The 41,596-nt window shown below is 61.3% G+C and carries 35 protein-coding genes and 1 pseudogene; 23 read left to right on the plus strand and 13 right to left on the minus strand.

The features are described from left to right. Nucleotides 1–417: 417 nt before the first annotated feature. From BOP96_RS25295 to BOP96_RS25350, 12 genes are all read left to right on the plus strand, one after another. Nucleotides 418–912 carry a DUF1543 domain-containing protein gene (locus BOP96_RS25295; protein WP_014718213.1) on the plus strand — a complete coding sequence of 165 codons (495 nt, stop codon included), beginning with the start codon at nt 418–420 and terminating at the stop codon, nt 910–912. A 108-nt stretch (nt 913–1,020) separates the two neighbouring features. Then, on the plus strand, nt 1,021–1,302 hold the full coding sequence (locus tag BOP96_RS25300; protein ID WP_014718212.1) for a peptidylprolyl isomerase: 282 nt from the start codon (nt 1,021–1,023) through the stop codon (nt 1,300–1,302). Between the two features lie 130 nt (nt 1,303–1,432). Further along, nucleotides 1,433–3,292 (plus strand): extracellular solute-binding protein, encoded by a 1,860-nt coding sequence (locus BOP96_RS25305; RefSeq protein WP_014718211.1) that lies wholly within the window; start codon nt 1,433–1,435, stop codon nt 3,290–3,292. After that, entirely contained in the window at nt 3,292–4,350 is a 1,059-nt protein-coding gene (locus tag BOP96_RS25310) for a microcin C ABC transporter permease YejB (protein WP_038449934.1), read from the plus strand. The genes BOP96_RS25305 and BOP96_RS25310 overlap by 1 nt, the downstream gene beginning before the upstream one ends. Then, the gene (locus BOP96_RS25315) at nt 4,350–5,372 is read left to right on the plus strand and encodes an ABC transporter permease (RefSeq protein ID WP_073454316.1); all 1,023 of its coding nucleotides are present in this window, start codon (nt 4,350–4,352) and stop codon (nt 5,370–5,372) included. The genes BOP96_RS25310 and BOP96_RS25315 overlap by 1 nt, the downstream gene beginning before the upstream one ends. A 10-nt stretch (nt 5,373–5,382) precedes the next feature. After that, nucleotides 5,383–6,954, plus strand: a complete 1,572-nt coding sequence (locus BOP96_RS25320) for an ABC transporter ATP-binding protein (protein ID WP_019817606.1) — start codon at nt 5,383–5,385, stop codon at nt 6,952–6,954. Between the two features lie 146 nt (nt 6,955–7,100). After that, nucleotides 7,101–8,492 (plus strand): sigma-54 interaction domain-containing protein, encoded by a 1,392-nt coding sequence (locus tag BOP96_RS25325; RefSeq protein ID WP_014718208.1) that lies wholly within the window; start codon nt 7,101–7,103, stop codon nt 8,490–8,492. A gap of 293 nt (nt 8,493–8,785) precedes the next feature. Then, nucleotides 8,786–10,177, plus strand: coding sequence for a GntP family permease (locus tag BOP96_RS25330; protein WP_014718207.1), 1,392 nt, complete (start codon nt 8,786–8,788; stop codon nt 10,175–10,177). A gap of 7 nt (nt 10,178–10,184) precedes the next feature. Next, nucleotides 10,185–10,958 (plus strand): 3-hydroxybutyrate dehydrogenase, encoded by a 774-nt coding sequence (locus BOP96_RS25335; RefSeq protein ID WP_073454318.1) that lies wholly within the window; start codon nt 10,185–10,187, stop codon nt 10,956–10,958. Nucleotides 10,959–11,085: 127 nt separating this feature from the next. After that, nucleotides 11,086–13,041 (plus strand): acetoacetate--CoA ligase, encoded by a 1,956-nt coding sequence (locus BOP96_RS25340; protein ID WP_073454320.1) that lies wholly within the window; start codon nt 11,086–11,088, stop codon nt 13,039–13,041. 138 nt (nt 13,042–13,179) lie between these two features. Further along, nucleotides 13,180–15,717: a PAS domain-containing hybrid sensor histidine kinase/response regulator gene (locus BOP96_RS25345; protein WP_014718204.1), complete on the plus strand. Its 2,538-nt coding sequence runs from the start codon at nt 13,180–13,182 to the stop codon at nt 15,715–15,717. A gap of 43 nt (nt 15,718–15,760) precedes the next feature. Then, nucleotides 15,761–16,036, plus strand: a complete 276-nt coding sequence (locus tag BOP96_RS25350; RefSeq protein WP_003174397.1) for a peptidylprolyl isomerase — start codon at nt 15,761–15,763, stop codon at nt 16,034–16,036. Between the two features lie 159 nt (nt 16,037–16,195). On the opposite strand, the gene BOP96_RS25355 is transcribed toward BOP96_RS25350, so the two are convergent. From BOP96_RS25355 to BOP96_RS25390, 8 genes are all read right to left on the minus strand, one after another. Continuing rightward, entirely contained in the window at nt 16,196–17,101 is a 906-nt protein-coding gene (locus tag BOP96_RS25355) for a sugar kinase (protein WP_014718203.1), read from the minus strand. A 143-nt stretch (nt 17,102–17,244) separates the two neighbouring features. Beyond that, nucleotides 17,245–18,453 (minus strand): amino acid deaminase, encoded by a 1,209-nt coding sequence (locus BOP96_RS25360; protein ID WP_073454322.1) that lies wholly within the window; start codon nt 18,451–18,453, stop codon nt 17,245–17,247. 9 nt (nt 18,454–18,462) lie between these two features. Continuing rightward, nucleotides 18,463–19,227 carry an IclR family transcriptional regulator gene (locus BOP96_RS25365; protein ID WP_014718201.1) on the minus strand — a complete coding sequence of 255 codons (765 nt, stop codon included), beginning with the start codon at nt 19,225–19,227 and terminating at the stop codon, nt 18,463–18,465. A 134-nt stretch (nt 19,228–19,361) separates the two neighbouring features. Next, nucleotides 19,362–19,751, minus strand: coding sequence for a RidA family protein (locus BOP96_RS25370; RefSeq protein WP_003191822.1), 390 nt, complete (start codon nt 19,749–19,751; stop codon nt 19,362–19,364). Between the two features lie 14 nt (nt 19,752–19,765). Continuing rightward, nucleotides 19,766–20,548 carry an amino acid ABC transporter ATP-binding protein gene (locus BOP96_RS25375; RefSeq protein ID WP_020301585.1) on the minus strand — a complete coding sequence of 261 codons (783 nt, stop codon included), beginning with the start codon at nt 20,546–20,548 and terminating at the stop codon, nt 19,766–19,768. After that, nucleotides 20,545–21,207, minus strand: coding sequence for an amino acid ABC transporter permease (locus BOP96_RS25380; RefSeq protein WP_073454324.1), 663 nt, complete (start codon nt 21,205–21,207; stop codon nt 20,545–20,547). The genes BOP96_RS25375 and BOP96_RS25380 overlap by 4 nt, the downstream gene beginning before the upstream one ends. An 11-nt stretch (nt 21,208–21,218) precedes the next feature. Then, nucleotides 21,219–21,881 (minus strand): amino acid ABC transporter permease, encoded by a 663-nt coding sequence (locus tag BOP96_RS25385; protein WP_019817612.1) that lies wholly within the window; start codon nt 21,879–21,881, stop codon nt 21,219–21,221. Between the two features lie 52 nt (nt 21,882–21,933). Beyond that, nucleotides 21,934–22,782 (minus strand): transporter substrate-binding domain-containing protein, encoded by an 849-nt coding sequence (locus BOP96_RS25390; protein ID WP_019817613.1) that lies wholly within the window; start codon nt 22,780–22,782, stop codon nt 21,934–21,936. A gap of 326 nt (nt 22,783–23,108) precedes the next feature. On the opposite strand from BOP96_RS25390, the pseudogene BOP96_RS25395 reads away from it, so the two are divergent. Beyond that, nucleotides 23,109–23,381: pseudogene (locus BOP96_RS25395) on the plus strand (thioredoxin family protein); the annotation flags it as partial. Nucleotides 23,382–23,418: 37 nt separating this feature from the next. On the opposite strand, the gene BOP96_RS25400 reads toward BOP96_RS25395, so the two are convergent. The 3 genes from BOP96_RS25400 to rpiB form a co-directional block, all read right to left on the minus strand. After that, complete coding sequence (locus tag BOP96_RS25400) at nt 23,419–24,987, minus strand: TerC family protein (protein WP_073454328.1); 1,569 nt, start codon at nt 24,985–24,987, stop codon at nt 23,419–23,421. A gap of 434 nt (nt 24,988–25,421) precedes the next feature. After that, the gene (locus tag BOP96_RS25405; protein WP_003191835.1) at nt 25,422–26,402 is read right to left on the minus strand and encodes a sugar-binding transcriptional regulator; all 981 of its coding nucleotides are present in this window, start codon (nt 26,400–26,402) and stop codon (nt 25,422–25,424) included. A 63-nt stretch (nt 26,403–26,465) separates the two neighbouring features. Next, on the minus strand, nt 26,466–26,927 hold the full coding sequence (gene rpiB / locus BOP96_RS25410) for a ribose 5-phosphate isomerase B (RefSeq protein WP_019817614.1): 462 nt from the start codon (nt 26,925–26,927) through the stop codon (nt 26,466–26,468). Between the two features lie 262 nt (nt 26,928–27,189). Between rpiB and BOP96_RS25415 the strand changes: the two genes are divergently transcribed. From BOP96_RS25415 to dhaL, 7 genes are all read left to right on the plus strand, one after another. Then, entirely contained in the window at nt 27,190–28,677 is a 1,488-nt protein-coding gene (locus BOP96_RS25415; RefSeq protein WP_060767524.1) for a sugar ABC transporter ATP-binding protein, read from the plus strand. Next, nucleotides 28,674–29,651 carry an ABC transporter permease gene (locus tag BOP96_RS25420; protein ID WP_014718193.1) on the plus strand — a complete coding sequence of 326 codons (978 nt, stop codon included), beginning with the start codon at nt 28,674–28,676 and terminating at the stop codon, nt 29,649–29,651. The genes BOP96_RS25415 and BOP96_RS25420 overlap by 4 nt, the downstream gene beginning before the upstream one ends. Nucleotides 29,652–29,685: 34 nt before the next feature. After that, nucleotides 29,686–30,693 (plus strand): substrate-binding domain-containing protein, encoded by a 1,008-nt coding sequence (locus BOP96_RS25425; RefSeq protein WP_014718192.1) that lies wholly within the window; start codon nt 29,686–29,688, stop codon nt 30,691–30,693. A gap of 153 nt (nt 30,694–30,846) precedes the next feature. After that, entirely contained in the window at nt 30,847–31,602 is a 756-nt protein-coding gene (locus tag BOP96_RS25430; protein ID WP_073454330.1) for an SDR family oxidoreductase, read from the plus strand. Nucleotides 31,603–31,629: 27 nt separating this feature from the next. Beyond that, nucleotides 31,630–32,745, plus strand: a complete 1,116-nt coding sequence (locus BOP96_RS25435) for an MDR/zinc-dependent alcohol dehydrogenase-like family protein (protein WP_073454332.1) — start codon at nt 31,630–31,632, stop codon at nt 32,743–32,745. Nucleotides 32,746–32,901: 156 nt separating this feature from the next. Beyond that, nucleotides 32,902–33,903, plus strand: coding sequence for a dihydroxyacetone kinase subunit DhaK (locus tag BOP96_RS25440; protein ID WP_073454334.1), 1,002 nt, complete (start codon nt 32,902–32,904; stop codon nt 33,901–33,903). A 3-nt stretch (nt 33,904–33,906) separates the two neighbouring features. Next, nucleotides 33,907–34,551 carry a dihydroxyacetone kinase subunit DhaL gene (gene dhaL / locus BOP96_RS25445; protein WP_073454336.1) on the plus strand — a complete coding sequence of 215 codons (645 nt, stop codon included), beginning with the start codon at nt 33,907–33,909 and terminating at the stop codon, nt 34,549–34,551. Nucleotides 34,552–34,684: 133 nt separating this feature from the next. On the opposite strand, the gene sohB is transcribed toward dhaL, so the two are convergent. Next, nucleotides 34,685–35,710: a protease SohB gene (sohB, locus tag BOP96_RS25450; protein ID WP_014718187.1), complete on the minus strand. Its 1,026-nt coding sequence runs from the start codon at nt 35,708–35,710 to the stop codon at nt 34,685–34,687. Between the two features lie 194 nt (nt 35,711–35,904). Here sohB and BOP96_RS25455 point away from each other — a divergent pair, with 194 nt between their 5' ends. Next, nucleotides 35,905–36,615, plus strand: coding sequence for a histidine phosphatase family protein (locus BOP96_RS25455; protein WP_014718186.1), 711 nt, complete (start codon nt 35,905–35,907; stop codon nt 36,613–36,615). Between the two features lie 56 nt (nt 36,616–36,671). Further along, the gene (locus BOP96_RS25460; RefSeq protein WP_014718185.1) at nt 36,672–36,986 is read left to right on the plus strand and encodes an SCP2 sterol-binding domain-containing protein; all 315 of its coding nucleotides are present in this window, start codon (nt 36,672–36,674) and stop codon (nt 36,984–36,986) included. A 191-nt stretch (nt 36,987–37,177) separates the two neighbouring features. On the opposite strand, the gene BOP96_RS25465 is transcribed toward BOP96_RS25460, so the two are convergent. Continuing rightward, the gene (locus BOP96_RS25465) at nt 37,178–39,814 is read right to left on the minus strand and encodes an MGH1-like glycoside hydrolase domain-containing protein (RefSeq protein WP_073454338.1); all 2,637 of its coding nucleotides are present in this window, start codon (nt 39,812–39,814) and stop codon (nt 37,178–37,180) included. Nucleotides 39,815–40,012: 198 nt separating this feature from the next. On the opposite strand from BOP96_RS25465, the gene hglS reads away from it, so the two are divergent. Continuing rightward, nucleotides 40,013–41,389 carry a 2-oxoadipate dioxygenase/decarboxylase HglS gene (gene hglS / locus BOP96_RS25470; RefSeq protein ID WP_073454340.1) on the plus strand — a complete coding sequence of 459 codons (1,377 nt, stop codon included), beginning with the start codon at nt 40,013–40,015 and terminating at the stop codon, nt 41,387–41,389. Nucleotides 41,390–41,596 lie beyond the last annotated feature (207 nt).

Consider the following 41,596-nt stretch of genomic DNA (forward strand, 5'->3'; position numbering starts at 1 on the left):
GGGTTAGCCGCCCCGCGCCATGGATGGCGCGTGGCGGCGGCCCACGGATTCAAGACTGTGTTCGGGCACACCGAGCCTAAGCGAGGTGCCGAGTGGTGGGGCAAGAGCGCTTTGCTTACTTTCGCGCTTTTCGAAAGTGAGCCGCCGTTGGGCGGAACCCTAGGTGGCCGTTACCGCAGAAATGGCTATGTACACAATCCAACTGTGTTGACTGCCAGGCCGCCTTCGCTAGCAAGCCAGCTCCCACAGTTGGATCCTGGGGTGTCAGGTAGATAGGTATTGCTTGTCAGGGCGTTATCGCAGGCAAGCCAGCTCCCACAGTTGGATCCTGGGGTGTCAGGTAGATAGGTATTGCTTGACAAACCAGCTCAATCGCAGTATGGTTGCCCTCTAACCACTCCCCAGGAAACACCGGTAATGCTGTTTGTCGTCATGCTCGGGGGAAAGCACCCGCGAGCCAGGATCGAAGTACACGATGTGGTATTCGCAGTGGCCGATACCCTGCAAGCCACCTACCCACAATTACGCGACGCCTGGTTTGGCAGCCCCAAAGGCGTACACATCGATTCATGGATGGCCGTCGATGGCGTCGACGGCTGGAAGGTTGAACTGAGCCACCTGGCGCCCCACGGCGATGCGCCGCGCCTGTACTTCATCAACCTCGGCGGCTACGAGGCCAATAGCTTTGGCGAAGCCCACCACTACCTGCTGGTGGTCGCCCGTAACAAACAGGAGGCCATGCGCAAAGGTAAGCAGCAGATGCTCAGCCACTGGTCCCAGGCCCACACCGACACGGTGCTGGATATCGACGATTGCCTGCCCATCGACCTGGTGGACGGCCGCTATATCCACCTGGTGCAAGCAGCGCACCAAGCGATCGTGCAGCGCAACGACTATCTCGTACTGCCTTGAACCGGCATGACCTAAACAGCGGCGACTGAAAACCCAGTGGAACTTTGCCGAGAAATAACCGCCTGAATCCGGTACGCTCACCGTTTTTTACTCTAGGAGTTACTCACCATGGCCAAAGCCACCGCCCGTCACATCCTCGTTGCCTCTGAAGACAAGTGCAACGAACTCAAGGCCCAAATCGAAGGCGGCGCTGATTTCGCAGAAGTCGCTAAAGCCAACTCCAGCTGCCCATCCAGCCGTCAGGGCGGTGACCTCGGTTCGTTCGGCCCAGGCCAGATGGTCAAGGAATTCGACACCGTGGTCTTCAGTGCCCCGGTCAACACCGTGCAAGGCCCGGTGAAGACCCAGTTCGGCTATCACCTGTTGGAAGTCACCAGCCGCCAGGATTGATTCAATCTGCGCTGATGCTATAAACAACGGCCCGCCCTTTGGTGGGCCGTTGTGCATCTGATGACTGGCGATGCCCAGGCCGTTAGCGTACAAATCCTTATTATTCTTTACCCGGCGCTCAAGGCTGATAATGCGATTGGCTTTTTCATCTCTGCTCTGCTCCACCCTGGCCTTTCTAATGGCCAGCACTGCGGTGATCGCAGCCCCGCAAACCTACCTGACGGTGTACGGCGAGCCCGCCAAGTACGCCGAAGGTTTCAGCCATTTCGACTATGCCAACCCCAACGCCCCCAAGGGCGGCAGCCTGCGGCGCTCAGCGCTGGAGGTGGGGCGGTTTGACCATGTGCTGCCCTATATCGACAAAGGCATCGGCGTGTCCCAGGTCGACGGCTGGGTGTATGCACCCTTGGCGTTGCGCTCGCTGGATGAGCCTTACACCGTCTATGGCCTGGTGGCGCAAAAGATGGAACGGGCCGACGACGGCCTGTCGCTGCGCTTCTACCTGAACCCCAAGGCGCGCTTTGCCGATGGCACGCCCATTACCGCGCAAGACGTGCGCTACAGCTTTGACGTGTTGATGACCCAAGGCAGCCTGCGCTATCGCACGTTATTTGCAGACGTCAAACACGTCGAAATCGAAGGCGAACGACAGGTGCGCTTTGATTTTTCCAGCAACGAAAACCGCACCCTCCCTCTGGATCTCGCCACTTTGCCGGTGTTCCCCGAGCACTGGTGGAAGACCCGCGACTTTGCCAACGGCGGCGGCTACGAAGCGCCACTGGGCAGCGGCCCTTACAAGGTCAGCAAGATCGACTCCGGCAGTACCATCACCTTCACCCGCGACCCCGACTGGTGGGGCAAGGACTTGCCGGTCAGCCGCGGCTTGTACAACTTCGATCACCTGAGCCTGGAGTACTTCGGCGACACCGAAGTAGCGCGCCAAGTGCTACGCGGCGGCGCCTATGATTTCAACCGTGAATTCTCCGCCACCGGTTACTCCATCGGCTACAACGGCCCGGCCCTGGACGATGGCCGTCTGCAGCGCGCGCACCTGGCCAAGGAGATGCCGCAGCCGGCCCAGGGCTATGTGTTCAATGTGCAAAAACCGATGTTCAAGGATCGCCGCGTGCGCCAGGCCCTGGCGATGCTGTGGGACTTTGAATGGGCCAACCGCCAAATGATGCGCAACCTGTACATCCGCCAGCAGAGCTATTTCTCCAATAGCCCGCTGGCCGCCAGCCAGTTACCGACCCCGGAAGAACTGGCGATCCTCGAACCCCTGCGCGGTCAGGTTCCCGACGAGGTGTTTACCCAGGTGTTCAAGGCCCCGGTCACCGATGGCAGTGGCATGATCCGCGACAAACAGCTGCAAGCCTTGGCCCTGCTGGAAGACGCCGGCTGGAAACCTGTGGGCGACAAACTCGTCAATGCCCAGGGCGAGCCACTGGAATTCACCTTCCTCAACGTCCAGAACGGCCTTGAGCGCCTGTTGCTGCCCTACAAACGTAACCTGGCGCAGATCGGCATCACCCTGAATATCCGCCGCATCGACTCCTCGCAATACGTCAACCGACTGATGGCCCGCGACTACGACATGATCGTCACGGGTTTCCCGGTCACCACCTCGCCCGGCATGGAGCTGTACAACTATTTCGGCTCTGCCGCCGCGTTCGATTCGGGCGCCAACAACTACATCGTGCTCAAGGACCCGGCCGTCGATACCCTGATCCATGGCCTGGTCAAGGCTGATACCCAGGCGAAGATGCTCACCTATGCCCACGCCCTGGACCGCGTGCTGCAATGGAATTACCTGTGGATCCCCAACTATTACCCACCGGGCACCTCCGCCGCATGGTGGAACCGTTTCGGGCGCCCGGCCATCGAGGCGAAGAACGACGAAGCCCTGGAAACCTGGTGGGAAGTCAGCCCCACCCCGCTGACGAACGAACAAATGCAGGCTGAGTTGAAAAAACGCGGAGAGGCCCACTGATGTTTGCCTATATCGTACGGCGCCTGCTGCTGATCATCCCGACGCTGGTGATCATCCTGTTGGTGAACTTCGTGATCGTGCAGGCCGCGCCCGGCGGGCCGGTGGAGCAAGCTATCGCCCACTTGCAAGGCATTGGCGGCGGTGGTGTAGCCGGCGCATCCGGCGAAGGCATCAGCGGCTCGCGAGCCAGCCGCGGTCTGGACCCAAAGCTGATCAAGGACATCGAGAAACAATACGGCTTCGACAAATCCGCGCCGGAACGCCTGTGGTTGATGCTCAAGAATTACGCCCAACTGGACTTCGGCAACAGCTTCTTTCGCGGCGCAACGGTAACTGACCTGATCCTGGAAAAGATGCCCGTCACCATTTCCCTCGGCCTGTGGGCCACGCTGATCACCTACCTGGTGTCGATCCCGTTGGGCATACGCAAGGCCGTGCGCCATGGCAGCAGCTTTGATATGTGGAGCAGCACGGCCATCGTCATCGGTTACGCGATGCCGGCGTTCCTGTTTGCAATGTTCCTGATCGTGGTGTTCGCTGGCGGTACCTCGCTGAACTGGTTCCCGGTACGCGGGCTGGTCTCGGAAAACTTCGCCGAACTGAGCGCCGTGGGCAAAATCGCCGACTACTTCTGGCACCTGGTATTGCCGGTAACCGCGTTGGTGATCGGCGGGTTCGCCACCTTGACCATCCTCACCAAGAACTCGTTCCTCAATGAAATTACCCGCCAGTACGTGGTCACCGCCCGCGCCAAGGGTTTGAGCGAACGCCGGGTGTTGTACGGTCACGTGTTCCGCAATGCGATGTTGCTGGTGATCTCGGGGATTCCCCAAGCGTTTATCAGCGTGTTCTTTGCCGGTTCGCTGCTGATCGAGGTGATCTTCTCCCTCGATGGCCTGGGCCGTATGAGCTACGAGGCGGCCGTGTCCCGCGACTACCCGGTGGTGTTCGGCTCGCTGTTTATCTTCACCCTGTTCGGCCTCTTGATAAAACTCATCGGTGACCTCTGCTACACCCTGGTGGACCCGCGTATCGACTTCGCCGCGAGGAACGCCTGATGCTCAACCTCTCCCCCGTGGCCCGCCGACGCTTCGAGCGCTTCAAGAAAAACCGCCGTGGCTGGTGGTCGCTGTGGCTGTTTATCGGCCTGTTTATCCTGACCCTGGGCGGCGAGTTGATCGCCAATGACAAGCCGCTGGTGCTCAGTTTCAAGAACGAGCTGTATTTTCCGGTGTTCAAGCGCTACACCGAGCAGCAGTTCGGTGGGCAGTTGCCGTTCCAGGCGGACTACCGCAGTGACTACGTGCAAAAGCTGATCACGCAGGAGGGCGGCTGGATGCTGTTTCCGCCAATTCCTTTCAGCGATGACACGCCCAACTACGAACTCACCCGCCCTGCCCCGAGCCCGCCGTCGGCGGTGAACTGGCTGGGCACCGATGACCAGTCCCGCGATGTGTTGGCCCGGGTGATCTTTGGTGCACGGGTGTCGATCCTGTTTGCCCTGGCCCTGACCGCCATTAGCGCCGTCATTGGCATTGCCGCCGGGGCGTTGCAGGGGTACTACGGTGGCTGGGTAGACTTGCTCGGCCAGCGCATCCTGGAGGTGTGGTCTGGCCTGCCGGTGCTGTACCTGCTGATTATCCTGTCGGGGTTTGTGGAGCCGAATTTCTGGTGGTTGCTGGGGATCATGGCGCTGTTTTCCTGGCTGGCCCTGGTGGACGTGGTGCGCGCCGAGTTCCTGCGCGGGCGCAACTTGGAATACGTCAAGGCCGCGCGCGCCCTGGGCCTGGGCGACGGCAAGATCATTCGTCGGCACATCCTGCCCAACGCCATGACCGCGACCCTCAGCTATTTGCCGTTCATTTTGACCGGGGCGATATCCACCTTGAGCGCCCTGGATTTCCTTGGCTTCGGCATGCCCGCCGGCAGCGCGTCCCTGGGCGAGCTGATCGGCCAGGGCAAGCAGAACCTGCAAGCGCCGTGGCTGGGCTTGACGGCGTTTTTCACCCTGGCGCTGATTCTGTCGTTGCTGGTGTTTATCGGCGAGGCATTGCGTGATGCCTTCGACCCCCGCTCATGAGTGACCGCGTATGAACCTGATCGAAATCCGCGACCTGTGCGTCGCCTTCAACGGCCAGACCGTCGTGCGCAACCTGAGCCTGGACGTGCGCCCTGGCGAGTGCCTGGCGCTGGTGGGCGAGTCGGGCTCGGGCAAGTCGGTGACGGCCCACTCTATCCTGCAACTGCTGCCGCAAGCCGGCACCCAAACCCTGGGTTCGATCAAGTATCGCGGCCAGGAACTGATCGGCGCCTCACCGAGTACCTTGCAAAAATTGCGCGGCAACCGCATTGCCATGATCTTCCAGGAGCCGATGACCTCCCTGAACCCCCTGCACAGCATCGAAAAGCAGATCGGCGAAACCCTGCTGCTGCACAAGGGCCTGGGCGGTAAGGCGGCGCAGGCGCGCATCCTCGAACTGCTGGAACTGGTGGGCATCCAGAAACCCCAGGAACGGCTCAAGGCCTACCCCCATCAATTGTCCGGCGGCCAGCGCCAGCGGGTGATGATCGCCATGGCCCTGGCCTGCGAGCCCGAGCTGCTGATTGCCGACGAGCCCACCACAGCGCTGGACGTGACGGTGCAGCGCAAGATCCTGTTGCTGCTCAAGTCCTTGCAACAACGCCTGGGCATGTCGCTGCTGCTGATCAGCCATGACCTCAACCTGGTACGCAGTATCGCCCAGCGGGTCTGCGTGATGCGTGCCGGCGAAATCGTCGAGCAGGCTGACTGCCAGGCCCTGTTCACCGCACCGCAGCATCCCTACAGCCGCCTGCTGCTGGATGCCGAGCCCTCGGGCGACGTGCTGTGCAGCGAGCCGCGTGACACGGTACTGGAAGTGGATGACCTGAGCGTGCAGTTTCCCCTGGGAGGCGGGCTGTTCCGGGCCAAGACCTACCTGCGCGCAGTGGACGGCATCAGCCTCAGCGTGCAGCGCGGCAAGACCCTGGGGATTGTCGGCGAGTCCGGCTCCGGCAAGTCCACCCTGGGCCAGGCGATCCTGCGCTTGCTCGACTCCAGCGGCAGCATCCGCTTTCAGGGTGAAGCTCTGGACCCGCTCAACCATCAGCAGATGCGCCCATGGCGCAAGCAGATGCAGGTGGTGTTCCAGGACCCCTATGGCAGCCTCAGCCCGCGCATGTCGGTGCAGCAGATCATCAGCGAGGGCCTGGAAGTGCATGCCCCGTGCAGCCTGGCCGACCGCGATGCGCAAGTGGTCCAGGTGCTCAAGGACGTGGGCCTCGACCCTGCCAGCCGACATCGCTACCCCCATGAGTTTTCAGGTGGCCAGCGCCAACGCATCGCCATTGCCCGCGCCCTGGTACTCAAGCCAGCGCTGATGCTGCTCGACGAACCCACCTCGGCCCTGGACCGTACGGTGCAGAAACAAGTGGTGGCGCTGCTGCGCGAACTGCAGGACAAATACGGCCTGACCTACCTGTTTATCAGCCATGACCTGGCGGTGGTGCGCGCCATGGCCCATGACATGATCGTGGTCAAGGATGGCAAGGTGGTGGAGCGTGGCGCGAGCCATGAGGTGTTCGAATCGCCCCAACACCCGTACACCAAAGAACTGCTGGCAGCAGCGCACATCCCTTTGTAGGGGTGAGATTGTTCCCACGCTCTGCGTGGGAACACAACCCGAGACGCTCCGCGTCGTGCCCTGGCCCTACGCCAAGTGACGCAGAGCGTCACGGTAGGCATTCCCACGCAGAGCGTGGGAACGATCATTAACAGGATTTTGTACCCATGAGCACTAGCCTCAAGGACTACCAACAGGTTCGCGGCCTGGCCATCCAGTCGCTGTTCGAGATCATCGAGCAGTCCAGCGAGGGCACGGTCATCGTCGACCGCGATGCAAATATCGTGTGGATGAACGAGCGTTACGCCAAGCGCTTTGGCCTCAAGAGCGCCGACCAAGCCATCGGCCAGCCTTGCGAGCAGGTGATTTCCAACAGCCTGCTGCGCCAGGTGGTGCGCAACGACCGGCCGATCCTGCTGGATATCCAGGACACTCCCAAAGGCCCACTGGTGGTGATGCGCCTGCCGATCCACGACGAGGCCGGGGCGGTGATCGGCGCGATTGGGTTTGCGCTGTTCGATGAACTGCGCAACCTGTCGCCGCTGATCGAGCGCTACCTGAGCATGCAGCAGGAGCTAGCCTCCACGCGCTCGCTGCTGCGTTCGCGGCAAAGCAAATACAACTTTGCGCACTTTATCGGCACCAGCGCCGCCAGCCTTGAGGTCAAGCGCCGGGCGCGGCGCAGTGCGAGTGCCGAGTCGCCGGTATTGCTGCTCGGGGAAACCGGCACCGGCAAGGAGTTGCTCGCCCAGGCCATCCACGGCGCATCGCCCCGGGCGCACAAAGCTTTTGTGAGCATCAATAGCGCGGCGATTCCCCATGACCTGCTTGAAGCCGAGTTCTTCGGCACTGCGCCCGGCGCCTTTACCGGTGCCGACCGCAAGGGTCGCCCCGGCAAATTCCAGATCGCCCAGGGCGGCACGTTGTTTCTCGATGAAATCGGCGACATGCCGCTGCCACTGCAAAGCAAATTGCTGCGGGTGTTGCAGGAAAAGGAATTCGAACCGGTGGGCTCCAACGAGATGCTGCACAGCGATGTGCGGGTGATTGCCGCGACGTCCATGGACCTGGAGGCGGCGATCAAGCGTGGCGAGTTTCGTGCCGATCTGTATTACCGCCTCAATGTGCTGCCGATCCAGGTGCCGCCGTTGCGTGAGCGGCTGGAGGATATTCCGGCATTGAGCGAGGCGATCCTCGAGGAACTGCGCAGCCAGCACGAACTGGACCGCGATGCCCTGGCGCTGTTGGCCCAACATGCCTGGCCGGGCAATATCCGCGAGCTGCGCAATGTGCTGGAGCGTGCGGCGCTGTTGAGTGATGACCTGATGCTCAATGCCAGCGACCTTCGCGCAGCGATTGGCACGTTCAGCCCGGTACAGCGAGGCGCGGTGGCGGCGGTCGAGGGTGAAACCTTTGCGGCGGCGCGGCAGCGGTTTGATCGCCAGGTGATTGCGGGCGCGCTCAAGGCCAGTGACGGAAATGTTGTAGAGGCGGCCAAGCGGTTGGGGCTTGGGCGGTCGACGTTGTATAAAAAAATGCTGGCGCTTGGACTAACTTAGTCTCAAATAAGAGACGCAATTCCCAATATCAAGACTTTCTTATGTGGGAGCTGGCTCGCCTGCGATAGCGGTCTAACAGCGCCCTACAAGCCAGCTGAATCACCGCTATCGCAGGCAAGCCAGCTCCCACAAGGATCTCCCCTCGTCTCCAGATTGAGACTGCCGTCTCGAAAATCACTTTAAATCCACAATAAATCCATACATATCAACAAGTTATAAATCTGGCACACATCTCGCTATAGCTTCCTCCCACAGCCTCACCCACAACAATAACAATCCGATGGAGACACACCATGAGTGTGATCATTGCCCTGGCCGCGCTCGCGCTGCTGATGCTGGCCGCCTACCGTGGCTATAGCGTTATCCTGTTCGCCCCCATCGCCGCCCTTGGCGCGGTGCTGCTCACTGACCCGTCCGCTGTCGCCCCTGCCTTTACCGGGGTGTTCATGGAAAAGATGGTCGGTTTTATCAAGCTGTATTTCCCGGTATTCCTGCTCGGTGCGGTGTTCGGCAAGCTCATTGAGCTGTCGGGGTTTTCGCGCTCGATCGTCGCCGCCGCGATCCGCTTGCTCGGCACGCGCCAGGCGATGCTGGTGATTGTGCTGGTCTGCGCCCTGCTCACCTACGGTGGCGTGTCGCTGTTCGTGGTGGTGTTTGCGGTGTACCCGTTCGCCGCCGAGATGTTCCGCCAGAGCAATATCCCCAAGCGCCTGATCCCGGCGACCATCGCCCTCGGTGCGTTCTCGTTCACCATGGACGCCCTACCCGGTACGCCGCAGATCCAGAACATCATCCCCAGCACCTTCTTCAACACCACCGCCTGGGCGGCGCCGTGGCTAGGGCTGATCGGCACGATCTTCGTGTTTTGCGCCGGTATGCTCTACCTCGCACGCCAGCGCAACAAGGCCCAGCGCGCCGGTGAAGGTTATGGCACCGAGTTGCGCAATGAGCCCGAAACCGCCGACAACCTGAGCCTGCCCAACCCGTGGCTCGCGTTGTCACCGCTGATTCTGGTGGGGGTGATGAACCTGTTGTTCACCCACTGGATCCCGCAGTGGTACGGCAAGACCCACAGCCTCAGCCTGCCGGGCATGAGCGCGCCGGTGACCACCGAAATCGCCAAGCTCACCGCGATCTGGGCGGTGCAGGCGGCGTTGCTGGTGGGGATTATCGTGGTGCTGGTATTCGGCTTCTCGGCGATCAGGAGCAAGCTGGCCGAAGGCAGTAAAAGTGCGGTCAGCGGTGCGCTGCTAGCGGCAATGAACACCGCGTCGGAATATGGATTTGGCGCCGTGATCGCCTCGCTGCCAGGCTTTCTGGTACTGGCGGACTGGCTCAAGGGCATCCCCAACCCGCTGGTCAACGAAGCGATCACCGTGACCTTGCTGGCCGGTATCACCGGCTCCGCTTCCGGCGGCATGAGCATCGCCCTCGCCGCGATGTCCGAGAGCTTCATTGCAGCCGCCCACGCGGCCAATATCCCCCTTGAGGTGCTGCACCGGGTCGCGGCCATGGCCAGCGGCGGCATGGACACCCTGCCCCACAACGGCGCAGTGATCACCCTGCTGGCCGTCACCGGGCTGACCCACCGCGAAGCCTACAAGGACATTTTTGGCATCACGATCATCAAGACCCTTGCGGTGTTCGTGGTGATCGGCACTTTCTACGCCACCGGCATTGTGTGAGGTTTTCATGACAACTTTGAATGGCAAGACCGCCCTCGTCACCGGCTCCACCAGCGGCATCGGCTTAGGGATTGCCCTGAGCCTGGCCAAGGCCGGCGCCAACCTGATTCTCAACGGCTTCGGCGACGCCAGCGCGGTGATCGCCCAGGTACAGGCGTTTGGCGGCAAGGTCGGGCATCACCCGGCAGATGTCAGCGACCCCGCGCAAATTGCCGACATGCTCGCCTACGCCGAGCACGAGTTCGGTGGCGTGGACATCCTGGTCAACAATGCCGGTATCCAGCATGTGGCAGCGGTAGAAGACTTCCCTGTGGAGCGCTGGGATTCGATCATCGCCATCAACCTGTCCTCGGTGTTCCACAGCACACGCCTCAGTTTGCCGGGCATGAAGACCAAGGGCTGGGGGCGCATCGTCAATATCGCCTCGGTGCATGGGCAAGTCGGCTCAGTGGGCAAGGCGGCGTATGTGGCGGCCAAACATGGGGTGATCGGCCTCACCAAGGTGGTGGGCCTGGAAACCGCCACCAGCAATGTCACCTGCAACGCCATCTGCCCGGGCTGGGTGCTGACGCCGCTGGTGCAGAAGCAGATTGATGATCGCGTGGCTACCGGGGTCGACCCACAGCAAGCGCAGCAGGATCTCCTGGCGGAGAAACAGCCGTCGCTGGAGTTTGTGACGCCGTCGCAGTTGGGCGAGCTGGTGTTGTTTTTGTGCAGCGAAGCCGGCGCCCAGGTGCGCGGCGCGGCCTGGAACATCGATGGTGGCTGGCTGGCCCAGTAAACCCGTGATGATCGTTCCCACGCTCTGCGTGGGCACGCAGACCGGGGCGCTCCGCGCCCCAAAAGTGGACGCAGAGCGTCCAGTCAGGCATTCCCACGCGAAGCGTGGGAACGAGAAGAGGCAGCTTATGTCCGACATCCTCTGGCAACCGTCCCCGGAACGCATCGCCAACACGCGCATGGATCAGTTCCGCCGCTTCATCAACCAACGCCACGGCGTGCAGCTCCACGACTACCCCGCCCTGCACCAATGGAGCATCGACCAACGCCCGGACTTCTGGCAGGCGATTGTCGCGTTCTTTGACGTGCAGTTTCGCAGCCCGCCCAGCGTCACCCTGATCGAAGACATCGAGATGCCCAGCGCCCAATGGTTTCCCGGCGCCACCCTGAACTTTGCCGAACACCTGTTGCGCCGCCGCGACGATCATCCTGCTGTGGTGGCTGTCAGCGAAGACGGCCAACGTGAACAATTGAGCTATGCGCAGCTGGCGGAACACGTGGCCGGCCTGCAAAAAAGCCTGCGGGCGGCCGGGGTCGGCATAGGTGACCGAGTGGCCGCGTGCATGCCCAACACCTGGCAAACCCTGGTCGGCATGCTCGCCACCACCAGCCTCGGTGCGATCTGGTCGTGCTCCTCGCCAGATTTCGGCACCCAGGGCGTCATCGACCGCTTCGGCCAAATCGAGCCCAAGGTGCTGATCACCTGCGCAGGCTACCGCTATGCCGGCAAGCGCATCGACCAGAGCGCCAAGCTCAATGAAATCCTCGAACGCCTGCCCTCCCTGCAACAGCTGATCATCGTGCCTTACGCCAAGCCCGAGGCGCAGGCTGGGGACTACGCCACCCACGCCCATGTCGCGCTGTGGGACGACTTCTACCAAGCCTGCGGCGAACCCGAATTTGTCGCGGTGCCGTTCGATCACCCGCTGTATATCCTTTATTCCAGCGGCACCACCGGCATCCCCAAGTGCATCATCCACGGCACGGGCGGCGTATTGCTGACGCACCTCAAGGAACACGGCCTGCATGCCGACCTGAACCGCGAGGACTGCCTGTTCTACTACACCACCTGCGGCTGGATGATGTGGAACTGGCTGGTGTCGGTGCTGGCGATCGGCGCCACCGCGGTGCTGTACGACGGCTCGCCGTTCCATCCCGGCCCCGAACGCTTGATCGACCTGATCGATGCGGAAAAAATCAGCGTGTTCGGCACCAGCCCCAAATTTCTCGCCACCCTGGAAAAATCCGGGTTGCAGCCGCGCTTGAGCCACGACCTGGGCAGCCTCAAGGGTCTGATTTCGACCGGCTCGCCGTTGTCGCCCCAGAGTTACGACTACGTGTACCGCGAGATCAAGGCTGAGCTGTGCCTGTCCTCGATGTCCGGTGGCACCGACATTGTCTCCTGCTTTGTGATCGGCAACCCGGTGCTGCCGGTACGGCGCGGTGAAATGCAGTGCAAGAGCCTGGCCATGGCCATCGAAGTGTGGGACGACCAGGGCTGGCCCCTGATCGGGGAGAAAGGCGAACTGGTGTGCACCCGGCACTTCCCTGCCATGCCCATCGGGCTGTGGAATGACCCGCAACAGCAAAAACTGCGCGCCTCGTATTTCAGCCAGTTCCCCGGCGTGTGGGCACAGGGTGACTATGCCGAGCAACGCGCCAACGGCAGCCTGTTGATCCACGGGCGTTCCGATGCGGTGCTCAACCCCGGCGGCGTGCGCATTGGCACCGCCGAGATTTATCGCCAGGTGGAAAAGGTCCCGCAGGTGCTGGAAAGCCTCGCCATCGGTCAACGCTGGCAGGACGACGTGCGCGTGGTGCTGTTTGTGCGCCTGGATGATGGAATTGAACTGGACGAGGCGCTGCAACAGCAGATCCGCCAGGTGATTCGCGCCAACACCACACCGCGGCACGTGCCGGCGAAGATCCTCGCTGTCACGGATATCCCCCGCACCATCAGCGGCAAAATCGTCGAATTGGCGGTGCGCAATGTGGTGCATGGCGAGCCGGTGAAAAACACCGATGCCCTGGCCAACCCCCAGGCACTGGAACAATTTCGCCACAGAGCTGAGCTGGCCGATTAGATGAAAGGTTTCAGCGCTGACACAGCGTTTTGAAGAAAAACCCTCAAGGCATGCTATTTTTCCGGGGTAGCCACCCGTTGTCGTTCCTTGGGACAATGGGTGTTGTCATTTTTCAAAGCGTCAGGCTCAGGGCTTTTTATGAATGGAACATCCACCGGTAGCGAAGCCGCTGCATTGATCAGGCGGCTGGACTGGGCGCAAAGCCCCCTCGGTGAGGCCAGTGAGTGGCCGCAAAGCCTGCGCACTGCTGTCGATATCGTCGTGCATTCACCCATGCCAATGGTGCTGCTGTGGGGCCCACACCTCATACAACTCTATAACGATGGCTTTGCCCACCTGATAGGCGGCAAGCACCCCGGCGCTCTGGGCCAGCCGGCGCACCACACTTGGCCCGAACTGGAAAGCTTCGCCGCGCCGGTCTACGACGCCGTGCTCGGCGGCCAGGTGCGCACCTTCAGCGAGCAACGCTTTGTGCTGCAACGCGAGGGCCGCGACACCGAGATATGGCTCGACCTGACCTACAGCCCGGTGCGCGATGAAAGCTGCCGGGTGGCCGGCATCCTGGTCACGGCCATTGAAACCAATGAGCGGCGCAGCAAAACCCTCGAACTGCAACAGCGCTCCGAAGCCAGCCTCAAGGCCCAGCACAACACCGAGCAGCGCCTGCAACTGGCACTGGCGGCCACCGACGCGGTAGGCACCTGGGACTGGGATATCGGCGAAGACCGTTTCATCGCCGACGCCCATTTCGCCTACCTGCATGGCGTCGACCCCAACGATTCGAGCCTGCTGCCCATCAGCGCCTACCTGCATGGTGTGCACCCTGAGGACCGGGGAACGGTGACGCGCAGCATCAAGCATTGCATTACCCATGGCACCGAATACGCCGAGGAGTATCGCTTGCTGCAAGCCGACGGCCAAGTGCGCTGGGTGTTCGCCCGTGGCCGCTGCTACAAGGATCAACAGGGCCGGCCTGCGCGTTTCCTCGGCGCCGCGCTGGACCTCACCGAGCGTAAAAACACCGAGCAAGCCCTGCGCCAGAGCCAGACCGAGCTGCAACTGATCATCAACGCCATGCCGGTGTTGATCGGCTACGTTGACCACGACCAGCGCTTTCGCCTCAACAACAGCGCTTACCTGGACTGGTACGGCAAGACGCCCCAGGAGCTGTACGGCAAAACCATCCGCGAAGTACTTGGCGACGAGGTGTATGCCGGGCGCGCAGACAAGATCGCCGCCGCGCTCAAGGGCAAAGCGTGCAGCTTCATGACGGTGACGCCTCATCGCGATGGCCGCCCGCGCCATGCACTGATGAAGTACCTGCCGCGCTTTAGCAGTGACGGCTCGGTGAATGGTTTCTACATCTTTGTGATCGACGAGACCGAACGCAAGCTCACCGAAGAAGCCCTGCGCCACCTCAACGAGAACCTTGAAGAACGCGTGGCCCAGCGCACCCAGGCGCTGGCCGAAGCCAACCAGCGCCTGCAAAACGAGATGTTCGAGCGCGAGCGTGCCGAAGATGCCCTGCGCCATGCGCAGAAGATGGAAGCGGTCGGCCAGCTCACCGGCGGTATCGCCCATGACTTCAACAACATGCTCACCGGCATCATCGGCAGCCTCGACCTGATGCAGCGTTACATTGCCGCCGGACGCAGCGACGATATCGGCCGTTTTGCCGATGCCGCCGTGTCCTCCGCCCACCGCGCCGCCGCCCTCACCCACCGGCTGCTGGCGTTCTCGCGACGCCAGTCGCTGGACCGTCGCCCCACCGACCCCAACCAACTGGTGGCGTCCCTGGAAGACCTGTTCCGGCGCACCAAGGGCGCGCATATCGAACTCAAGGTAAAACTGGGCAAGGACACCTGGCCGGTGAACACCGATGCCAGCCAATTGGAAAACGCCCTGCTCAACCTGGTGATCAACGCCCGCGACGCCATGCCCGACGGCGGCGAGCTGCTGATCGAAACCGCCAACAGTTACCTGGACGGCACCGACATCACCACCCTGGAACCGGTCAAGGCTGGCGACTATGTGATGCTTGGCGTGAGCGACAACGGCAGCGGCATGGCGCCGAAAATCCTCGCCAAGGCGTTCGACCCGTTCTTCACCACCAAACCCATCGGCCAAGGCACTGGCCTTGGGTTGTCGATGATCTACGGTTTTGCCCAGCAATCCGGCGGCCACGTGACCATCCAGAGCGAACCGGGCCAGGGCACCTGCGTGCGCCTGTACCTGCCGCGTTTGTATGGCACCGCACTGGAAAGCAGCCTGCCTACCAGCCTGACCGAAGCCCCCGTGGCCCTGGCCGGTGAAGCGGTGGTGGTGGTCGAGGACGACCCGGCGGTGCGTATGCTGGTGGTCAATGTACTCGACGAACTGGGCTATACCGCTCACCAGGCGGCGGATGCGCGTGCGGCGCTGCCGTTGCTGGAATCGGATTTGCGCGTGGACTTGCTGGTGACCGACGTTGGCTTGCCCGGCATGAACGGCCGGCAACTGGCGGAAATCGCCCGCCAGCATCGCCCCGGCCTGCGCGTGCTGTTCATGACCGGTTATGCCGAGAAAGCCGCCGAACGCCAGGGGTTCCTGGAGGACGGCATGGACATGGTCGCCAAGCCTTTTTCCATTGACCTGTTGGCCAACAAAATCCGTAGCATGATCGGCGTCGAGGCCTGAGTTCAGGCATAATCGCGCGCCGTCGCACAGCTGGTAGAGCCCCATGAAAGCCCAAGCCCGTCATATCCTGGTGAAAACCAGCGAAGAAGCCGAACAACTCAAGCAGCGTATTGCCAAAGGCGAAGCCTTTGATGTGCTGGCCAAGAAGTACTCCACCTGCCCGTCGGGCAAACGCGGTGGTGACCTGGGCGAAGTGCGGCCCGGGCAGATGGTGGGGGCGATTGATGCGGTGATCTTCAAGAAACCGGTGAAGGTGGTGCACGGGCCGATCAAGAGCAAGTTTGGCTATCACCTGGTGCAGGTGTTTTACCGCGATTGAGTGGATGGCTTCAGTCCGCTATCGCAGGCAAGCCAGCTCCCACATCCGATCGTTCCCACGCTCTGCGTGGGAATGCCTCACTGGACGCTCTGCGTCCGTTTCTGGGACGCGGAGCGTCCCGGGCTGCGCTCCCACGCAGAGCGTGGGAACGATCAGTGATCATCTCGGTATCAGCGCCCCCGGCACCTGAATCACCCGGCTCGCCAACCGATGCCCCGCCAGTGCGGCGTCTTGGGGCGAACCACCGTTGAGCCGACTGGCCAGATACGCCGCACTGAACGAATCCCCCGCCGCCGTGGTGTCCACCACCTTCTCCACTTTCAACGCCGGCACCGCAAAGCGCTCGCCCGCGCAACGAATCAGGCACGCATCCGCTCCCCGCTTGAGCACCACTTCTGCAATCGAGGGATACGCCGCAAACACCTGCTCGCTATCCTCATAGCCGAACAACGCGCGTTCGTCATCCTCGGTGAGCAAGGCAATGTCCACTGCGGCCAACACCCTGCGATACGCCTCACGGGCCGTTTGCACATCGGCCCACAGCCTGGGCCGGTAGTTGTTATCGAACACCACCTTGGCGCCACGCTGGCGGGCTTCGATCAGCGCCTGCAGTAAGCGCTCACGCCCGATGTCTCCCAGCACCGCCAGGGTAATGCCACTGAAATACACCACGTCATAGCCCGGCAATGCCGCCAGGACCGGCTCGGCGGCAGGCGTGGTGAAGCAGTCGCGCACGGCCGCTTCGTTGCGCCAGTAGAGGAATTTACGTTCGCCCTGGGCATCAGTCTGGATGCAATACAAGCCCGGCAGGCGCCCGGGCAGACGCTGGACCCTGCCCAGGCCAAGGCCTTCGGCGTGCCAATGCTCACACATGGCATCGCTGAAGCTGTCATCGCCCAGGGCGGTGACGTAGTCAACGCTGCCGGCATCGCCCAGCTCGCGACGCAGGTACACCGCAGTGTTCAGGGTGTCGCCGCCGAAGCTCTGGTGCAGGCTGCCGTCGGCGCGGTGTTGCAGTTCGATCATGCATTCGCCGATGAGGGCGATGCGGGGGTGGGTGTTCATGGCAAAGTTCTCAGGTGTGCTGGAGGGCCCCATCGCGGGCAAGCCCGACTCCCACATTTGACTGCATTCCTTCAGTTAAAACGCGGTCACTGTGGGAGCTGGCTTGTCGGGTCGCCGCATCGCTGCGATAGCCGCGACTCGGTCTAGAAGCAGGTACGCAGAGACTCGACCACCTGCAACTGCTCATCCACCAGGCACCCCACCTGCCATTTATCAAAGGTCAGGCAAGGGTGGGACGTACCAAAGGAAATGATGTCGCCAATGCGCAATTCCACCTCCGGTGCCACAGTCATGAACGCATGCTGGTCCATTACCGCCGTGACCTTGCACCCGCTCACATCATCACCTTGCGCCGGCACGATCCCGGCCTTGTAGCGCTTGAGTGGCACCGGCAAACCGGCGTCGTAGGCCACGTCGCGCTTGCCCAGGGCAACCACCGCAAAACCAGGCTCCGGCAACGACTGCACATGCGCCCAGACTTCCATTGCCGGGCGCAGGCCCTCGTTGAGGTCGCTGCGGCGTTCGAGTACACAGCACTGCGCCTCTTTGTAGATGCCATGGTCGTGGGCCACGTAACTGCCTGGGCGCAACACGCTGAGGAAACGACCGGCGGCGTTCTGCGTTCCGAACGACTCGGCGATCAGGTCGTACCAGGCCGAGCCCGATGCGGTGATGATCGGCGTGGGCAGGTCGAACAGGCCGCTGTTTTGCAGCTCGACCGCCAGGCTCACCAGGCTGGCGGCGAAGGCGCGGATACCACTGATGGCGTGCTCGCCGTGGATCACGCCTTCGTAACCCTCGATACCGGTGAGGGCCAAGGCCGGCTGGGCCTGGACCGCCTTGGCCAGATCGCGCACTTGCTGCTCGCTGCGACAGCCGCACCGGCCACCGACCACGCCATACTCGATCATCACATTGAGGCGCTGACCACGGGCGGCGAAGAACAGGCCCAGGTCGGCAACGTTGTCCGGGTGATCGACCATGCAATGAAAGTCAAAATCCTTGTCGGCCAGCAGGTCCGCGATCAAGGCCATGTTCGCTGCGCCCACCAGTTGGTTGGCCATCAGCACGCGACGCACGCCGCTGGCGTAGGCGGCGCGGGTCTGCACGGCGGTAGCCAGGGTGATGCCCCAGGCACCGGCGGTGATCTGGCGCTGGAACAGCGCGGGCATCATGCTGGTCTTGCCGTGGGGCGCCAGCTCGGCGCCGCTGCTGCGGACAAAGTCCTGCATCCAGCGGATGTTATGTTCCAGGGCGTCACGGTGCAGCACCAGGGCCGGCAGGCTGACATCGCGAACCAAATGGGCACCGACGGCAGCGGCACCTTTTTCAACGGCGTTGAGGGCAGACATGGAAAACTCCTATTCGTTGATGCGCCGGGCCAGGCTGTTGGCACTGTCGATCAGTACCCGGCGATAGTCGTGGTAGTTTTTACTCGCATCAGCCCGGGGGGCGACGATGCACAGAGTCGCGATGCTGATGCCCTGGGCATCGCGCACCGGGGCGGCAAAACAATGGGTGAAGGTGTCGGCCACACTGTCGAAGGAGAAGAACCCATCCAGGCTGGCCTGGCGGATCTGCGCCAGGAAAGTGTCCAGCGGCAGGCGCAGGCCGTCCGGCAGGATGAAGTCGTCGGGATCGATCAGGTCGACGATCTGCTGATCGCTCAAATGCCCCAGCAACAAGCGCCCCGAGGCGGTCCAGGGAATGGGGGCGTTTTCACCGATATCCGAAGAAATACGGAAATGCCGCTGGCCCTCGCGCATCAGCGCTACCGTGTATTTGCGCCCGTTGAGCAGGCACATCTGTGCGGTTTCGTGGGTCTGGCTGACGATCTCCTGCAAGGCGTGGTCGGCCTCGCGGGTCAGGTCGAAGTGGCGCAAGTGTGCCTGGCCAAGGAAATACAGCTGACGCCCCAGGTACACGTGGCCTTCCTTGCCCACGGTCTCCAGGATGCGCCGCTCCAGCAACGACGCCACCAGTTCGTAGACCGTGGATTTGGGGCTGCCGATGCCGCTGGCAATATCATTCGGGCGCAGGGGCTGGCCGATTTCCTTGAGAAAATCGAGGATATCGAACGCACGGTCCAGGCCTTTGGCGCGGCGTTTGATGGTGTCTTCGGTCATGGCAGTACTCGGTCCCGTTCCAGATGATCGTTCCCACGCTCTGCGTGGGCATGCATGCGGTGACGCTCTGCGTCACAAGCGCGGACGCAGAGCGTCCAAGGCGGTATTCCCACGCAGAGCGTGGGAATGATCAGTTAGGCCTTTTTCTTGTAGGCCACGCAATCAATCTCGACCTTGCAATCGACCATCATATTGGCCTGCACACAGGCACGCGCCGGGGCGTGTTCCGGGGTGAAGTATTCGCCGAACACCTTGTTGAAGCTCCAGAAGTCCCGTGGGTCTTCCAACCATACGCCCACCCGAACCACATCCTTGAGCTCGTAGCCGGCCTCTTCGAGGATCGCCACCACGTTGCGCATCGTCTGGCGGGTTTGCTCGATGATGCCGCCGTTGATGATTTCACCGTCCACCGCAGGTACCTGGCCCGACACGTACAGCCAGCCATCGGCTTCCACAGCGCGGGCGAACGGGCGTGGCTGGCCGCCACCTGCGGTGCTGCCGGTGCCGTAACGAGTAATGCTCATATAGTTGCTCCTTGTTAAAAACGAATGTTCTTGAGAAATTCCGCCAGGCGCGGCGACTGCGGCCGCTCGAATATATCTTTCGCGCTGCCCTGCTCTTCAATGCGGCCCTGGTTCATGAACACGATCTGGTCCGAAACTTCATAGGCAAAGCGCATCTCGTGGGTGACCAACAACATGGTCATGCCCTCCTCCGCCAGCCCCTTGATCACGCTGAGCACTTCGCCCACCAACTCCGGGTCGAGGGCCGAGGTGACTTCATCGAACAGCATCAGGCTGGGGTTCATGGCAATGGCCCGGGCAATGGCCACACGTTGTTGCTGGCCGCCGGACAATTGGCCGGGAAAGTGATTGCGGCGTTCCAGCAGGCCGACGCGGTCCAACCATTTTTCGGCCAGGGCTACCGCTTCATCCTTGCCCATCTTCTTGACCTTGAGCAAGCCGAGGGTAACGTTCTGCAGCGCAGTCAGGTGCGGGAACAGGTTGAATTGCTGGAACGCCATGCCGGTCATTGCGCGGTGCTGGGCGATCACCCGCTCCGGGTGGCGTACGCGCTTGCCGCCAACATCGCTGTAACCAATGGACTCGCCATCCAGGGTGATCTGCCCGCCCTGGAACTCCTCCAGCAGGTTCACGCAGCGCAGCAAGGTGGTCTTGCCCGAGCCGCTGGAGCCGATCAACGTCACCACATTGCCGCGCTGCATGGACAGGTCGACGCCCTTGAGCACTTCCACCTGGCCGTATTGTTTACGCAGGCCACGAATGTCCAGCAGCGCTGGGTTGGTTTGAGCTTGGTTCATGGCAAGGCCACCCGTTTTTCAATGTAGCGCCCGAATAATTCGATGGCGTAGTTGATGACAAAGAACAGAAAACCGGCGAACAGGTAGAACTCCAGGGTCATGAAGGTGCGCGCGATCACCTGCTGAGTACTGAGCAGCAATTCGGCCACGCCGATCACCGACAGCAAGGTGGAAGCCTTGACAATTTCCGTGGAGGAATTGACCCAGGTCGGCAAAATCTGCCGCAGCGCCTGGGGCAACAGCACGTAGCCCAGGGACTGATAAAACGTCAGGCCAATCGCCTTACCCGCTTCCATTTGCCCACGGGGAATGGCTTGCAGCGCGCCGCGCACGATTTCCGATATATGGGAGCCACAGAACAAGGTGAGCCCGACCGCACCGGCCTGGAACGCACTGATTTGCCAGCCAAGGGCCGGCAGCATGTAGAAACACGCCAACACCAGTACAAACACCGGCGTGCCACGGATCAAATCGACATACAGACGGAACGGCGCGCGCATCCAGAATTTGCCGTAGGTGAGGATCAACCCGGCGACGATGCCGATCAGGGTGCCAAAGACAATCGCCAGCGCCGAGACCGCCACGCTGGCCTGGAAGCCAGCCCAAAGGGTCTCGCGGGCGATCCACAATTCATGCAGCCAACTGGGGGATTCGTACATGGGACCCTTCCTTAACGACGGATAGCCAAACGCTGTTCCAGGTAACGGAGCAGCATGGCAATCAGGTAACAGGCAGCCACGTAGAGCGCGGTCGTGACCAGCCAGGTTTCAATCACCCGATAGCTTTCGACGTTGATCTTGCGGGCGTAATAGGTCAGCTCCGGCACCGCGATCGCAGCGGCCAGGGAGGTGTCCTTGAACAGCGAGATAAAGTTGTTCGACAGCGCCGGCAGCACGTTGCGCAGCATTACCGGCACGGTGATGTAAGCGCGAATCCGCCACTCCCCCAGGCCGATGGCCAGGCCGGCTTCCCGCAAACCCTTGGGAATATTCACCAGGCCTGCGCGGAACACTTCGGTGAGATAGGCACCGGCATACAACGACAGGGTGATGATGAACGAGGGAATCTTATCCAGGCGAATACCCAGGGAGGGCAAGGCGAAGTAGATCAACAGGATCAACACCAGGATGGGGGTGTTGCGCACCACCGTCACATACACCGAGGCAAGAATACGCAACGCACGGTGCCTGGAGAGCATGGCAAACGCCATCAACAGGCCGATCACGCAGCCGATGGCGATCGACAGCAACGCCAACTGCAACCCCAGGCCGAGCCCCGCCAGCAAGGTGTCGAAATCACGCCAGACGGCGGCAAAGTTCAACTGATAGTTCATGGTCAGCAGCACCTGAAGGGGGCGTGTTCAGGCACGCCCCTATTGTTGCGGGTCACTTGAATTCCACGGGAAAACCAATCGCCGGTTCTGGCAGATCCACGCCAAACCACTGCTTGAACGAGGCTTTATAGGTGGGGAACTCGACACCGGTCATGGCTTCGTGCAGCGCGGTATTGACGAAGTTCAACCAGTCCTGGTCGCCGCGCTTGACCGCGCAGGCGTAGGTTTGCGGGCTCCAGGCGTAGGTGGGGCTGCGGTAGCGGCCAGGGTTCTGCACCATCAGGTATTTGACCGAGGACTGATCGGTGGCGGCGGCATCGGCGCGGCCTGAGTTCACGGCCTGGTACATCAAGTCGACACTGTCGTACTGGTCGACCTTGGCCTTGGGCAGCGCCTGGTGCACCAACTCTTCGGCGTATACGTTTTGCAGCACTGCCACGGTAACGTCATCACCTGCGGCTTGGAGATCTTCGATTTCCTTGTACTTGCTGTTGTTGGGCAGCAGCAGGCCGACGCCTTCCCGATAGTACGGCAGGGTGAAGGCCACCTGCTGCGCACGGCTGGCGGTGACGGTGATGAACTGGCAGCTCATGTCGACCTTGTCGGTGAGCAGGTTGGGAATACGTGCATCGGACGACTGCACCACAAACTCCACCTTGCTCGGGTCATTGAACAAGCCTTTGGCCACAATGCGGCCGATGTCGATATCAAATCCCTGCAACTTGCCATCCGCTCCCTGGAAGTGCCACGGCGCATTGGTACTGCCTGTACCTACGATCAAGTGCCCACGCTTGAGCACATCATCGAGCTTGCTGTCCGCCGCCTGCACCAGGCTGGCGAAGGAAGCCGATGCAGCGACGAGAAAAACACACGCTTTGAATACGGAAGGTCGGTGATGCATGACAAGCACTCCAGGGATTGTGTATTCCGCTATACCGGAACTTGGTATGTAACAACGGAATAGACAGCAGAAAGTGTGCCACAGACGCTGGAGGAAACCTATGGGGGTAATAAATGCGTTATGGATCAGCGTGATAGCGATTGCAGAGATAAACAGCGTTGCGCCGTCGTCGCATGGCAGTGCTACGCAACGCCCCACAACGGTGTTACAGCGCACCTAGACGGGTCGAGTGCAAGTGACGCGCACCTGTGAAGGTTGACAGTAGACGGTGACGACCCTCCGGCTTAGCGTGAGCAAAAACCAACACGGCAGGCAGGAGGATCAACATGGGAGTCGCCACGCGCAGAATTTCCAGCGCCCAAGGGTTCAATCGGGTACTGAACACACCGCGCCCGGTGTTTATTCTTTTTTTTTCAGAGCACTGCCCCGCTTGCGCGCAGGCATGCCACTTATTCGAACAGACCGCGTGGAAGCATCCCTGGATAGTCAACCTGTTACTCGACTGCGCCCATACGCCGAGGCACCCTGACGTGACGGGCACCCCGACGCTGCTGATCTACCTGAAGGGGGCCGTGGTAGAACGGCTCAAAGGCTTCGGCCCCGTTGAAGAACAAGAGCAGTGCGTAAAAGACATCTTCAGCCGTTATGACCTGAGCAAGGGCGCAAGTGCACTTGCGTCACCCGGCGCTCTTCCACTTCAGCCACGGTCAAACGCCAGCCTTCATGCTCCAGGCTATCGCCCACCGCCGGCAGGCGGTCGAGCAGGCTCATCACCAACCCCGCCAAGGTTTGATAGTCCTCGGTAGCCGCAGCCTTGAAGCCCGTTCGCTGACGCAGCAGGTTGAGGTTCAAGGCACCATTGGCACGGAAACCATCGCCGTCCTCGACTATGTCCGGCCCTTCGATTTCGCTGGCATCGGGCAATTCACCGGCGATGGATTCCAGAATATCCGTCATGCTCAATACACCCATGAAGTCGCCGAATTCGTTGATCACGAAAGCGATGTGGGTAGACTCCTGGCGCATCTGCTCCAGGGCGTTGAGGATCGAAAAGCTTTCCAGCAGGTTGATCGCCCGACGCGCCAAGTGCGCAAGGTTCGGCTCGTTGCCAGCCAGGTATTCCTTGAGCAGCTCTTTCTTGTGCACAAAGCCCAAAGGCTCATCCACTGCACCGTTACGGATCAACGGCAGACGCGAGTAGGACGAGTGCATCAGTTTCAGACGCGTCGTCTCGGGCTCGTCCGCCAGGTCGATACAGTCAACCTTGGCCCTTGGGGTCATCAGGGTGCGAATCGGCCGCTCGGCCAGTTGCAGCACACCGCTGATCATCACCCGTTCGCGCCGGTCAAACAGCGGACCCTGCGCAGCATCCGGCTCGCCCAGCAGATCGGCTACCTCTTCACCCACCTCTTCCACCGCCAGGCTGCGGCCGCCCAACAAGCGCATCACCGCATGGGCGGTACGCTCACGCACCGGCAACACACCCTGTGCCGATTTTTTGCGACGGGCCCGGGCGATCTGGTTGAACACCTCGATCAGAATCGAGAAGCCAATAGCCGCGTACAGGTAGCCCTTGGGAATATGGAAGCCCAAGCCTTCGGCGGTCAGGGCGAAGCCGATCATCATCAAGAAGCCCAGGCACAGCATGATCACGGTCGGATGCGCATTGACGAAACGGGTCAGCGGCTTGCTCGCCACGATCATCAGGCCGATGGACACGATCACCGCGATCATCATCACCGCCAGCTCGTCAACCATGCCCACGGCGGTAATCACCGCATCGAGGGAGAACACCGCATCCAGCACCACGATTTGCGCGACGATCGGCCAGAACATCGCGTAAGCCACATTGCCCTTGTGCTGCGCCACATGGCCTTCAAGGCGCTCATGCAATTCCATGGTGGCCTTGAACAGCAGGAATATACCGCCGAACAGCATGATCAGGTCACGGCCCGAGAAGCTCTTGTCGAACACCTCGAACAGCGGCTGGGTCAGGGTCACCAACCAGGAAATACTCGCCAACAGGCCCAGGCGCATCAGCAGCGCCAGGGATAAACCGATCAAACGTGCACGGTCACGCTGCTCCGGTGGCAGCTTGTCCGCCAGGATCGCGATAAACACCAGGTTGTCGATACCCAGCACCAGTTCCAGCACAATCAAGGTCGCAAGGCCGAGCCAGGCCGTAGGATCCGCTAACCATTCCATTTATAAATTCTCTGTCTTTAAAGTGTTCAGAACGCCGGGCACGGCAAAGTGCGGTCATACGACCGAGACAAGGTTAGTTGACGGAATACGGGGTGCTTCAGCGGGAACAGCGACAGCGGTTGTCTTGGGGAAAGACGACTGGGAGGCTCCGAGAGGGTGTTCATGCAAGTCCTGAAATGACAAAAGGACTTGAATCCTACATTTGAAATACAAATTTCCTACAGCGCAAAACTATTACAAAACCTGTAGCCCCTATCAGAAGCACACCAATACTTGTGGGAGCTGGCTTGCCTGCGATGCAGGCACCTCGGTGTTGATCGTTCCCACGCTCCGCGTGGGAATGCCGCCTTTGACGCTCCGCGTCCCACCCGCGCAAGGGTGACGCGGAGCGTCACAGGATGCGTTCCCACGCTGGAGCGTGGGAACGATCTGTATCAGGTTTTACGAGTGGCATCGTCCAGCGCCAGGATGGTGTGGGCGTTGGTGACGGTGGTCGCCAGCGTATTGATCACTCCCGAGCGCAACGCCCCTAAGGTCGCCGCCGCCTTGGTGTTCTCACTGGCAATCGCCACCACATCCGGGATGCGAAACAGCTCCTGCACCGTCAACCCGATCACGCGCCCCTGGATGGCGTTGACCGCCGGCTGGCCGTGAATGTCGATAAAGTCATAGCCCATCATGTCGCCCACAGTGCCAGACAGGCGCGCCTGGGCGATTTCCTGGGGCGAGAACCAGCCCATGCGCACCATGTTGCTGTTCTCGCTCATGTCGCCGATGCCGATCAAGGCAATGTCAGCGCGGCGTGCGCGGTCAAGGGTGGAGCGCACCGTGTCGTTGTTGATCAGCACCCCGCGCAGCTCGGGGTTGGCCACCAGCGCTGGGGCGTAGAGGCTTTCACTTTCACCCCCAAAGCGCAGGGCCAGGCGCCGGCAGATGTGGTCAGGGTTCATGTATTCACCGGCCTTGAGCGAACCGCCGATGGCACACACGAAGGTGCAGTTGCGGGTCACCGGCAGAAACACGTTATCGGCCACCGCGCCGACGTTACGCCCCATGCCCACCGCAACGATCATGCCGTCGCCCAGGGTCTTGTTGAGGTAGTTGGCCACCAGGCTGGCGACCGCCGAGCGCTGGGTGTCGGGGTCGCTGTGGTCGACCGCAATCAAGGCGCGGTCGAGCTTGAAGCGCTCCACCAGTGCCCGTTCCAGCTCGTTGTTCATTGCCGGGTGCTGCAGCACGCGCACCTCGACAATCCCTTCATCGCGCGCGCGCTTGAGCAGGCGGCTGACTTTTGCCCGCGACAGGTCAAAACGCTTGGCAATGGCCTCCTGAGTGACGTTCTCAAGGTAATAGAGCATCGCCACTTCGGTCATCTGATCGATATCACTGGCCATGCGCTGGGTACTGTCACTCATGGGGACGGGCTTCCGTTTCGGCGTCAAAGGCGCATTCTCCCGACTCTTGCCCTGCGCCGTCCACTACTGATGCCCATCGCGCTCGATCGCATTGATGCGCTCGACCTTGGCCCCGGACCGCGCCGCTTCGAACTCCGAGGCCAAAAACGCACTGACGATGCTTTTGGCCAACTCCGCACCGATGACCCGCGCACCGATGGAGAGGATTTGCGCATCGTTGCTCTTGCGCGCCCGCTCCGCAGAGTAGGTGTCATGAGCCTGGGCCGCACGGATGCCCAGAACTTTGTTGGCCGAGATGGCCATGCCTATGCCGGTGCCGCATACCAGCACGCCGAGGCGCTGTTGCCCGGCATTGATGGCGGTGGCCACGGCCAGAGCGATGTCCGGGTACAGCACCGGCGCCGTTGAATGCGTACCGAAGTCGGTGACCGGGTACCCCAACGCCTCGATATGGCGCTTCAACAACTCTTTGAGCTCAAAACCTGCTTCATCGCATCCGATAGCCACCGGGAAAGGTGTGTTCATGGCGCCAAACTCCACTGATCAAATGATCACTTAGTGAAATATCTCTCACTCATTTCGCAAGCATTCACCCCTTACTGTCAAGCGAGATTTAACTGACCTGCCAGTCAAAGCCCTATACCAAGGCAATAACCGCGTCAAAGATGAGAATCACACCTTTTAAGTGAAAGAGATTGACTGATCAGAATTTCATTTGATACACATATGATCACAGCGAAACATGACTGTGCGACCTAATAAGAATTCACAGCACGAGGACACGCCGATGGCCACGCCATTACTGCTCCAGGCTGAACATGTCGCCAAGGCTTACGCCGGGGTGCCAGCCCTGCGCGACGGGCGCCTTTCTCTGCGCGCCGGCAGCGTCCACGCCCTGTGCGGCGGCAACGGTGCCGGCAAGTCGACCTTCCTGAGCATCCTGATGGGCATCACCCAGCGTGACGCCGGCAGCATTGTGCTCAACGGCGCACCGGTGCAGTTCAATCGCCCGAGTGAAGCCTTGGCCGCGGGGATCGCAATGATCACCCAGGAGCTCGAACCCATCCCCTACATGACCGTCGCCGAAAACATCTGGCTGGGCCGCGAACCGCGCCGCGCCGGTTGCATCGTCGACAGCAAGGCCCTCAATCGCCGCACCCGCGAACTGCTCGAAAGCCTGGAGTTCGACGTCGACGCCACCAGCCCCATGCACCGCTTGAGCGTGGCGCAGATGCAACTGGTGGAAATCGCCAAGGCGTTCAGCCATGACTGCCAGGTGATGATCATGGACGAGCCCACCTCGGCCATCGGCGAGCGCGAGGCCGAAACCCTGTTCAAGGCGATTCGCCGCCTTACCGCACGCGGTGCCGGCATCGTGTACGTGTCCCATCGACTGAGCGAACTGGCGCAGATCGCCGATGACTACAGCATCTTCCGTGATGGCGCCTTTGTGGAAAGCGGGCGCATGGCCGATATCGACCGCGACCACCTGGTGCGCGGCATTGTCGGCCAGGAACTGACGCGCATCGACCACAAGGTGGGCCGCGAATGCGCGGCCAGCACCTGCCTGCAGGTCGACCACCTGAGCCGCAACGGTGAGTTCCACGACATCAGCCTGCAACTGCGCCGTGGCGAGATCCTCGGCATTTATGGGTTGATGGGCTCCGGGCGCAGTGAATTCCTCAATTGCATCTACGGCCTGACCGTGGCGGATGCCGGCAGCGTTACCTTGCAAGGCAAGCCCATGCCCATCGGGCAGCCCAAGGCGACCATCGACGCCGGCATGTCGCTGGTCACCGAAGACCGCAAGGACAGCGGCCTGGTGCTGACCGGCAGCATCCTGTCGAACATTGCACTGTCGGCCTATAAGCGCTTGTCGAGTTGGTCGCTGATCAACGCACGCAAAGAGGCGCAACTGGCCGAGGAGATGGTCAAGCGCCTGCAGATCAAGACCAGTTCCCTGGAGCTGCCGGTGGCGTCCATGAGCGGCGGCAACCAGCAAAAGGTGGTGCTCGCCAAATGCCTGTCCACGGAACCGGTGTGCCTGCTCTGCGATGAACCCACCCGCGGCATCGACGAAGGCGCCAAACAGGAGATCTACCACCTGCTCGACCAGTTTGTGCGGGCCGGTGGCGCAGCCATTGTGGTGTCGTCAGAAGCACCGGAACTGCTGCACTTGAGCGACCGCATCGCCGTCTTCAAAGGTGGCCGGCTGGTCACTATCAGCACCGACACCGCCCTTTCCCAGGAAGCCTTGTTGAGTCTTGCCTCATGAATGCCAAAACCATCGTTGCCCCCGTTACCGCCGCGCCGCGCAACCGCCTGCGCCTGTCCCTCGACCGCTTCGGCCTGCCGCTGGTGTTTATCCTGCTGTGCGTGGTGATGGCGTTTTCCAGTGAGTACTTCATGACCTGGCGCAACTGGATGGACATCCTGCGCCAGACCTCCATCAACGGCATTCTCGCCGTGGGCATGACCTATGTGATCCTGACCAAGGGTATCGACCTGTCGGTGGGGTCGATCCTGGCGTTCGCCGGGTTGTGCAGCGCCATGGTCGCCACCCAGGGTTATGGCCTGTTGGCGGCGGTCAGCGCAGGGATGTTTGCCGGCGCGATGCTCGGGGTGGTCAATGGTTTCATGATCGCCAACCTGTCGATCCCGCCGTTCGTGGCCACCCTCGGCATGCTCAGCATCGCGCGGGGCATGACCTTTATTCTCAACGACGGCAGCCCGATCACCGACCTGCCCGACGCCTACCTGGCCCTGGGCATCGGCAAGGTCGGCCCGGTGGGCGTGCCGATCATCATCTTCGCCGTGGTCGCGCTTATTTTCTGGATGGTGCTGCGCTACACCACCTACGGCCGTTATGTGTATGCGGTGGGCGGCAATGAAAAAAGCGCACGCACCTCCGGCATTGGCGTGCGCAAGGTGATGTTCTCGGTGTACGTGGTCTCGGGCCTGCTCGCCGGGTTGGCCGGCGTGGTGCTGTCGGCACGCACTACCTCTGCCCTGCCCCAGGCCGGGGTTTCCTATGAGCTGGACGCGATTGCCGCGGTGGTGATCGGCGGCACCAGCCTGTCGGGCGGTACCGGCAGCATTGTCGGCACCTTGTTCGGGGCCCTGTTGATCGGCGTGATCAACAACGGCCTGAACCTGCTCGGCGTGTCCTCCTATTACCAGCAGGTCGCCAAGGGCCTGATCATTGTGTTCGCAGTACTGATCGACGTGTGGCGCAAGAAGAAACGCTGAAGAACGACCCATAACAATAACCGGAGTTCTACTTATGAAACTGGGTACCACCCTGGCCGCCGCGGCGGCCCTCTCCCTGCTCGCCAGCAGTATCGCCCTGGCCGCCGACGGCAAGACCTACAAGATCGGCGCAGCCGTCTATGGCCTCAAGGGGCAGTTCATGCAGAACTGGGTTCGTGAGCTCAAGGAGCATCCGGCCGTCAAGGATGGCACCGTGCAGTTGACCGTGTTCGACGGCAATTACGACGCCCTGACCCAGAACAACCAGATCGAAAACATGGTGACCCAACGCTACGACGCGATTCTGTTCGTGCCGATTGATACCAAGGCCGGCGTCGGCACCGTCAAGGCCGCCATGAGCAACGACGTGGTGGTCATCGCCTCCAATACGAAAGTAGCCGATGCCAGCGTGCCGTATGTGGGTAACGACGACGTGGAAGGCGGCCGCCTGCAGGCCCAGGCCATGGTCGACAAGCTCAACGGCAAGGGCAACGTGGTGATCATCCAGGGCCCGATTGGCCAGTCGGCGCAGATCGACCGGGAAAAAGGCGAGCTGGAAGTGCTGGGCAAACACCCGGACATCAAGATCATCGAAAAGAAAACCGCCAACTGGGACCGCGCCCAGGCCATGACCCTCACCGAAGACTGGCTCAACGCCCACCCCAAGGGCATCAATGGCGTGATCGCTCAGAACGACGACATGGCCCTGGGCGCCGTGCAAGCCTTGAAGTCCCATGGCCTCACCGCCAAGGATGTGCCCGTTACCTCTATCGACGGCATGCCGGATGCGATCCAGGCGGCGAAAAAGGACGAAGTCACCACCTTCCTCCAGGATGCCCAGGCCCAATCCCAAGGCGCACTGGACGTGGCCCTGCGCGCCCTGGCAGGCGAGGACTACAAGCCGCAATCGGTGATCTGGGAGCGCTACGCCAAGGACGTGAAATGGGCCGACGGCACAGCCAAGAACTACATCCTGCCCTGGGTGCCGGTGACCAATGCCAATGCGGATGCGCTGTACAAGCAAGTCAGCGGCGGTAAGTAGTCAGTGGCTTGAAACACAGTCAACTGTGGGAGCTGGCTTGCCTGCGATGCAGGCACCTCGGTGCATCAGGTAGACCGGGTTGATGCAATCGCAGGCAAGCCAGCTCCCACATTGGACCGAGTTCTACCTTTTGATCTGTATCGGGAGTCATTCATGTCTGGTTTCTGGAACCAAGCCTTCGACCTCAGCGGCCGTTGCGCGGTGATCACCGGTGGCGCCGCCGGCATCGGCCTGGCCTGCGCCACCTTGCTGGCGGAACGCGGCGCAAGGGTGGCGCTGCTGGACCGCGATCCGGCCGTGGTTGAGGTGGCCGCCAGCCTGGGTGCCGGGCACCTGGGCATTGCCGTCGACCTCGGGAAGATCGACCAGATACAACCGACCGTCGACAAGGTGTTCGCACATTTCCAGCGCCTGGATTACCTGATCAACAGCGCAGGCGTGGTGCTGCTGGACAAGGCCATCGAGGTCAGCGAAAGCGCCTGGGACACCACCCTGGACATCAACCTCAAGGCCAGCTTTTTCATGGCCCAGGCCTGTGCCAGACATATGCTTGCCCAAGGCAGCGGGCGCATCGTCAACCTGGCGTCCCAGGCCGCCGTGGTTGGCCTGGACCGTCACGTTGCCTACTGCGCCAGCAAAGCCGCCATCGTCGGCATGACCAAGGTATTGGCCATGGAGTGGGCGCCGCAGATCAACGTCAACGCCATCTCCCCCACCATCGTCGAAACCGCCCTGGGTAAAAAAGCCTGGGCCGGCGAGGTGGGTGAGCGGGCCAAATTGCAGATCCCGGCAGGTCGCTTTGCCCAGCCGGAAGAAATCGCCGGGCTGGCGCTGTACCTGCTCAGCGATGCCGCGCAGATGATCACCGGCGCCAACATGGTGATCGACGGCGGTTACAGCATTCAGTAATTCATCGTTATGTCGTGAGGTTTTGTCATGTCCACTGTCACCGAACGCACACCTGAACAACTCGCCCCGAGCATCCCGAAAACCATGCAGGCTGTGGTCTGCCACGGCCCGGAAGACTACCGCCTGGAAACCGTCGACGTGCCCACCCCCGGCCCCGACGAGATCCTGACCAAAGTCGAGCTGTGCGGCATTTGCATGGGCGATATCAACACCTATCGCGGCGCGCCGTCGTTCTGGGGCGATGCCGAACAACCGCGCTACGTGAAGCCACCGATGATCCCCGGGCATGAGTTCGTGTGCCGCGTGGTCGCCCTTGGCCCAGGCGCCGAGAAGCGCGGCGTGGCCGTGGGCGACCGGGTGATCTCCGAGCAGATCGTGCCGTGCTGGGGCTGCCGCTTTTGCAACCACGGCCAGTACTGGATGTGCCAGAAGCACGACCTGTATGGCTTCCAGAACAATGTGCAGGGCGCCATGGCCCAATACATGATCTTCACCAAGGAAGGCATCATCCACAAAGTACCGGAATCCATCGCCCCCGATGAAGCGATCCTGATCGAACCCTTGGCCTGCTCGCTGCACGCGGCGGAACGCGCCAATGTCGACCATGACGACATCGTGGTGGTCGCCGGCGCCGGCACCCTGGGCCTGGGCATCATCGGCGCGGTGCGGTTGCGCAACCCGAAAAAACTCATCGTGCTGGACATGAAACCCGAACGCGCCGCCCTCGCCCTGCGCCTGGGCGCCGATGAAGTGTGGAACCCGGCCGAGGTGGATGTGCTGGCGAAAATCCGCGAAATCACCGATGGCTACGGCTGCGACATCTATATCGAAGCCACCGGGCACCACAAGGCGGTGAACCAGGGCCTGGCGATGCTGCGCAAGCTGGGACGCTTTGTCGAATTCAGCGTGTTCAATGACGAGGCCACGGTGGACTGGTCGATCATTGGCGATCGCAAGGAGCTGGATATCCTCGGCTCACACCTGGGACCATATATGTACCCAAGGGCCATCGACTTTATCGGCAACCGCAAGATCGACATGCGCGACGTGGTGACCCACAAGTTTGCGCTGGCGGATTTCAAGGAAGCGTTTGCAGTGATGGAGCGCGGCGACAAGTCGCTGAAGGTTGTGCTCGAACCCTGATCTGAGTAACAACACAAAACCCTGTGGGAGCTGGCTTGCCTGCGATGACGGTGCATCAGTAAAAAATCCCCAGCTGACACACCGCCATCGCAGGCAAGCCAGCTCCCACAGTGGAATAGTGCCGCCCCTTAGAACAAGAACACAGGAACCCGCGTTATGAATCGAGTCATCAACGATCCCGACCAAGTGGTCGAAGACATGCTGCGCGGCATCCTGGTCGCGCACCCCGAGCTGCGCCAGTACGAAAGCAACCCACGGGTCATCGTCAAGGCCAAGCCCTCAGCCCAGGGCCTCGTTGGCATTGTCACCGGCGGCGGCTCCGGGCATGAGCCGGCGTTCCTCGGTTATGTAGGCCCAGGCCTGGTGGATGCGGTGGCCGTCGGCGAGATTTTTTCCTCGCCCACCGCCAAAAGCTTTTTCGACGCCTTCCGCGCTGCCGACCATGGTGCTGGCGTGGCATGCCTGTATGGCAACTACGCGGGCGACAACATGAACGTGAAGCTGGCGATGAAAATGGCCGCCAGCAAAGACATGCGCATCCGCACGGTGGTCGCCAACGACGACGTGGCGTCCGCGCCCAAGGCCGACATCGCCAAGCGTCGCGGTGTAGCCGGGGAGATCTTCATGTGGAAGATCGGCGGTGCCGCCGCTGCCCAGCATTACGACCTGGACGGCGTGATTCGGGTGGCGCAGAAAACCGTCGACCACTGCCGCTCGATTGGTATCGGCCTTACGCCCTGCACCATCGCCGCGGTGGGCAAGCCGAACTTCCAGATTCCCGACGGGCAGATGGAATTAGGTATTGGCCATCATGGCGAGCCGGGCATCGAAGTCATCCCGATTGAACCGGCCGCCGCCATGGCCGAGCGCATGCTGGCGCCGATCCTCGCCGACCGCGATTTCAGCCAGGACGACAGCGTGGTGGTGCTGGTCTCTGGCCTCGGCGCCACCCCGGTGATGGAGTTGTATATTTTCTACGCCGAGGTGGAAAAACAGCTCAAGGCCAAAGGTTTGAAGATTCACCGTTGCTACGTGGGCAACTACTTCACTTCCCTGGAGATGATGGGCGTGACCTTGACCCTGCTCGGCCTCGACGCCGAGCTGAAAACCCTGATCGACCAACCCTGCCGCTCCATCGGCATGACCCAGGCGGAGTGAACCATGAGCCAGCATTTTTCCACCCATGAGGGTAGCGCCATCGTCGCCGACCTGGTCAGCGTGATCGTGGCCAACCGGGAGTACCTCAGCGAAGTCGACGGCGCTATAGGCGATGGCGACCATGGCATCAACATGGCCAAAGGCTTTGCCCATTGCGGCCGCACGATCGAAGGCCGCCAACTGACCCTGGCCGAAGCTCTGGATGAACTGACCCTGAGCCTGATGGAAGGCATCGGCGGCTCCATGGGGCCCTTGTATGGCAGCCTGTTTATCGGCATGGCCGACGAAGTGCGCGGCAGTGAAGACATCGACGTCGCCACCTTCGCCCGCCTGCTGCGCGGCGGCTTGACCTCGCTGCAGGACATCACCGAAGCGGGCGTGGGCGACAAGTGCTTGATGGATACATTGATTCCGGCGGTAGAAGCCTTTGAACGGGCGCAGGCGTCGGGGCGTTCTTTCAGCGATGCGCTCGATGCGATGAAAACGGCCGCCTCCCAAGGGCGGGATTCGACCAAGGACCTGGTGGCCAAGATTGGCCGGGCCAGTCGTTTGGGTGAGCGCTCCCTCGGCGTTCTGGATGCCGGGGCCGTGTCGTGCTGCCTGATCCTTACGCAGTTGGCGGACTCGATTAAACCCCGTTTAACCTGACATGACCGAAAACCAATGTGGGAGCGGGCTTGCTCGCGAATGCGGAGTGTCAGCCAGCAAATCTATTGACTGATATACCGCATTCGCGAGCAAGCCCGCTCCCACAAGGGATTACCTGGTTTTCAGTACTGGCTTACCAGAACCGCTGCTGGGTCAAGCGGCTCCACCAGGTCAACAGCACCCGGTCCACCGAACCGCTGGCCGCCAGGCCCACGCGCTCTTGCAGGCTCTTACGCTCGGCATAGTGCAAGTGGAACACTTCGGCGGTCTTGGCCTTGGTAGCCAGGTATTCGTCGCTGGTTTGCAGCTCATCGACCAGTTGCTTGTCGAGGGCAGCGACGCCCAACCACACTTCACCGGTGGCCACCTCGTCAATCGCCAACTGCGGGCGGTAACGCGAGACGAAGTTCTTGAACAGCTGATGGGTGATGTCCAGGTCTTCCTGGAACTTCTCCCGGCCCTTCTCGGTGTTCTCGCCGAACACTGTGAGCGTGCGCTTGTATTCACCGGCGGTCAGCACTTCAAAGTCGATGTCGTGCTTTTTAAGCAGGCGATTGACGTTGGGCAACTGCGCCACCACGCCAATGGAACCGAGGATGGCGAAGGGTGCACTGATGATCTTCTCGCCGATGCAGGCCATCATGTAGCCGCCGCTGGCCGCCACTTTGTCGATGCACACGGTCAACGGCACGCCGGCCTGGCGGATACGCGCCAGTTGCGAAGAGGCCAGGCCATAGCTGTGCACCATGCCGCCGCCGCTTTCCAGGCGCAGCACCACTTCATCCTTGGGCGTGGCCAGGCTCAGCAGTGCGGTGATTTCATGGCGCAGGCTTTCGGTGGCCGAGGCCTTGATGTCACCGTCGAAATCCAGCACGAATACCCTCGGCTTGGGCTCGGGCTTCTTCTTGTCTTTCTTCTTTTCGGCTTTGCTTTCGGACTTGCGCAGAGCCTTGAGCTGGTCCTTGTCGAGCAGGCTCGACTCCAGGCGCTCGCGCAGGCCCTTGTAGAAATCATTCAGCTTGCTGACCTGCAATTGGCCGGCGGACTTACGACGACCTTTGCTGCGCAGTGCTGCAAAGCTGATCAGTACCACCAGAATAGCGACCACCAGGGTGACGGTCTTCGCCAGAAAGCTCGCGTATTCGGCCAAAAAATCCATATGTCTCCTTAAAAAATGCACTGCGCCGGGCGCGGATGGCCCCAGCATACCGACGCCACTGCGAAGGAGCCAGTGATCAAACCGCCAGCAGGCGGGCTCCAACGCGCTTTTAAAACAAGCGTATGTTTTTTCATTGACAGCTCGCAGGCATCCTCATAACCTCGCCAGACTTTCAACGTACCGGGAAAACGGACGTGGGCAGCATTTATCTGATTCGACATGGCCAGGCCTCCTTCGGTGCAGACGACTATGACGTCCTCTCGCCCGTTGGCGTGGAACAAGCGCAAGTGCTCGGTCGCCACCTGGCAGACCTGGGCATTGCGTTTGACCGCTGCATCGCCGGCGACCTGCGTCGCCAGCAGCACACTGCCAGCGCCACGTTCGATCAGTACAGCGCCTTGGGCTTGCCGGTTCCGGCGCTGGAAACAGATAGCGCGTTCAACGAGTTCGACGGCGAAGCGATCATTCGCGGCCTGTTGCCCGACCTGCTCAGCAGTGAACCGGATGCCGTGCACATCCTGCGCAACGGCCCGCAGAACCGCAGCGAGTTCCAACGCATTTTCGCCCTGATCATCGAGCGCTGGCTGGCCGGCACCTATGACCCACCAGGGCTGGAAAGCTGGCTGGGGTTTGTCGAGCGGGTCCAGGGTGGCTTGCAGCGTATCCTGGAAGCCGCGAACCACACCGACAAAATCGCCGTATTCACCTCCGGCGGCACCATCACCGCCCTGCTCCACCTGATTACCCGAATGCCTGCCGCCCAGGCCTTCGAAATGAACTGGCAAATTGTTAACACCTCGCTCAACCAACTCAAGTTCCGTGGTCGCGAGGTGGCACTGGCTTCCTTCAACAGTCACGCCCACTTGCAACTGTTGAAGGCGCCGCAGCTCATCACTTTCCGATGAACTGTGGCCAACCGTGACCCCAAGGTCACTGGACTCTACCCTTAAGGATCGAAACCATGACTGACGTAGCTAAAGCCGTAGAAGCAATGAAAGCCAAATTCAACCCAAGCGCTGCCGAAGGCTTGGACCTGGTGTTCGGTTTCCGTATCGACGACACCAAGAATTTCTCGCTGGTGGTCAAGGACAAGACCTGCGAACTCAAAGAAGGCGAAAACCCTGACGCTCAGGTCACCCTGGTGATGGACAGCGAGACCCTGGAAGGCATCGTCGACGGCTCCACCGACGGCATGCAGGCGTTCATGGGCGGCAAGCTGCGCACCGAAGGCGACATGATGCTGGCGATGAAGCTGAGCGAGCTGTTCCCTTCCTGATTCACGGGTAACCCTGAATCCTGATCCCGCCTCCCCGGCGGGATTTTTTTGCCTGCATTCTCGCGGAGAATGAAGATCCCTTGTGGGAGCTGGCTTGCCTGCGATGGCATCTACTCCATTTGCCGGACGCAACGCGGTGCCTGTATCGCAGGCAAGCCAGCTCCCACAGAAAAGCACATCCGCAAGGTTGCTCAGTTTTTGGGTTGCAGCAGTAACGCCACCAACGCGCTCCACCCGGTCTGGTGTGAAGCCCCCAGCCCTCGCCCTGTCTCTCCATGAAAATACTCATGGAACAACACCAGGTCACGACTGGCCGGGTCCTCCTGCAACTGTGCATAGCCCGCCATCGACGGCCGCACCCCGTTTTCATCTCTTAGAAACAACCGCGTCAGCCGCTCGCTGAGGCTGTCAGCCACCTCCTCCAGAGACGCCAGATACCCACTGCCCGCCGGGTACTCCACGGAAAAGTTATCGGCGTAGTAGCGGTGAAACTCGCGCAACGATTCAATCAGCATGTAATTGACCGGCATCCACAGTGGCCCGCGCCAATTGGAGTTGCCGCCGTACAAGCGTGAGTCGGATTCACCGGGCTGGTAACTGGCGCACAAGGTGTCGCCATTCATCTTCAACGCCAGGGGCTGCTCGGCGAACGCCTTGGACAGGGCGCGCACGCCAAAGGCCGACAAGAACTCCTGATCATCCAGCATGCGCCGCAGCAAATCCTTGGTGCGTTCACCGCGCAGCAGCGCCAGCAACAGGCGGTTGCCCTGCCCCGGCTCGGTCCAGCGCGAAACCAGCTTGGCCAGGTCCGGCCGATGATGCATAAAGCCCAGCAGGCGCTCGCGCAAGCCCTCCAAGCCTTCATGCTCGCGCTGCTCCAGCACCAGCACCGCGAACAGCGGCATTAACCCGACGATGGAGCGCAGGCGCACCGGCTCGCTCTGGCCATCAGGGCGGTGCAGCACGTCATAGAAAAACTGGTCCTGCTCATCCCACAAGCCTTCGGCGCTGTCATCGACGCGGTTAATAGCGCCGGCGATGTAGAGGAAATGCTCGAAAAACTTCACAGCAATATCCACGTACACCCCATTACGCTTGGCCAACTCCAGGCCGATGCGCATCAGGTCCAGGGCATAGGCCGCCACCCAGGCGGTGCCGTCGGCCTGGTCCAACTGGTAACCCGTCGGCAACGGGGCCGAGCGGTCGAACAAGGCAATATTGTCCAGGCCCAGAAAACCGCCCTGGAACAGGTTGCGGCCCTCGGCGTCCTTGCGGTTGACCCACCAAGAAAAATTCAACAGCAGCTTGTGAAAGATCCGCTCCAGGAAATCCATATCGCCCACGCCGGTCAGCGCCTTGTCCTGCTGATATACGCGCCAGCTGGCCCAGGCATGCACGGGCGGGTTGGCGTCGTCAAAGCGCCATTCGTAGGCCGGCAATTGGCCGTTGGGGTGCATGAAGCGGTCCTTTACCAGCAACAACAACTGTTGCTTGGCGTAACCAGGGTCGATCAGCGCGATGGCCACCGCCTGGAAGCCTTGATCCCAGGAGGCGTACCACGGGTATTCCCAGGTGTCTGGCATCGACAGGATGTCGAAGTTGCACAGGTGCCGCCAATGAGTATTGCGGATATGCAGGCGCTCGGGCGGTGGCGCGGGCTGGGCCGGGTCGCCGTCAAGCCACTGGTTCACGTCGAAATAGTACAGCTGCTTGGACCACAGCAGGCCGGCCAGGGCCTGGCGTTGTACAGTGCGCGCATCGTCATCGGCAAGGCCCTGTTGCAACACCGAGTAGAAGTCATCGGCCTCCTGGCGGCGCTGTTCGAACAGTTTGCGCGCATTGACATCGGGCGCGCCCACCGGCGCAAAACGCAGGTAAAGGGTTTTGCTTTCCTGGCCTGCCAGCTCAAGGGTGAAATGCGCGGCCACCTTGGTACCGGCGTCCCGGCGAACGGCCGACTCAACCGCGCCCACCACGTAATCGTTAATGCCATCCTTGAATGGCCCCGGCGCCGGTTGCCCGTCCAGTTTGGGCCGATTGGTTTGGTTTTCGCAGAACAGCCACTGCAACCCGTCCTGGCCCCAGGCACTGAGGTGGCGATCATCGAGTTCATGATGAAGCGCCAGAATCCGCTCGCCGTCCAGCCTCAAGCTGGGCTTGGGTGCATCGAAGGTCCAGCTCCAGTCATTACGCGCCCAGAGCTGGGGCAGCACCTGCAGGCGTGTGGGTTGGTCCGAACGGTTATGCACGGTGACGCGCATGAAAATATCGTCGGGTTGATGCTTGGCGTATTCGACACTGACATCGCAGTAATGGTTATCTGCAAACACACCGGTATCAAGGATTTCATACTCGGCATCATCCAGCCCACGACGGGCGTTTTCGGCGATCAGGTCGGCGTAGGGAAACGCCGCATGGGGGTATTTGTAGAGCATGCGCATGTAGGCATGGCTTGGTACGCCATCGACGAAAAAGTACAGCTCCTTGACGTCTTCACCGTGGTTGCCTTCGGCGTTGTCGAGGCCGAACAGACGCTCCTTGAGGATTGCATCGCGCTCGTTCCACAGCGCCAGGCCCAGGCACCAGCGTTGGGCCTTGTCACTGAAACCGGCCAACCCGTCCTCGCCCCATCGATAGGCGCGGCTGCGAGCGTGTTCATGAGGGAAGTAGGCCCAGGCGTCACCGTCGGCGCTGTAGTCTTCGCGCACCGTGCCCCACTGGCGTTCACTCAGGTACGGCCCCCACTCGCGCCAACGTTCGGCGTGTTGCGTTGCCAGGCGCTGGGCTTCAATGGTGCCCAGCAGGTTGGTTGCGGGTTTGGCCGTCATCGGGTCCTCCTTCACCTACACAGTGAGGCGCAGTGTAGAGCGCAATGACGCCCGCATGCACATGAAGACTTGGACGCAAGGTCAACTCATTCATTTGCAGAATGAAGTCCAGAGGAATCTTCGTTTGCAAGCCGGCCGGCCGCTCAACAAAATCGGGCAAAGGCCACGATCATCGCTCCAGTCATCAGGAATTTTTCTATGCACGCCACCGCCCATGTCAGCCCCGACGAGATCCGCAAGGGCTTTTCCAAGGCCATGTCCGACATGTATCGAGATGAAGTGCCCTTGTACGGCGCGCTGCTTGAGCTGGTGGCCCAGACCAATGCCCGCGTGCTCGACAGCGAACCGGGCCTGGCGCATCAACTGCAACGTACCGGCGAAATCCAGCGCCTGGACATGGAACGCCACGGCGCCATCCGCCTGGGCACCGCTGCGGAACTGGCAACCATCAGCCGTTTATTCGCGGTGATGGGCATGCAACCGGTGGGCTACTACGACCTCACCCCCGCTGGCGTGCCTGTTCACTCCACCGCCTTTCGCGCCGTGCATGAACATGCGCTGCAAACCAGCCCGTTTCGCGTGTTCACCTCATTGCTGCGCCTGGAACTGATCGAAAACCCCGACCTGCGTGCCTTCGCCGAAAGCGCCCTGGCCAAACGCTCGATCTTTACCGCCGAGGCGTTGGCATTGATCGACCAGGCAGAGACCCAAGGCGGCTTGAATGCCAGCGATGCCGAGGCCTTTATCCGCCAGGCCCTGGAGACGTTCCGCTGGCACCACACTGCCACGGTCACCGGCGCCCAATATCAGCAACTGAGCGACCAGCACCGCCTGATCGCCGACGTCGTCGCGTTCAAAGGCCCGCACATCAACCACCTGACGCCACGCACCCTGGACATCGACCAGGTGCAGGCGGCGATGCCTGGCAAAGGCATCACCCCCAAAGCCGTGATCGAAGGCCCACCTCGGCGCCAGTGCCCGATCCTACTACGCCAGACCAGCTTCAAGGCCTTGGACGAACCCATCGCCTTCACCGATGCCCACGGCAGCCACAGCGCGCGCTTCGGCGAAATCGAACAACGCGGCGTCGCGCTTACGCCTAAAGGTCGCGCCCTGTACGACCAACTGCTGAACGCCGCCCGCGACGAACTCGGCACATTCCCCAATGAAGCCAACGCCGAACGCTATGTGCAATTGATGGAACAGCACTTCCATGCCTTCCCCGATAACTACCCGCAAATGCGTGAGCAGGGCTTGGCGTATTTTCGCTACTTCGTCACCGACAAGGGCTTGGCGGCACGCGGCCAGGTAGACCAGCCACGCACGTTGCAGACGCTGGTCAACGCCGGTCATGTGGCGTTGGAACCGCTGGTGTACGAGGATTTTCTGCCGGTCAGTGCGGCGGGAATCTTCCAGTCAAACCTGGGGGATGGGGCGCAGGGTCACTACGCGGGCAACTCCAACCGGGCAGCCTTCGAGCAGGCGCTGGGGCGCAGCACGATTGATGAGCTGCAGTTGTATGAGCAGACGCAGCAGCGTTCCATGGATATATGTGTTGAAACGCTGTTGAAATGACTGGATGCAAGACCGAACGCCAAGCGTCACGGCCTTGACGGTAACCACGATGCGAAGCGAGTCGCTCTTGATCTGCTTGTGATCTTGATCTGCTTTTGATCTTGATGTTAGGCGCCCCGTCAAACCACGCTGGCCGGAATTCGACAGGGATTTGGGGGGTAAACCGGCAGGGATGCCGGTTTAGCCGCCCCGCGCCATGGATGGCGC

The sequence above is a fragment of the Pseudomonas sp. FSL W5-0203 genome (assembly GCF_001896155.1).
Taxonomy (GTDB): domain Bacteria; phylum Pseudomonadota; class Gammaproteobacteria; order Pseudomonadales; family Pseudomonadaceae; genus Aquipseudomonas; species Aquipseudomonas paracarnis.

Excerpts from the sequence above, each read along its gene's own strand:
- BOP96_RS25295 (WP_014718213.1), top strand. The coding sequence starts at position 418 with ATGCTGTTTGTCGTCATGCTCGGGGGAAAGCACCCGCGAGCCAGGATC.
- BOP96_RS25300 (WP_014718212.1), top strand. The coding sequence starts at position 1,021 with ATGGCCAAAGCCACCGCCCGTCACATCCTCGTTGCCTCTGAAGACAAG.
- BOP96_RS25305 (WP_014718211.1), top strand. The coding sequence starts at position 1,433 with ATGCGATTGGCTTTTTCATCTCTGCTCTGCTCCACCCTGGCCTTTCTA.
- BOP96_RS25310 (WP_038449934.1), top strand. The coding sequence starts at position 3,292 with ATGTTTGCCTATATCGTACGGCGCCTGCTGCTGATCATCCCGACGCTG.
- BOP96_RS25315 (WP_073454316.1), top strand. The coding sequence starts at position 4,350 with ATGCTCAACCTCTCCCCCGTGGCCCGCCGACGCTTCGAGCGCTTCAAG.
- BOP96_RS25320 (WP_019817606.1), top strand. The coding sequence starts at position 5,383 with ATGAACCTGATCGAAATCCGCGACCTGTGCGTCGCCTTCAACGGCCAG.
- BOP96_RS25325 (WP_014718208.1), top strand. The coding sequence starts at position 7,101 with ATGAGCACTAGCCTCAAGGACTACCAACAGGTTCGCGGCCTGGCCATC.
- BOP96_RS25330 (WP_014718207.1), top strand. The coding sequence starts at position 8,786 with ATGAGTGTGATCATTGCCCTGGCCGCGCTCGCGCTGCTGATGCTGGCC.
- BOP96_RS25335 (WP_073454318.1), top strand. The coding sequence starts at position 10,185 with ATGACAACTTTGAATGGCAAGACCGCCCTCGTCACCGGCTCCACCAGC.
- BOP96_RS25340 (WP_073454320.1), top strand. The coding sequence starts at position 11,086 with ATGTCCGACATCCTCTGGCAACCGTCCCCGGAACGCATCGCCAACACG.
- BOP96_RS25345 (WP_014718204.1), top strand. The coding sequence starts at position 13,180 with ATGAATGGAACATCCACCGGTAGCGAAGCCGCTGCATTGATCAGGCGG.
- BOP96_RS25350 (WP_003174397.1), top strand. The coding sequence starts at position 15,761 with ATGAAAGCCCAAGCCCGTCATATCCTGGTGAAAACCAGCGAAGAAGCC.
- BOP96_RS25355 (WP_014718203.1), bottom strand. The coding sequence starts at position 17,101 with ATGAACACCCACCCCCGCATCGCCCTCATCGGCGAATGCATGATCGAA.
- BOP96_RS25360 (WP_073454322.1), bottom strand. The coding sequence starts at position 18,453 with ATGTCTGCCCTCAACGCCGTTGAAAAAGGTGCCGCTGCCGTCGGTGCC.
- BOP96_RS25365 (WP_014718201.1), bottom strand. The coding sequence starts at position 19,227 with ATGACCGAAGACACCATCAAACGCCGCGCCAAAGGCCTGGACCGTGCG.
- BOP96_RS25370 (WP_003191822.1), bottom strand. The coding sequence starts at position 19,751 with ATGAGCATTACTCGTTACGGCACCGGCAGCACCGCAGGTGGCGGCCAG.
- BOP96_RS25375 (WP_020301585.1), bottom strand. The coding sequence starts at position 20,548 with ATGAACCAAGCTCAAACCAACCCAGCGCTGCTGGACATTCGTGGCCTG.
- BOP96_RS25380 (WP_073454324.1), bottom strand. The coding sequence starts at position 21,207 with ATGTACGAATCCCCCAGTTGGCTGCATGAATTGTGGATCGCCCGCGAG.
- BOP96_RS25385 (WP_019817612.1), bottom strand. The coding sequence starts at position 21,881 with ATGAACTATCAGTTGAACTTTGCCGCCGTCTGGCGTGATTTCGACACC.
- BOP96_RS25390 (WP_019817613.1), bottom strand. The coding sequence starts at position 22,782 with ATGCATCACCGACCTTCCGTATTCAAAGCGTGTGTTTTTCTCGTCGCT.
- BOP96_RS25400 (WP_073454328.1), bottom strand. The coding sequence starts at position 24,987 with ATGGAATGGTTAGCGGATCCTACGGCCTGGCTCGGCCTTGCGACCTTG.
- BOP96_RS25405 (WP_003191835.1), bottom strand. The coding sequence starts at position 26,402 with ATGAGTGACAGTACCCAGCGCATGGCCAGTGATATCGATCAGATGACC.
- rpiB (WP_019817614.1), bottom strand. The coding sequence starts at position 26,927 with ATGAACACACCTTTCCCGGTGGCTATCGGATGCGATGAAGCAGGTTTT.
- BOP96_RS25415 (WP_060767524.1), top strand. The coding sequence starts at position 27,190 with ATGGCCACGCCATTACTGCTCCAGGCTGAACATGTCGCCAAGGCTTAC.
- BOP96_RS25420 (WP_014718193.1), top strand. The coding sequence starts at position 28,674 with ATGAATGCCAAAACCATCGTTGCCCCCGTTACCGCCGCGCCGCGCAAC.
- BOP96_RS25425 (WP_014718192.1), top strand. The coding sequence starts at position 29,686 with ATGAAACTGGGTACCACCCTGGCCGCCGCGGCGGCCCTCTCCCTGCTC.
- BOP96_RS25430 (WP_073454330.1), top strand. The coding sequence starts at position 30,847 with ATGTCTGGTTTCTGGAACCAAGCCTTCGACCTCAGCGGCCGTTGCGCG.
- BOP96_RS25435 (WP_073454332.1), top strand. The coding sequence starts at position 31,630 with ATGTCCACTGTCACCGAACGCACACCTGAACAACTCGCCCCGAGCATC.
- BOP96_RS25440 (WP_073454334.1), top strand. The coding sequence starts at position 32,902 with ATGAATCGAGTCATCAACGATCCCGACCAAGTGGTCGAAGACATGCTG.
- dhaL (WP_073454336.1), top strand. The coding sequence starts at position 33,907 with ATGAGCCAGCATTTTTCCACCCATGAGGGTAGCGCCATCGTCGCCGAC.
- sohB (WP_014718187.1), bottom strand. The coding sequence starts at position 35,710 with ATGGATTTTTTGGCCGAATACGCGAGCTTTCTGGCGAAGACCGTCACC.
- BOP96_RS25460 (WP_014718185.1), top strand. The coding sequence starts at position 36,672 with ATGACTGACGTAGCTAAAGCCGTAGAAGCAATGAAAGCCAAATTCAAC.
- BOP96_RS25465 (WP_073454338.1), bottom strand. The coding sequence starts at position 39,814 with ATGACGGCCAAACCCGCAACCAACCTGCTGGGCACCATTGAAGCCCAG.
- hglS (WP_073454340.1), top strand. The coding sequence starts at position 40,013 with ATGCACGCCACCGCCCATGTCAGCCCCGACGAGATCCGCAAGGGCTTT.